This is a genomic window from Prevotella sp. P6B4, from assembly GCF_000619985.1.
GTDB lineage: Bacteria > Bacteroidota > Bacteroidia > Bacteroidales > Bacteroidaceae > Prevotella.
In genome coordinates this window covers 57672-115342 of record NZ_JHVE01000009.1, presented here as the reverse complement: position 1 = coordinate 115342, position 57671 = coordinate 57672, and the positions used below count along the sequence as shown (strand labels likewise).

The window sequence follows — 57671 nt, the reverse complement described above, 5'->3', positions numbered from 1 at the left end:
TGGAACGATCAGACAGACTATATTCATTCATTAGTTTTTGTGCATCGTCAACCATGATTCGCATATTGGCATCGGTAGTGATTCCACTCATATCGTACATCACGGCGATGGCTCTCTGGTACTCGTTAGAGGCAGTCATAGCATGACTGAGAACAACATCGAAATGATCCTTATGACGAGCATCCATAATCTCACCTACAAAACGCTGCATGAAGGCACCATCAATGTTATACTGTTTCATCCACTTGAAATGGGTCATCACCGTCTGTTGGTCGTACGAACTGAACACTGTAGCATGACTGCCATCAGGCAGTATAAAAGGAGAACTGTAGCCCGTCTCATCGCCATCACCAACCACATACTTATGCTCGTATTCCGACATATCTGGCCAGAAATCGATGCTGTTACGCAGTACGCCTGGACGGAACTGCTCACTCTCGCGATAATGATACCACCCTTCGTTGGCTGCCACGGTGGTGAGAGGCGAGCCATCGCCCGGTGTACCAAACCACCCCTGATAACCACACATCACCAAACCCATGTAGGTATCAAACGGCTCACCGTCCTGATGGATCTTGAAATCATCGCCCAGACTGTTATATTCAGACATTGCATCCGGTGTATCGGAATTCACAGGTTTTTCCGGTTGTACTGCAGGCGGAATATAATCATCGTTACCACCGCCACCGCAAGCCATGATGGTGAGGCCAGTAAAGGCCCCAACCATCATTGCAACAACTAACTTTCTTTTACTTAACATCATTTACTGTGGGATTTCAATCGATTTGACTTCAGAGTAATTCCAGTGGTTATACTGGTCGTTCATGTTGACCCCCATACGAACCCAGTACTTGTATCCACGCTTAACAGGTAGGCGGAAAGTATAAGTCAAGTTGCCCTCGCCAGTATCCATGTTGCCAATGGTACTCCAACCTTTTCTCACGTTTACTCGCCATTGATCACTATAGTAGTAACTCATGCACATGGAAGCGCCACAGGTCTCGACATTGCTCACGAAAGGACGTATTTCGCGTACTTGTGGCATATCTATACCATTATAGCCCTTAGGATAGGGAGCAAACAAGCGTCCGCTTACCACCAGCGTATCGTAAGTGGCCTCAGGATACAACTCAAGCTCTGCAGAGAAATCCTTCACCTTGATATAAGGCGTTACCACAAAGTCCTGAGTGGCATTATTCGTATTACCAATCTGTACCCCACGGATAGTATCAATAGGGAACCAAGGACCATCGACAGGACACATATCGTAAGTACCTGCAAAGAGTTTATTGTTGACATACGTACCATCAGACTTGATATGAAGGCCCTGTTCAGCTGGATTGGTACTGAAACTCTTTTCCCAGATTTTGATATGATTATCGCCCACACAGCCCTCATAGGGCTGTCCTGTTGTAGAGTCGATAATACTACCTCTGACAGAAGCTGCCGGCTCATCGAAGTTATCAATCTCCATACACGACACCAAGCCCAGCAGAGTCATACCACATATCAGATTAAAATATCCTTTTTTCATATTCTTCTATCTTTTTTATTTAGAATCCATCATTTCGGATCAGCAAATCATTCTTATTAATCTCATCGTCACCAATCTGCTTATAGTACTGCGAGGAGTAGAACGTGCGACGATAAGAGTTGAACGAAGGCTCATCGGGCAGGAAAATATACTTATCCTCATCCAACACATAATAGCAAGACAGACAGTGAGCAATCGTGCTTTGGAACAGATCGTGGTATACTCTCCAACGACGCAGATCCCAGTAGTGTTGATTCTCGAAGCACAGCTCGCGAACGCGCTCATCACGAATATACTGAAGATTCTCATCAACGTTATAGGAATAAGGATACTGCTCGGCATTCATCTCATTGACGTTTTGAGCATCAGCCTTATAGACATAAGGACGAGCGCCAGCACGAGCATGCAACTCGTTAATATGGGCAACAGCCTCCTGTTTCAGACTTTCATCGCCACGCAGCTGTCCAAGTTCATAGGCAGCCTCAGCCCAGTTACATAGCACTTCGCCATAACGGAACACTTTCCAGTTGGTAGAACTCTGATGCAGTTCCTTACCTCGACCGGTGGTGGTGCCTACATATTTACGCACACCAATACCCATGTAGTTCCACCCCTCATCGCCATGATTGGTAACCATACCATAACGACCATTTACACGGATGCCATTCAGCATATCGTTATCGCCACCAATAACACGGTTCTCGTTGGTGAAGTCGTTACTGCCGCCATAAGGACATCCATCAGCCTGCGTATGACTACCATAGGTCTTGAAAATACCTGCACGGAAATCCATCTTCTCGCCAGACACAGGTTCTGTCATACCTGAGAAGAAGAAGGTGGCACGAGCACGCCCTTCCATCTCATCAGTATCCCACAACTCAGAAGGGTCATTAAAGCGAATGGGCTTGCCATCTTCGTCGGCAATAGCCGGCATCTGAAACAGCTTTGCCGATTCCCAGCACCCCTGCAATGCGCAGCCTACACTCGATGACAAGCCTGTGCCCAAAGGCAATACCATAGCATCCCAACCATGGAACAAGCCTGTATTACGATTACCACCAGCCTCGAGTGTCGTTACATTGCCAAATCGTTTCATAAAGATATCCTCCTCAGTATCATTGACCATGGTTTCAACAAAAGCAGTCTCGCCATCACCAGCCAGATGGAGTTTAAAGCCTGCATCATGTAGGAACTTACAAGCATCATATGCATACTGATAGAACTCCTCGGCATGCTCTTGAGGGATAATCATCAAGCCCGCATTGACTGCAGGACCAGTGGTTCCTACCGTCCAACCGTAGTTGGCACTTGAAGCCGCATAGAGCATGACACGCGACATCAGAGCTGCTGCAGCATATGCTGTTCCACGGGTGGTTCGTTTCTTATCCGTACTGCCATGATTCATAGCATACTTCAAGTCGTTATAGATAAACTTGTAGGTATCATACTCTGTGCTACGAGCGACCTTCAATGTGTCAGGAGCAGCTTTGGGATCCTGTGGTGTATCAATCAAGGGTACACCACCAAAACGCTTAACCAAACCGAAATAGTAGAAGGCGCGAATAAAGTAACCTTCAGACATCAGCGCCTCATAATCGGACTCAGTATAGTTCTCTTTGTATTTAGGGAACTCTGTCAGGAAAGTGTTGATATAACGGATTTCTCCATAGGGCCAGTAATAGCCGGCATCCATGTTTTCTCCACGACCATTGCCTTCCAGACAGACTGATGAAGGACTGTTTTTCTGACCTTCCCAAGCATTACCTTCTTTCTTATACCCTTCGCCTTGATAGTAATTGAAATCCTCTATCGGTAATGTATTATAAACACGTGCGAAATATTGCTGCACTCCCACCTCCGATTTAAAGAGCAGGTTCTCGGCCAAGATACCTTTAGGTTCCAAGTCCAAGTCGTTACAGGCGATCGTTAACGTGCTTATGAATGCTGTAAATATTAAATACTTAATCGTCTTCATATTCTTTTCTTTCTTTAATTAGAACTTAAGCGTAGCACCAACATTAAACGAGCGGTTCACAGGATAATTATAGAAAAGTATACTGCTCTCAGTACCATTATTAGCTCCACCCTGATGGCCAGGACGCTCTGGGTCCATATTCTTAATACCAGTTATTGTCAACAGGTTGTAGGCATTGACATAGACACGCAGGTCTTTCACACCAACTCTTCCTAACCATTTCTTTGGCAAAGAATAGCCCAGTTCCAAGGTCTTCAATCGAATGTAAGACGTATTCTGAATACCTGTTGTACCAATATTAAAGCTATGACCTGTTGCTGGATAATAGCCCGACACCCATTCTGTATGAGGATTCCAGGGGTCGTCAGTCAGTTTCTTGGTATGCCAGCGATCAAGATAGATATCAAGAGCAGCACCGCCATTGAACGGACAAACCTCAGTAAACACCTCATCGTACAGATTATAGATACCTGCCGAACCCTGCCAGTTCATAGAAAGGTCGATACCACGCCAGTCGGCTGACAAAGAGATGCCGTAGTTGAATACTGGCAGATTGAAGGTGGCAACAGGATGATTATCATTTCCATCAACGACACCATCGCCATTCCAGTCTTTATACCAATAATCGCCAGGAAGTGTGCCTGTGCCATAGTTGGTACCAATAGTTGAATGGTGCTGGATTTCCTCATAGTTACTGAAACGACCACCTTCTTCGATACTGAACCAAATATCCATGTTACGACCACTACGGTTTACATCGTACCAGTTACTCATTGAGTTACTACCCTGATTGTTGTTACGTTTATCCCAACGGTTCTTGGCTGCGGAGATCTGGCCCATGACCTGATAGCCCAACTCGCCAATGCGATTTCGATGATAGAGACTGATTTCCCAACCGAAAGTCATATCACTATTCATATTTTCCAACGGCAGATCAGCACCTACAGTACCGGGGATAGTACGGTTTGAGCGATCGAGAAGTCCGCTACGCTGACGCTTGAACACTTCGAACGTACCACCAAGGAGTCCGTTCCATAGTTCGAAATCAATACCTGCATTGTAAAGCTTTGACTTATACCATGTCAGATCAGGATTAGGGATAGCAGTAGGCGTGACACCTGTTGTCAGAGTTCCCTCAGTATAATACCAACCATAATCGTTATTCAGGTTGTATCCAACAACAGTTGGAGGATAAGTACCGGCAGCACCATCATCTCCCATCTCACCATACGACAAGCGGAATTTTAAGTTAGACAGGAATGGTATCAGCTTTTTAACGAAGCCTTCCTCACTGGCGCGCCAACCTACAAGCACAGAGGGGAAGAACCCCCAGCGTGCGCCATCAGCCCAGCGAGAAGAGGCATCCTCACGGAATGCCAACTCTGCCAGATACTTTCCCTGATAATCGTAATTCAGACGGCCCACCCAAGCCTTACGGGTGATATCGCCAATACCAGAGCTTGAGCCTGCCATACCATCTGTATCACCAGCAAAGAGGTACTCGGTCGATAATAGCATGTTACGCTGTGCAGAGAAATTGTCCCATGTGTTATACTGCTCTTCATAAAGTAGCAAGGCGCTGATCTTGTGATCACCAAAGGTACGATCGTAATTCAGCGACAGCTGGAGATCAGTAGCATGACTGGGATCAGTCCAACGGCGCACATACGACTTACCTGAATTCTGAGGCAGAGAAACCAAGTTTCCTGGCTCATCTATGCCCTTGGCTGAATCGTTAAGACGATAAAGGTTATATTCCTTCTGGTAGTTATGGTTATCAGTGGTATAATAATCATAGCTATAGAATGCCTTGGCACTCAGACCTTTTACATACTTGAAGTCGTACTGTAACGTCAAGCCACCATTAAAATTATAACGACGCTCACGTCGGAAACCTGAGTAATCTGAATCAATTTCCGTAACAGGATTAGACTCTTCTGTAAAGTCAGGGTCCTTAGAAGGATAATCCGTGTTGCCGTTCAAATATGGTGAAGCAGTAGGACGATAGGTCCATGCTTTTTTATAAACGCTCCAAATATCCGTATAAGGCTGATTCTTCTCGTCCTTATAGCCACTGAGTGAAACTGTGGCTTTAAGACGATCAGTAATTCTTGCATCGACATTCGAACGGAAGTTCCAACGGTTATAATTCATCGAGTGACTCTTATAACTACCCATCTGCTTCATATAGCCGACATTGAAGAAATAGTCGATTTTCTGCGAGCTACCATTCAATGACACATTGTACTGTTCCTGAGGTGAAGTATTATCAAACATTTCCTTAGTCCAGTTAGTACCGGTGATACCATGCGAGGTATAGTAGAACATGTCCTTATACGATTTCAGACCGTTACCTAAGCGTTGAGGATAGGTATTATTACTGAGGGAATTGTTAACCTTCTCATTGTACAGCATGATATGTTCTGCAGCAGAGGCCGTTTCTGGAAGGTAGAGGAACGACTGCCAACCGTAGTTTGCTGAGAACGTAATATCAAACTTACCATTCTTTGCACCTGTTCCGTGCTTTGTAGTAACCAAAATCACGCCATTTGCAGCACGTACGCCATAGATAGCAGCCGATGCATCCTTCAGGACAGATACATTCTCAATCTCATTAGCATCCATACGTGAGAAATAGGACTGGTCGCGAGGAATGCCATCGACCACAATCAATGGCGTTCCCATACCGCGAATATCAATCTTACTATTAAATTCACCAGGCTGCGCACTGGATTGGGTGATTCGGATACCAGGTATCTTACCAGCGAGCATGTTAACAGTATTCTCGTTCTTGGTGACAGTCATTTCCTTGTTGTTAATGGAAGCGACGGCACCAGTAAGAGTAGCCTTTTTCTGTGTACCATAACCAACTACCACCACATCGTCGAGCAAGTGGCTATCTTCTTGTAACATCACGCTCAAGCTATTCTTTGAAGCGGTAACCTGCGCATCATGATAACCTACAAAAGAGATTTTAAGCTTTTCTTTGGGAGAAGCCAAAATACTGAATTGGCCATTCATGTCAGTGACGGTCGCCCTATTCGAACCATTCACACGTATGGTCGCGCCAATGACAGGTTCACCGTTAGCATCAGTCACAAGGCCCTTCACCTCACGTTGCTGTGCAAAACCTGACAATGCAGCAAGCATACACAATATGACAATAATATATCTTCTCATAAGCAATGGGAGATTAATGATTAACGCGAAGCTGGATCGACAACACCTTCAGCAGCACCACGACGATTAATGAAGAGGAATGCGATACCACCATCACCATCACCGATATAACGCTGACCATAAGCATATTCGAAGGCTGCACGGGCATGGATGCGGAGACCCCATCCAGGATATTGAGCGCCAGTGGTCATCACGCCAGCATCGTTGATATCAATACCAATCAGATCATGCCAGTCGCTATATGGAATCCAGTCCCAGCCACCAATAATCTCACCATTACAGTTACCACCAAACAGCTCTATCAGACCTGCTTCATCCTCTGGTTTTCCTGCGATATTCCGACGGTTAGAAGAAGTGACAGCAGTACCACCAAGATACCAGTAGACGCCCTTAGAATGCTTAGCATACTTCTGTCCCAAATCACCTAATGCCAAACGGGTTCCATCGTGGAAGATGATGTCGCCCTGCTCCTTCAGTTGAACAGAATAATTACCCCATTGTTCGTGCAGGAATGTCTGTGCACCGCCATGCTGCATGGGGACCTGACTATCGTCGCCATCGAATACGGCAGAGAAAGCCTTCTGGATATCCCAACTATTCACGCCTGGAGCCCAATAGCCAGAGCCGTCCTCCGGACAAATTTCCATATGCTCAGAAAGATTGTTGAAACCACCTTTGAAACTGATTTCCTTCAATGGATCATTGAAAATCCAATTAACCTTCATCTTGACCACGCCATCTACCAGAACATTTACCATAAAACCTTCTGGGAAGTCACAACCAGGACGACCAGCCAACGACCATGTGCCATTGGCTGCAAGACTACTCTTCAGAACATCATAGGCCTTACGTGCATTATCATTCATCTGCTTAGAGGCACTTGCAACCTCGAACGTTACACCTTCAGGCAATCCTGTAAAGAACTCCGCCATATTGAAATCATCCACCAGATCGGCAGGAATAGTAGCAGTCCAATACCAGGTATCCGTACCTGCGGTACTCTGTGTTACCTCGCTCTTCTGCGCATCAGAAACAGATGTGGCAAAGCCATAATCCTCAAGAGCCTCGGCTACAAAACTATTACTATTAACCTGAATACGGAAATAATTAGAGATGTAGGTCTTACCATTCTGTGTGATCACAATATTCACAGCATAAGACTTACCTTCCTCGGCAGCTGTTGCCTGAACAGGAATGGTTATCATGTCGCCACTAATACTGGCACCATCGATAACCTTGAACAAGTCGTTGCTACCACGTGTCTTCAGCTCATGTGCTTCCTGTATATCAATATAGGCACCATCAAGTGTAGCAAGCTTAGGACTCATCTGGAACATAATATAGATAGGCTGACCATCATACATTTCCATTCCATCCACATATTGTGGACTATAGATTAACTGGCAAGCCGCTGCAGCTTTAGGAATGACGTACTGAGTACCATTTACAGTAATAATAAAATTGTTCTCGTTTTCAATTACAGTTACCTCAGAACCACTCTTTGCCGGTGGTGTCGTAATCACCTTACCATCGCTCATAGTCAATGTCCAAGAACCATCAGCTGCCTGAGAAGCACTTACGACCGTAGCACCTACAGCCTCATTAAAGTAACCCTCGATAGCTGTAATGCGTGTTTCGAGGTCATCATTGTCTTTACTACAGGATGAGAAACTTGTTCCTGTTAGCACCATTGCTCCAACGAGGAGCGCATTCAAAAACTTTTTTTTCATAATCGATTGCTTTGATTTAGTTAATGGATAAAAGTCGATTTCGCTGGCAAAGGTAGTTATTATGACCAAATGGTGTTCTTTTTAATGGTCGTTATAAATACACCACCCGCATCTGCCGAATACGTCAGAAGTACGTCAAAATACACAAGCTACTGATTATCAAGCAAATGAGTTAATATAATCGATTAGATTCATATCGCGTTCAAGATTGAATTTTTTACGGATTCTATATCGCATTGTCTCAACTCCACGTACAGAAATGTTGAGTAACGGGGCTATTTCCTTCGTAGAAAGATTCATTTTCAGATAAGCACACATCAATCGTTCGCTTCCAGACAGGTCAGGGTGCTTTTGAGAGAGTCGTTGCATAAAGTTATTGTTAACCAAATCAAACTGTTCTTCAAATCGCTTCAGCAACTCATCCCCTTCCATACTCGCTTCAATACTGTTATTGATCATCAACAACTCACGCTTACTTTCTGCCGTATTCGTCTTTGAGAGTTTCACAGCCACAGAACGAATACTCTCTTTTAAGGCAAAGAGTGTCTCATTCTTTCTGGCAACACTAATAATAAGATTAGCTATTTCCTGGTTTTTATGTTTCAATTCAAGATCTATCTTGTCTTTCTCCAACTGATCAATTTCAATCTTCATTTCCTTGGTTTTCTGTTCAACCGCCAAATTTTGCTTTTGCCATACGTAACGACGAGCGTATTGATATATAAATAATCCACCACAACAAAGCAGGAAGATATAGATGAGATTGGCTATCCATGTACGATACCAAGGAGATAAAATAGTAAAAGTAATACTATCAGGATCTGTAAAATGATTACCACTACATGCTCGGACCTCAAAAGTGTAGGTTCCTTCAAGAAGATTACTATATTCTTTTGACGTCGAAGTTGTAGGTTCAGACCACTCACCATCATTCAGTCTATACTGATAAGTAACACCACCATCAACTTGTAATGCAACGGCACGAAAATCAAAACGGACAGAGTTGTTGTCAAAGCTGATAATCGGTGAAGACTTGATATGAGAGAAATTAGCACGATACACTACAGAATCCCTCGGTGCAGTCAGCAGCATTCGGTGAATCAACGTACGCACTGGCGGCACTTTCACATCAGGTTTATACAGGATGAAACCAGCACTACACGGAATTAAATTAATCTGCTTATCGAGTTTAATGATATTACCTGAAGCATCCCACATCTCATATAAATCAGAAGGAACATCTGATAAGGAATCTATCCAAACTTTTCTCACCGTTTTATGACTGATAACCTTCTGATATGAACTATCCAATTGATAGATTTCAGCAAGATTCAGATTCCGGTTATACACAGTAAGCTGTTGTCTCCCCGTTTGTCGGAAATAGCGACATGATTCACTTATTCCCTTTATCCGACCTAACGACCGCCATTGACCATTTATCTTCTCCAAAATACAGATACCACTATACAACCCCACAAACAGTCTGTTGTTTGTTCCATCTTGGGCCACACACGACCATGCACCGATTACATCAGTTATTTTGCTTGCTTTTGTCCCATTAACACAAAAGATGCCCTTGTCATGTAGACAGAATAACTCATCATGATGACTATATAAAAACCAAGCAGGTCCACTGGGACTATCAATTCTATTCATATTAATGTTCTGACCTTCCAAAACATGGTCAAGAGGTGTCATAAATAGTCCACGATCAGTTCCAAGATACAAATTATTCTGAAAAACTTGTGCGCTATAGCCAATACCATACGACATGCCTTTGCCATAAAGATGAAAATAAGGCGCATTAAGAAGGATATAGTCAATACCGTAATCCATACCAGCCCACAAATTACCTGAAGCATCAAAACTTATTGAGAGTACGGTATTATTCTGCAATCCATGCATCTCATTATAATTCTTCACTTCACCCGTGGCAAGATTGATGATAACAACGCCATTATGTATCGTTCCCAATGCTACCAGATCACCATTAATAGCAGCACAACAGATGACACCTTCCTTCAGCAGACGATCGGCAGCTGTTGGAAAAGGCGTAACCGAGCGACCATTATAGTAAAACATTCCATCATTAGAAGTGGTAACAATCATACCTTGTTTATACTTAAACATAGAGTTGATACGCATGTGATCCAGAACAGCTCCTCCAGTTATAGGCAGTAGACGCTCACCAGCCACCATCTTCACACCATGATCAGTAGCCACATAGATAACACCATCTACCAATATAGAGGCAAAAATTTTGTCTTTTGATTCAATCATGAAGGGTTCCCTATGGTGCATGATTAGGATATAATCATCACAACGCAGATAGAGGACGCCGCTTAATTCGTATATCTCCCAAACATTTCCGACCTCACGGAATTTCTTATCAACAGAATCTGATAAACAGTGATACTGCAGAACACCATTTTGACCAACCTCAAAGAAACCGTATTCATTTTCTCCACCAACATACACACGATGCTGTTTAGGAAAAACTGCAACGCCTCTTACTTCTGAACGGTTATTGAGCATATGCCGCTCCCAGCTGACGCCATCAAACGTAAGTAATGCACGTTCATTGGCAAAAAAAGTCCAGTTTTCATAAGAAGCGATACGCCAAGTTGTATGGCCACTACCATAGTCTTCAATACCATAGTGACAAATAAATGGAACACCAGCAGCGGTTCCAACGCACAAAAATGCAAAAAAACAGAAAAGAGTAATAGTACGTAGCATTTTAGTCGGTCATTTAATTTTCGGATGCAAATATACTACTTTATTTTGAATTCAGCACGTATTATATCAAAAAAAGCTGTTTGATATGTCCGAACATAAACAATACACTCCCCCGAAGCATCAATACGCACTACGGCACGCCCATTAGCTGCCTGAATACGACTGGAACCGGTAACCGTTCCCTCGTTCTGATGAAGATATCCATCGCCAACAAGCGAGAATTCAATCCAATCCTTTGAATCCAGGCATGGCACACCATGGGCATCACAGATCTGAGCCGTCAGCAGCCCGTCAGCATAACTCAGTTTGACTTGTGCTGGTGTTCCCCATTTCTCGGTTTGATACGTGCAAATGATTTCGTCGGAAAGTTCGGCTGACACAGCACGGATATGATTGGTACCGGTTGCCAACGGCACATACCAATGAAAGCCCTGTGCAGGATAATCGCTGATTCGACGCTGTTTCTTACCATACGATTTGCCATTCACAAATAGTTCCACCTCAGGCTGATTGGAATAGACCAATATTTCTTTTGCCTCGCCTTCGTTACCCCAACGGATGGGCCAAGAGTGGCCGTAGACATGAAGCATAGGGTTGGCCGACCAATACGACTGAAAAACATAATAGCTCTCCTTGGGTGTACCATCGCGCTGGCAGACGCCCTTCTGATTGACATAAGGAATAGGATTATTAGGACGTAAAGGGGTGCAGAAATCCTTAAAGGTCCAGAAGGCTGAGCCCGTAAGACTATCCATCTGCGCCTGCTCTTTCAAGTGCCAATCGAACAGGCGTACGATATAGCTCTCTGACCAATCGCCATGGCGGTCGCCTGCCTCGATATCGAAGCCACCCTCGGCATGACGCCCAGCATGGCTATCACCTCCCCACTCAGCATGCAGGAAATGGGGGAAACGCTCGATGGCCGACTGCTCCATGGTACGGTAGTCGGCAAAACGTCGGGTGTACCAACCCGCCCAGATGGAAGGCGAATAAACATCAACGATATCCGCACAGAAATCACAACGGCGGATGGTGGTTTTGCGGCCCGGATCAAGTTGGTGGGCCAAGGTGTTCAGCGAGGTCATCAACTGCCTGATACCAACCGTATCGACCTTATCCGAGAAATCGCCAGGCCAGTCGTTCTCATTGCCCAATCCCCAAAGGATTATAGAGGGATGATGACGGTGCTGGGTAATCATATTGGTCAGCATGCGACGAGCCTGCGCCTGATAGCGTTCGCCACCCACGCCACCACGACACCAGGGGATTTCCTCCCACACCAGCAAACCCAACGAATCGCAAAGTTGTAATACGAGGTCGCGCTGCTGGTAATGCCCCAAACGGATAAAGTTGGCCCCCATATCCTTAATCTGTTGCATCTCGCGACGAATTTGCTCATCGGTCATGGCTGCTCCTACCCCAGCATGATCTTCATGACGGTGCGTGCCATTGAGCAGCAAGCGCCGACCATTAAGATAGAACGGCCCGTGCTTCTTGAACTCGAATGAACGAAAGCCGAAACGCTTCTCAATAAGCTGCTTTCCATAACGGATACGAGCCGTATAGAGCTGGGGATGGCCCACATCCCAAAGCGCAGGATGCTTGATGACGATAGGCTTGTGGTTGTCGCCCTTGTAAACACACTTACCATTGGGAGAAAACAACTCCACCAGTAAAGGATACTGAGGAGAGATGGTGACCACGTTGTTACTGACATCGATACAGACATCATCGACGTACGTCTCAGGCATATATAGCAAATTGACAGGGCGGTAGAGTCCGCCATAGAGACAGAAGTCGGACAGATTGGATGGTATCATCTGTACATCACGACTATTATCACAACGAACCACCAATGGCAATGGGCCATTGCCAAACCGTGAGAGATCGACCGTCCAACAGTCGTAGCCGCCCACATGCGATCCGACCAGAACCGTATCAACATACACCTCTGTCTTCTGACCTGCGCCCTCAAATTCCAACAACGTATGACCATTGGGATATGGATTATCTACCTGTAGTGTAGTACGATACCAGCCTACCCCTTGATAGTATTTCACATCGGGATCGACTCCATCCTGCGCATTATAGCAATGCGGCAGATTAACGGTTTTCCAAGAATTCATCAAATCCTGACGAGAGAAATGCCAGTTATCATCTACACAGAGTTTAACCTGTGCAGTAGCTGTAGTAGCTACCACACAGGCGGACAATATCAATTGTAAAACTTGCTTGTACATAACTATAGTTTCCTTATTTTGATTCCAGACAAACAATCGCGCACACCAAACGGTAGCAACAAATAGCCATCGGTATTATCGACAAAGTAACGGCGACGCACAGCGATACCACCGCCACGGGTATCCTGGCGTCCCAGCAGATAGGCACTCGAAGCTTGCGATTTACGGGTATCGACAGATAGGAATTCAATCTCATAGCTCCCAATGGGCACATCGAAACGATAAGCCTGCATTCCCTCACGCATAGTCTGGTAGAGCGGTACATCGGGCGTCAGGAATATCTCCTTCTGCGTTTGAATAGCCTTGCCACCGATATAGCCCCAGCTACCCTCACGATAAGGCTGGTCAGGCAACCAAGTCAGTCCGGAGGCTTCTGATTGAAAATAGCAGTTACTACCTACATTCACAGCAATCTCGTCCGACGGCTGGCGATATTTCACCGTTGCCACATCCTCATGAGTTCCTGTACCTGCCCGCAAGGTGTTGACACCATCAAAGAATGAGACAACAAACACAGCCTGGCAGTTTACCACTTTTTTCCGACCTAACGACTGTCCATTATGTATCAGTTCTATCGTGGGCTGATTAGTATATACCTTGACAGGCATCTTGCGCTCAAACGAACAACGGTCGGGCCAATCACTAACGGCGATATGTACCACAGGGCGTTGAACCCAGTTGGCCTGGAAATAATAATACACATCCTTAGGCTGACGAGCGTTAGTAACCAACCCCTTGTTGTTGATTCGTGGCATCGACTCATCGCGGTTGGCCGAGGCGAAGTCGATAAAATTCCAATATGCCGCCCCACACACATAGGATGTCTGTTCGATGACCGGCAGATAATGTTCAACATAGCGCTGTTGATACGACATCGAAAAATCGAAAGCCACCGAATTTGTTGGGTTATGTAAACGCAGGTCGCTACCAGCCCCATACTCGCTGACGATAATGGGATGGGAAGGCTGCTGGCGATGTTGGCGTTCGAGGAATCGCTCGAAATCAGTCATATCCGAACCATACCATCCCTGATAGAGGTTCCAGCCTACAACCTGAGGAATATCGCTCAACCCCACCTTATTATAATCATTGCTACCATGAAAAGCCATCACGCTGAAACGGGTACTATCTTCTTCGTGCACAACCTGCTCCAACCTTCGAGCCAGCGCGAGTGTTCGTTGGATGGCAGCATCGAGTTGCACACCTTGATAACGGCGTTGTGTCTGAAGCAGAATCTCATTCATGTATCCCCAGAGGATAATAGATATATGACTCTTATGTTGACGAATCATCTCGCGCAACTGGCGCACGCAGTTTGCAGCAAATGTTTCGCCTTCAGGCACAACATCCACCACGGGTATTTCTTCCCAAACCAGCATACCCTCGCGATCGCACAATTCGAGCAAGGCATCATCCTGTGGATAATGTGCCAAGCGCACGAAGTTCACCCCCATCTCCTTCATCAGTCGGAAGTCACGGCGATGCTGGTCGTCATCGAGTGCGATGCCATACGGTTTCTGGTCTTGATGGATACACACTCCATGCAGTTTATAAGGGTTGCCATTCAGCAGAAATCCCTTCTCTGCATCGAATGCATACGAACGGACACCCACTGAGCGCTGCTGGCGATCGTATTCCGTCTTACCGTTCTTACTCTGCAGTAGCGTGACAACTTTATATAGATATGGTGATTCGGGCGACCAGAGATGCGGTTGTTTGGGTAAAGGCAGAACCTGACGTGTGGTAGCACTAGCACGACAATGAGCCTGAGCTATGACATGCCCTTCGGCATCCTGCAACACACTAACCACCTGGCAGCCATCGGGGGCAGAAACTTTACAATCAACAGTGACCTGATGAAGATTGGCTGTGACACTCACTCCATCAACCACATCAAAATGCTGTGGTGTCTTCTCTATCAGCCATACATCGCGATAGATACCACCCATGAAAGTAAAGTCGGCCGAAACAGGCGTTATCGTCTCATCAGCATTCGACACTTTTACTTGCAAGGTATTACTTCCTTCTCGTAAATATGGGGTTAGGTTAAATGCAAAAGCGGTATAGCCACCAACATGCTGGCCAATGGCCTGCCCGTTAACCAACACATCAGCACGTTTGAAGGCAGCATCGAACTTCAGCCACGTCTGACGACCAGCCGGGTGCCACACGAAGGAGCGCTCATAAGTAAAACATCCCTGACGATAATCCTTCACTGTATAAGCATCGGTATTCCAGGTATGCGGTAGCTTTATCCTCTGTCCTTCAAACGTCCAACCATCATTGATGGTCTGAGTCAGATGCCCCTCACCCATCACAGGCTGTGCATCTGACCGACCAATCAATGAAACAAATAATAATAACAAATATAACCTAACTAACATAACTACATTCTTTTTGAGCGATGCAATGCCTCCAGATAATAATAGTCGGCATAGTTGATAGGCACATCGATCTCATCTTTGGCAGGATAGTTGCCTGTTGAATGGAGGAGTAGAAAGCCTTGCATGGTACCAGGTTGAGGCTGATATCCTGATTCCAAAGACAAGATGATATGATTGGCAATACGTCGATATTCCTTGGCCAATGCAGCATCAGAATAAGTAGCCAACTCATACAAGCCTGAAGCGAATACAGCGGCTGCCGAGGCATCACGAGGTGCATTGGGAATCTGAGGATCGCGCATATCCCAGTAGGGTATCATATCCTGAGGCATATCTTTCTGCGAGAAAAAGAACTTGGCAATCTTCTGAGCCTGACGCAGATAAGCCTCATCGTGGGTATAGCGATAGCACATGGTAAAGCCATACAAGCCCCAAGCCTGACCACGGCTCCAGACAGACTCATCGAACAATCCCTGATGAGTGATACGTTTGATGACCTTGCCATCCTCTGGATTGTAATCCACCACATGATACGACGAGCCATCCTCACGGAAATGATGGGCCATCGTGGTGTTGGCATGACTCACAGCCATCTGAAAATAACGCTTGTCGTTAGTCAGTCTGGAAGCCTCGAACAAGAGCTCGAGATTTATCATATTGTCGATAATAACAGCATACTGCCAACGATCGGGAGTACCCCAGCTCCAACTACGGATACAACCAACCTTCTCGTTGAAACGAGTGGCAAGCGTCTTAGCCGACTGAATGATAACATCACGATAGGACTGCTCACCCGTGAGCCGATAAGCCTGACCAAACGAGTTATACATCATAAAACCAAGGTCATGGGTACCTTTATGGTGTTTTACCTCCTCTATCTTCCAGGTGTTCGACACAGCCTTCTCGCGCCAGAAAGGATCGTGCGAGTACTCATACATCTGCCAAAGAGAACCTGGAAAGAAACCTGAGCACCAGTCGTACATACCCACCAAACGCAATGAACCGTCTTTCTCAACACAGCGAGGCATGAACTTCGACTTGTCCTTTTTCTCTTTTCTGGCCTGTTCCGTATTCTTCAACAGGAATCGCAACTGGGTATCGGCGGCCGCAAAGGCATGGTCAGCCTTATCGGGCTGGTAATACAACAGAAAGAAACGATCAGAGAAACGCTTTATCATATGCTGTTGTGCCAATTGCAGATAATCAGTACGCTGCGGATGCAGCAACCAGAGTCGATAGAGATCCTGCGCAAACAGATTCTGTTTGTAATCCCACTCTCCTATCTGCTGATAGGGCCACTGCTCAACCTGCTTTCCTAAATACTTGGCAAGGAAATCAGCCGCTTTCTCCAACAAGGGGAGCGCCTCGGGCTGCAACTCGAAGGAAACAGAACGGGCAATCTGGAACACGTCGATGATATGACTCAGATTATACTGCGAATAACCAAACGCCAGTGTACGTCGGAGTTCACGAGGCTGTCGACCGTCGCTGTTGATCTGTGGCTCCATCCGTTTTGTGTAAAACTCACCCAGATATTGATTCATCACCTTTTGGTTGCCCACATATTTGGCATAGGCAATTACCTGCACATCATGAGCTGTAGAGTGGTTGTTCAGCTGCTGACCTTCTTCAATACCCTGCTCACTGGTCAAGATCCAGTTCAGGAACTGTGAGAACCATTGTTTCAGCACCTTGGAATCCTTGGAAGTCATCGATTTAGAGTGTTCCAACAATTGTACGGCATCAAGCATCTCGACCAATGAATAGCCATCGATGACACCATAGCAACGTCCTCTCCCATCGAACTTGCCAGGAATAGTCTGAGCATAGTTCAGATTGGGATTCATACGTGTGGACTTGTTAAAGAACCACACGCGAAGCTGTTCAACAGCCTTCTGTGCATAGCGTTCATCGTTACTGAAGAACCAAGCCAACGAAAGCGTGGTAACACGTCCTGCCATTTCTGCCAGTTTGGGGCGATCGTATCTCTCCAGTTCTGGATTCGATACACCATCACGTGCCACATAAGGCAGACCATCAGGCTGATTGGGGTCAGGCCAGTAGTAGCGCGACAAACTGAGGTAATCATGCTTATCGCCACTGGCTGCTGCTTTTTCTTTCATCATCACCGATACTGGTTCAGCCTGTAGTTGTTTGTCAGCCTCCTTTATCAGCTGGTGATAAGCCGTAGCATAGGCCGGCTGTTCCAGGCAGGATTTTACTTGGGTCAGGTGCGCGCCGTCCCAAATGGACTGCGCACCTGCCTGCATAACTAACAAAACCAACTGTATGAATACAACTAACCTAAACTTCTTCATATCATGAAATTACTTAATCGAAACTTTTACTTTGTAGTTCTGTGTAAAGCAATGCACTTCATACAGACTGTTGATATTGTTGGGCGTGTAAATGACGCCATCTGCCGAACCGTTCGATATTTTCACTTTACCATCAACATCCACATCCTTGGGATCGAAGGTGGTTACGTTGACATCGCCAGTTGCGCCATTCAGAGCCTTGAAATAGATACTCTGTACACGGTGGTTATCAGTTTCATCGGGGCCAGTGAGTTGCCATTTCATCGTGAATGCGCCATTGGCATCTGGTTGCAGCGGATTACCATTAGCATCGACAATCTGGAAATCGGTGCCCAGTGCCAGATTGGTATCCACATAATAGTAAGCCTCTGCGTCGAAAGCACGCGAGCCAGCACACCAGAACTGTACAGGAATATCAATTGTCTGCCCCTGATTAACGGTATAGGCAACCTTATTGTCTAATCTACCCCAATCCTGGAATCCGAAATAGAATACATTCTCTGTTTCGGGGTTGTCGTTACCCCACGCATCGTCGCTACAGCTTGAGAGCGACATGCCAACGATCATCATGCAAGCGGCACATGCGATCTGATATATTTTCTTTTTCATAAATACGTTCTTTTTAGTTTGTTTGATTGTTTACCATCCTGGATTCTGAACAACATTGCCATCAGATGTAGCAATCTCGTAGGTTGGGATGGGATAATAATAGTCCTTACTAGGATTAAAAGAGCGGGCACCAGCCTCCTCAATCACATAGATATCGGCCTGGTCGCAAACCTTCTGTCCCTTGTACATACCACCCTCGGTAGTCAGGCGACTCTGCAAATCCTCACGCTGGGCATTGGTATCGTCCTCATTGTATTTCAGACCAAGCATGGTGACTGGCAGAACCTGCTCAGCAATCTTCCAACGAATGATGTCGTTGTAACGCAAACCCTCGTCGATAAACTCCACTAAACGCTCACGACGAATCTCATCAAGAATATTCAGGCCGTTCTGCTGAGCAAAGCTATTGGTCAACTTTGCCTCAAACCCACTACGGGCGCGAACGGCATTCACTGTCATATTCAACTGTTCATCGGTAATGCTACCATTCAGTTCATAGAGAGCTTCTGCGTATGAGAGCAGAACCTCAGCATAGCGGATCACCATCTTATCAACAGTCTCCTTGCTATTAGTAGTCCACTCGTCAATCATGAAGCCCTTCTTGATACCATAGCCGTTGCCGTGCTGATTGCTAAAAGGCATGTAGCCCCCCTTATAAGCCTCTTCGTTCTTATGATAGATGGTCATAGCCAGGCGAGGATCGCGGTTTTCAAAGATATCATCGTAATGCGTTTCTGGAATCATGGCCAGTGTACTCTTCTCACGAGGCAGACCATCGGTATAGAGATACTGGTCGATAGCTTGACGAGTCACGCTGACACCATTCTCCAACTGGCGAGAGTTACCATGCGAAATGGTAGCACCTGCACCATTAGGACCATACACCTTCACAAACACGTTTTCCTTGTTCTGACGCCCCTCGCCATCGAAGTAGAATAGTTTCTGATAGTCGGGATACAAGGCATGCTTTCCGCTGTTGATGAGACGTTCTGCCGCATCGATAGCCACTTGGAGGTGTGACTTTGGATCGCTGGACAGACTGTGATACTTTGAGAAAGTTCCCTCATAGAGTCCGATACGCATCATCAGCGCACGAGCAGCAGACTTGGATACACGTCCCCAGTCGGACTCGCTGCTTACAGCATCAATCTCTGGCAACCACTCTTCAGCAAAACTCAGATCTTTATAACACTGCTGGACGACCTCTTCTCTTGGGGTGCGTGCCATTTTGATATCCGGATCGCTGGTAGAGTCGAAAGCCTTCAGAATCAAGGGCACGTCGCCATATTTCTTCACCAAATCGAAGAAGTGGAAAGCACGAAAGAAATAAGCTTCGGCCGTCCAGCGATTCTTCTGGGCATCAGTCAATGGAGCCACGCTACCCTTAGCTATGATATTATTACATACACCTATTCTATTATAAGGGTTTGTCCAGTCGCTCGATGTTGAGGGCAGACTCCAGTTACCACTCGATGTACCATTGGCTGATGTACCGATGATATCGTCGGCACGACGGTCGTGGTCGAAACCAGGCAGGTCGACATACAATTTATTGCAAGCGCCACGCAGGTCTGTCTCACTCTGCCAGAATGTATTATCAGCCAGTGTGGTCTCAGGCAGACGATCGAGTTCACACCCCGTCAGCAGCATCATACCACAGACAGCACCTGCTACATATATGGATTTGAGGATTATCTTTTTCATAACTCTTTCTTATTTCATTATTCAATATTCGTTATTCATTATAAAGTTATATTCACACCGAAAGCCCATGTTCGGAAGAAAGGATAGTAGTTACGTCCAACATTATTGCCCGACTCAGGATCGAACACCTTCAGGATGTCAGACTTCTCCCAGACATCGCTACCGCTGATGTAAACACGCAGTTTCTGGATGTAACGCTTTGAGAAAGGAATGGTATAGCCAAGCGTAACATTCTTCAGACGCAGATAAGCTGCGTTCTGCACCCATTTGTCTGATGGCTGGAAGTTGAACATATCGCCATTGTAATTGTAAAGACGTGGCCAGAAGGCATCTGGGTTATCTTCGGTCCAGTAGTCGCGATGGATAGTCCAAGGCATCTGATGGGTGCGGCCGAAGGGGGCGATAGCTTCTGTATCTATAAGTAGTTTGCGTTTTCCAACACCCTGAAACATCATCGCGAAATCGAAGCCTTTCCACTGAGCAGAGAGGTTCAGACCATAGAGATAACGTCCATTGGCATCACCCAGATAAACCAAATCGCCGTGGTTTTCCTTTGTTCCATCGCCGGCACCTACCTGATGACCTATGTTTCCATCCTTATCTGGCTGAGTGAGGTAGCGTACATCGCCACCGCCCACCTTTCCATCGCTGAACGACTTGTAGCCTGGATGTTCTTCCTTATACTGTTTATATTCTTCAAGACTGCTCCAATAGCCATCGGTCTTATACCCCCAGATGGTATTCAAGGCATAGCCCTCGAGCAAGCCAACTGTTCCTGCAGAAATCACATCGGCACCATCATACTCCATCAGCTTGTTCTGGGCATCAGAGATATTGAAGGCCACCTGATATCTGAAGTCGCCGATACGGTCGTTCCATTTCACTTCGAACTCCCAACCCCAAGTCTTCAGCTTACCAACATTCACATTAGGGATACCAATACCGATGGTATGAGGTAACTGGAGTTTAGACAACATGTCGTTATTGTACTTCCAATAGTAGTCGAACGAGGCATTCAGTCGACCATTTAACAGACCGAGGTCAACACCCACATTGGTTGTCTCGATGGTCTCCCAGGTTTTATCCTTTGAAGCCAACTGACTCTGATAGTACGACTTCTCACCCATATAAACCGTGCTCTGTGAGATGGTAGGGATATAATCATAGAGACCTAAGATAGCACCATTACCCAACTGACCCCATGAAGCACGCAATTTCAGGTTGCTAACCCAATCGAGCTTGAACCACGTCTCCTGGCTGACACGCCAAGCAGCTGATACAGAAGGGAAGGCCTTCCAACGCTTCTCTGGAGCCAGACGTGAAGAGCCGTCGTAACGGATGTTGGCCTCAAGCAGATAGCGATCGGCATAGTTGTAATTCAGACGACCGAAATACGACATCATCGACCAAGGGGCGATGTTATCACTAAGAGAGGTATTGGTAGCCTCAGCTGAATCATAGTAGTTGAACGAATAGAAATCGTTAGAGTTCATATTCTTGGCAGTAGCCGAGAACTCATCTTTGCGATAGTTTTCATAGGAAGTTCCAGCCAACAATTTGATGTTGTGTTTCTTCACGTCGAACTCATAATTTACGGTAGCCTCGAACAGATCATGATAATCATTGTTCTTGATACGATAGAGCTGATTCGGATCGTTGTACGACTGACGCTTATTATTACCAGTCATGCCATACCAAACAAGATAGTGACGCTCTGTGCGACCGGTATAGTAACCAGCCCGGCGACTGGCATTAAGATTAATACGCAGCCCTTTTACCAGATTCTTAATAGTCAGGTCGCCCTTGCCGATAAAGCTCTCATAAAGAGTCTCAGCCTGTCCTCCCTCTTTCATCAATTGGATGGCATTGAACTGCAGGTCGCCATTATAAGGATTCACATCGTAGTTTACGTCCTCAGTAGGATTGTACAACAACTGACGAGCACGAGATCCATAGAGATTGTTCAGAATAGCACCTGCACCAGCCGATGGTGCATTGTTCTTCTTGGACTGATACTGCATGTTAACGCCGACTGCGATATACTTATTGAGTTCGGCATTCACTTTCGCATGCAGATTCACACGTGTATTGTCGTTCTTACCATACTTCAGCATACCATTCTTATAGAAATAGTTACCAGAGATAAGGTAGTTGATACTCTTGGAACCACCTGATACAGAAATGCTATGATTGGTTTGGTCAGAATGGTTGCGTGTACCCTCGTCGACCCAATTGGTAGCCGAGAACTGATCCCAACGACCATTGGAGTTATTAGGACGATAGTTGAAGTTGCGGTTACCAACCCAACTTGACTGCTCCGGGTTCCATTCTGGTTTACCTCCCTGATTCTGACGACCAATATTAATCCACTCCTGCTCCTCCCAGGCCGGCAAACGTTCTGGCATATTGCCAGGCAGGTTGGTAGCATAGTAACCGCTATAGCTGATTTTGGGTTTACCCTCGCCACCATTCTTTGTGGTCACCAGCACAACTCCGGCAGCAGCACGAGCACCATAGATAGCACAAGCTGCAGCATCCTTCAGTACAGAAATACTCTCGATATCATCGGCATTGAGCAACGATAAATCGCCTTCTACACCATCAATCAACACAAGTGTTGAGGTAGAGTTGACCGAAGAAAAACCACGGATACGCATACCGCTGGTCTCGCTGCCTGGCTCACCACTGCTACGCAGTACTGCAACACCAGGCAGTTCACCCTGCATTGCATCGAGCACATTACTCGATGGCTTAGCAGCCAGTTTTTCACCATCCACAGCCGATACTGCACCTGAAAGGTTTACCTTCTTCTGTGTGCCGTAACCCACAACAACCACTTCTGTCAAGGTTTTGTCGTCTTCAGTCATCAGAATAGTACCCTGTGCCTTGGCTACGGGCAACGACAAGCTCTTGTAACCAATAAATGTAAGCTGAATGGTAGCTCCATTCTTGACGCTTGTGAGAGAGAACTGACCATCAAAATCGGTCACAGTACCATTCGAGGTACCTTTTTCAAGTACACTGACGCCAATCATAGGTTCACGCGTGCTGGCGTCGAGCACGGTTCCCTTAATGGTTTGGTTACCTTGTGCCCAGACACTGGCTCCCATCAGTAACCACATGCAGCAGCTTAGTACCAGCTGCATGCCTCTTGTTGACAATGTTTGTTTTCTCATATAAACAGGTATATTAGTTTGAAAATAAAAATTGATGCCGCAAAAGTAAGTCAAATCTTCATGCATTACAAACTTTCTGCCACATCACGATTACTACAAACAACATTTATCACTACATCAATGATTTCTCATCAAAACGCTATCTCGTTAATAGTCAGCGGGTTCTATTATATAACCATTACATCAAAGTTTCAAAAGAAATATCTCATTATTGTTGCACGATTCGGATATATTGCTTATCTTTGCCGAAAAATAGAATAGGTATGAGGAAATGGCTGTTAACACTAATGACTGTTGCAACACTGCAGACAATGGCCCAGACGCCTTGGCAAAGAGCAGTGGTAAACCATTCGCGTCAGTCGTACCATTCTGGTAACCAGAACTGGCAGATTGCGCAGAGCATGGAAGGGTGGATGTATTTTGCCAACAACAACGGACTATTGGAATATGATGGTGCCAACTGGAACACCTATCCACTGCCTGGCCACACCAAGGTAAGATCGGTATTATCAGTGGGCGACACCATCTATGTGGGTGCCTTAGGCCAATTCGGATGTTTTGTCAGAAACAGCAAAGGCAAGTTGATTTACCACGACCTGTCAGGGCAGATAGGTCAGAAGGAGCAGGTAAACGTCTGGCACATACACCGCATCGGTAACGATATCTACTTCCAGACCGACGGCACTTTCTACATCAATGATTACCAGACACGCCTGCCCAGCCACCCTGGCGTACACTATTCGACGGTAGTCTACAACAAGTTGTATCTCACCTCATCAAAATCAGTTTCAGTGCTGGTAGGGCAACAGTTTGTGCCACTTAGCGGTATCGATATCCGCGAAACCTCAGACATCGTAGCTATCCTGCCTTGGCAACAACAACTGCTGATGGTAACCAGTCAGAAAGGTCTGTACCTCTATGGCAACAACCGCTTGCAACCATTTACGCTCGAAGGATGCAGGATTCCTGAGGGATTACAGTTATCGTGCGCTGCACTCTCCGGATCGACCTTGGCATTAGGGACCCTGCGCGATGGTGTAATACTTCTGGATCTGGCTAACCGTACCGTCGACAGAATCTCTACTAACAACGGTCTGCAGAACAAGACAGTGCTCTCTGCCTCCTTTGATGCCGACCAGAATCTGTGGTTAGCACTCGACAACGGCCTTGACTGTATACAACTCCAATCACCATTACGATTCCTTAATAGCCGACAGTCACCCATCGGCAGCGGCAACTGCAGTGTAACCTATCAAGGCAAACTTTACTTTGGCACCAACCAAGGATTATATGTGATGGCCAATCAGCAAATCAGCTTTATTGAGGGTACAGGCAGTCAGGTGCTCTGTCTCGACACCATCGGCGGTCAACTGTTCTGTGGCGGTCGACAGTTCTTCCTGAACATCAACGGCGACCGCATCACCCGCTACGCCAATCGTGGCGTGTGGGGTGTACGACGGTTGGGAAACCATCCTGATGTACTGCTGACAGGCTCTTATTGGGGATTACGCCTGATGCGTCAGACACCACAAGGTTGGACGATGGCAGAAGAGGTGAAGGGAGCCGACATATCAGCCAAGACCTTCTATATAGAAGATGTGACAGACGCTGTCTGGGTGGCAAACAAGGAGAAAGGCCTCTACCGCCTAACCCTCTCTGACAATCTGCAGAGCGTCAGGACCAAGAAATGCTATAACTCAGCAGATCTGCCTAAGGGCGATAATGTACATATCGCTAAGATTGATGGTGAAATGGTTATCGCCAGTCGCCAGGGCTTATTCCGGTATGACGCAGCACACGACCAGTTAGTACGTCATATCGCACTCGAGAAACGCCTGAGCGGTACAGCAGCCTATACCTATATCTATCAGTCGCCCGATGACCAGATCTGGTATGCCACCGATGGTGCCATGCACGTGAGCGACGGCAAGTTACATCGCAGCTATCTGAACGACTGTCTGATGGCCGATTTCGAGAGTGTCAGTTTCACCAACCACCATCAAGCCGTAATAGGTACAGAAGATGGTTTTGCGTTGCTTGAGAACCAGCAACCACAGGATACGGCCCGTATCATCCAACCATACATACGTCGCATCGTCATTGGCAACGGCACCGACACACTCTACTACAAAGCAGCGAGTCCGCAGATTAAGTGGGCCAACAATTCGATACGTTTCGAATACAGTGCCAACAGCTACGATCCTACGCAGACCGTGCGATTCAGCTATTGGCTCGAAGGCTCTGGCGAACGCAATTGGAGCCCCTTTACCCGTTTACATATCAAGGAGTACACTAATCTGCCCGAGGGACATTACGTGTTCCATGTAAAGGTTGTCACCTCCGATGGCGGTGAGGGCGGCATAACCAGTTTCGAATTCACTGTTCTGCCGCCATGGTATCGTTCGTGGTGGGCCTACACCTTATATATAATAGGTATCATGGCAGCACTCTACGTCATGTACCTGCGTATTGTACAGAGCAGCCAGCGACTGATCCGCGAGAAAGACGAGAAAATCGAGAATCTTGAGGAGGAAAAACTGGAGATAGAACTGAGAGCACGACAAGATGAACTGGTGCGTTCGCGTATGAACGTGGTCCGTAAGAACGAGATGCTACAGGAAATCAAAAAGACCGCCGTAAGCATCAATAACGGACTGAACGAGGAAAATCTTCCAGCCATCAAGCGCCGCGTAGTACGATTGATTGGTCAGATTGATACCAACATCGAACACGATGAAGACCTGGAAGCCTTCCGCAGCGAGTTCGACAGTGTACATCACAACTTCCTCAAAACCCTTGGCGAACGCTTTCCACAGCTATCGCATAAGGAAAAGATGCTCTGTGCTTACCTGCGCATGAATCTGATGTCGAAGGAGATTGCCCCACTACTCAACATCTCCATCCGTGGTGTAGAAATCGCCCGCTACCGTATCCGCCAAAAGCTTGGTCTCGAACAAAAAGAAAGTCTCACTGATTTCCTCCAATCACTATAAATGCAGCGAAGCGGATTGTTCTGAGTTAAGGAATTCATGAATTAAATAAGATTTCGTCATACGCATAGTATCTATGATAGAAAATAGATGTACCTTTGCAGCATGTTTGAAGTGATGATGACATTGTTTGCCATTGTGATCGTAGGTTACGGAGCTGGCAAATTAGGTTACTTAGGAGGCGACTTCGATAGACAATTGTCGAGGTTGGTGATTAATATGACTTGTCCGGCGCTCATTCTATCGTCGGCGATGACAGGCGAACTGCCTGACCGCGAGTATATTCTCCCATTGCTCTTGATTAGCGTGATTACATACGCTGTTCTGACGGGCGTGGCTTTTCTATTGCCACGTTACCTCACAAAGAAGAAGGACGACGAAGGCGCCATTGGCTTTGCCCTGATGTTTGGCAACGTAGGATTCATGGGCTACCCTGTGGTAGCCTCCATATTTGGTCATGAGGCCGTGTTCTATGCTGCTGTGCTGAATGTAGTGAACACCTTTGCCGTGTTTACGGTAGGTACAATCCTCATTACTGGTAAAAGCGACGTGGAACAAAAGCGATTTGAGAAAAAGGTGCTCTACTCTACCCCGATGTTAGCCTGTTATCTGACCATGCTGATTGTGGCGTTACGCATTGACAACATCCCTGAGGCCATCAGTGCTCCACTCACGATGATTGGCAACATCACCGTTCCTGCAGCCTTATTGATTATCGGCTCATCGATGTCAAACCTGTCGCTACGCTCATTATTAGGTAACACTACCGTCTATACGACCACACTCTTCCGACTGGCTATCCTGCCCATCGGCATCTATTATCTGTGCAAGGCTTTAGGGTTCGACGATTTCGTAGTCAACATCAATACAGTCGTCATTGCCATGCCCGTAGCCACCTATGGCACCATCCTCTGCCTGAAATACGACAAAGACACGACCACCATCACAGGTGTGACCTTTATCACAACGCTCGTTTCGATGGTTTCCATCCCACTAATGGTCTTATTCTTCCTATAAGCAGATAGACACAGCCTATCAGCACATAAATGAGCACCACCTGAAGCGTATTGGGGTGCAATCCCTCGACGCTCGCCCCCGGCCAGGAGGCTATTGCCTGCAAAACGGTATTCAACCATTGCACCACATATAATAACAGATATGCTACCGATGGAAACGCCAGTACCACCAATACCAGCCACAGAATAACAAAAGCCGCAGGAATGACAATAAAGTTGGTAAGCAGGAAATAGGTAGAGAAACGTCCGAAATAGTAGGCCACCAGTGGTGCCACCGCAAGTTGGGCAGAACAGGATACAGCCACCATCCCCCACATCCACTTCAACCAGCGATGCGACATCAGGAATTCGCTCGGGAATACACTCTCGAACAATGGCACGAACATCAAGATGGCCCATACCGCCATGAACGACAGTTGGAAACTCACATCAAACAGCCACGCAGGATTCCACATCAGCAGGATAATGGCCGTAAAGGCCAAGGCATTGACAGACATTCTGTTGCGATGACCGATAGAGAGCAATCCGTAAACGCTCAGCATGATGGCAGAACGCATGGCGCTAATAGGCATACCAACGAGAAACACAAATATCCATACAGCCAGCAAAAGACATAACTGCGATACTGCCGGCCAGCGCCGACGAGGTAGAAACAGCGAGAACAGCATATAGACAATGCCCAGATGAAGGCCACTGAGCGCCAACACATGCGAAGCACCACTCACGGAATACGTTTCCTTCAAATCACGCGTCAATGCCGACTTATCGCCTAACGACATCGCCGCCACCACCGCATAGGTGTCACCATCGACGCCACCAGCCGACAAGCGCTCTAACAACACACTGCGCTGATGGATGAAATAAGTCTGACAACGTTCCAACTGCGAATCAGTCAAGGTCTCTGCTGGAGCCGACAAGTGGCGTTGCATCAGCCACATACCCAACAGTAAGCAGCACACCACGATGGCCCCCGACTGCCAATACTCAAACCTTCGCAACAGCAGCGCTATCACCACCATACCAGCCAGTACAGGGAGTATGAGTATGGGAAACGCCACATAAGTAGCAATGATGATACCTATGATCATACTCATCGCCACCAGCACCAATGGACACTTCACAAATATTCCGTTTCGCATACCAATTGACAAAAGTACAACTTATTTTCTTATTCTAAGAAAAAAACAAAATTAATTTGGCTTTTTGCTAACTAAATAGTAACTTTGCAGCCGCAAACATATAAAAATGTAAGAAATGGAAATGGTAGATATACCCCTGTGGGCGTGGATATTGTTCTACATCATGGTATTCGTGATGTTGTTCATCGACCTGAAATCTTTCGGCAAGAAAGGCCAGCACGAAGTGAGCGTATCCGAAGCCCTGAAAATGACAGCCGTGTGGATAGGTGTTTCGCTGGTGTTCTGTGGCGGCATCTATTTGTTCTATCCTGCCGCTCCGCAAGAGAAGGCGATGGAGTTCTTAGCAGGCTATCTGATAGAGAAATCGCTCTCGATGGATAATCTGTTTGTATTCCTGATGCTTTTCTCATTCTTCGGTGTTGAGCGCAAATACCAGCACGAGGTGCTGTTCTGGGGTATCTTTGGTGCCTTGGTGCTGCGCAGCGTCTTCATCTTTGCCGGCACAGCTATGATTGCCCAGTTTGAATGGATACTCGGTCTGTTTGGTATCTTCCTGATTTACACAGGTATCAAAATGTTCAGCCATAACGACGACGAACAGGTTGACCCTTCGAACAACATCTTCGTGAAGTTGTTTAAAAAATTCTTCCCTGTCACAGACCGGATGCACAAAGACAAGTTCTTCATTATCGAGAACGGCAAACGACTGGCAACCCCACTGTTTATCGCCCTTCTGGTGATTGAGACCACAGACGTAGCCTTTGCCGTCGATTCCATCCCCGCAGTATTCTCCGTGAGCCGCGATCCCTTTATCGTACTCACTTCGAATATCTTCGCCATCCTCGGCTTGCGTGCCCTTTACTTCGCCCTGGCTGCAGTAGCCAAGTATTTCACCTATCTGAAATATGGACTGGGCATCATCCTGAGCTTTGTAGGCGTGAAGATGCTCCTGGCCATGAACGAATACGTCAATGCAGCAGGCGAGATGGTTGGGCTGAACATCAACATACCACATTGGGAGATCCCAACGACCTGGTCATTGGCTGTCATTTTCGGCGTGCTGGTCATGTCAATGTTACTATCTGTATGGATATCGAAAACTAAAACTAAGTAAACATGGATTTCAGAAACTACACCAACGATGCTGTAGAACTGCTGAAGGAGCTGATTGCCATTCCCTCGGTAAGTAGAAACGAGACCAAGGCAGCCGATAAGATGGCTGACTATCTGAGGCTGTGGAACCTGCCATTTGGACGTGAAGGTAACAATCTGTGGGTAGGCTGTCCTGATTGGGACAACAATCGCCCCACCGTGATGCTGAACGCCCATATCGATACCGTAAAACCTGTTAACTCATGGACGCACGACCCATTCTGTCCAACCCAAGAAGGCGACTTGCTCTACGGATTAGGCGCCAACGACTGTGGTGGCGGACTGGTGGCATTGCTGCAAGCATATCGTATCATGCTCAACCGCCATCGCAACTATAACCTATTATGGGTTGCTTCGGCCGAGGAGGAGATTTCGGGCGTAAACGGTTTCAGCAGAGTTCTGCCCTTACTACCCAAGATAGACGTAGCTATCGTAGGCGAGCCAACAGGCATGCAGCCAGCTATCGCCGAGAAAGGTCTGATGGTGATTGACGGCTACGCCCATGGAAAATCTGGCCACGCTGCCAGAAACGAAGGCGTAAATGCTATTTACGAAGCCCTCGACGACTTGGTATGGCTTCGCGACTATCAGTTCAGAAAAGTAAGTCCGCTTTTAGGTGCAACCAAGATGACGGTAACCGTCGTTGAAGGCGGCACTCAGCATAATGTAGTTCCCGATACATTACATTTCATTATTGATGTGCGCACCAACGAATTCTACCAGAACGAATTCTTATTTAGTTTTCTCTGTAAGAAGATGACCAAGTGCGAGCTTCGTGCCCGTTCGTTCCGTCTGCACTCATCATCCATCTCGCCCGACCATCCACTTATCAGGAGATGTATCGAGCGCGGCATGCAACCCTTTGGATCACCCACTCTGAGCGATCAGGCCTTGATGCCATTCCCTTCATTCAAGCTGGGACCTGGCGAGTCAAGTCGTTCGCATGCAGCAAACGAGTTCATTAAGATTTCTGAAATAGATAACGCTATCAACACCTACATAGGATTGTTGGACGGATTGACACTTTAGTGCCTATCTGGCCAACCATCCCTCTGGGTTTAGTTTGGCGCTACCCTTGCGCAATTGGAACTGCATCAACCCCTCAGCACCCACACGACCGATGGTCTGTCGGGTGCTTACTTTTTGTCCTCGACTCACGCTGACAGATGCCAGATCGCAATATACAGACAGGTAGCTTCCATGACGCACGATGACTACCGTAGTGCCAGCATAACTGAACACTGCACTCACCTCGCCATCAAAGATACAGCGTACAGCAGCGCCTGGCTGTCCCTTGATATCGATACCTTTCTTATCAAGTGTTACATGCCCCTTCACATCTGTAACGTGATTGGTTCCAAAGTGGTTCACAATCCGATAGCCACCTACAATAGGCATAGGCAGACGGCCACGATTACTCTCGAAGTTACCACTCAGCAGGCGGTCTTCAGACGAAACAGTATAAATAGGCTCTGAAGACTTTCGTGCCTCGGCCACCTCCTTTTCATGTGCTTTGGCATCAGCAGCAGCCTTACGCTCTGCAGCAAGTCGCTCGCGCTCAGCCTCTGCAGCTGCACGTTCTGCAACAGCCTTCTCTTCAGCATTTTTACGAGCAGCAGCCGCACGAGCCTCTGCCTTTGCTTTCTCTTCTCTCGCCTTGGCCTCAGCTATTCGACGTTCGTTCTCTTTGCGGGCTGCCTCGGCAGCTGCCTTCTTTCGGGCCAATTCCTCTGCCTTTCGCTTGGCTTCAGCCTCAGCAGCCTTCCTGCGTGCTTCGGCCTCGGCACGAGCCTTGGCACGGGCTATCTCCTGAGCAATCAGACGGTCAATCTGAGCATTCAGCTCTGCATCACGTTTCTTCTGCTGCTCGATGATACCCTGAATGGTCTTCTGCTGCTTCTGCAACGAAGTAACCATCTTCTGCTGTTCTACCTGTTTCCCTTCGAGTGATCGACGCTCCATCTCATCTCTCACCAGCAGGTCGTTCTTATGTTTCTTGGTATCGGTCAGTTCATCGTAAGCCTCAGCCACCTGCGCCTTCATCGATTTCACCGCCTCTGCCTGATTCTGCTGATAAGAGGCATATTCACGCACAAAACGTAACCGACGATACATCTGCGACAGATTCTTGGCACTAAACACAAACATCATGCGACTCTGCAAATCACGGTTACGATGCATATAGCGCATCGACTTGATGAAACGCTGCTTACGCTCTTCAAGCTCACTCTCCAGATATTTCATATGAGCCTCCAACGTGTGAATATCACCATCCAGACGATTGATATCATGACGAATGGTATCAATCGACTTACGTTTATCGGCAATCTCGTTGTTGATAATCAACAAACTCTGGAGACGTTTCTTCACATCACGCTCATTAGCCTTCAGCTTGCGTTGCTGCTCTTCAATTTGCCGACGAACACGCTGTTGTTCCGTTTTCAAACTATTAACAGTAACAGGCTGTTGAGTTGAACTACCTTTTTTTGAAGTTGTCTTCTTTCTTGCGGTGGTCGACTTCTTAGCGGTGATAGTCGTACGCTTCTGGGCAGACTTTTTTTTCGCCTGCTGGGCTATAGCAGGCGAAGAAAAAGCGATGAGTGCCACCAGCACCATCACCAGATAATCTCTACGGAACACTCTACTCATCATAGAGCCATGAATCGGCGGAGTATCTCATCCACAGTTACCTCACGATATTTGTTCGACACTTCGGTACGTGGCTCCCACTCGGTATCCGTACCTAGATAGTTCAGCGTCACAGCCAATTTAACCTCCTTAGTGGGAGTTGTCAGAGTGATACCATGCTTCTTGGGGAACATCTTGCGACCAAACACCTCGTAATCAGAATAATCCCAGTTCAACTGAGTGTTACCATTGAAACGGTCCTTATAGAGAATGTTCGCCATACGGATCAGGGCAGTATTCTTACTTGCCAACCAACTGTAATCCATCTTGCCACTCTCCAGACTGATAATCATATCATCACCATTCTCAATAGTTGTGAAGTTGCCATCACCACCACTCTTCGACTTATCAAGAACCACTGTCTCGCTACCTTGGTTAGGTCTAAAAAGTTCGTTCCAGAACAAAGCCTGAAGAGCCTCAAAGTTCAGACCGCTGTTACGCAGGAAGTCAATCTGACGGTATGGTGCCTTGAGGTACTGCTTATTGATACGGTCCATAATCAGCACATAGTCCTTGGTGAATTCGAGACGTCCTGCCTCCACAAATCCGAAGGCCATCAACTGCAGACGAATCACATCATTACGTCTCATCTTCAGATTGCCAGTCAGCGTCAGTTTCTGTGGACCAACCTCGACTGAGAACTTAACCTTTGAGGTAATGAACTTTGTCGTCTGCTGATTCTCACGCACCTGTGTAACAAAGTCGGCAGTCTTCTGCTGTCCATACATCGGTATGGTCTCAGCTGCCTTCTTGTGCGATTTACACGACACCAGCACCAATGGCAATGCCAATACGGCCAATCTTACGATACTCTTTAGTTTCATTATCGATCTGTTTTTTGTTTTATTTTATCTGCATGTTCATGAATCACGGAATTGTCCTGCGACGCATCCAAATTCTGTAGAGCCTGGTCAATATAAATCTTAGCCTCTGAATAGCGGCCTAACATATAAAGGATCCAAGCATAGGTATCCAAATAGGTAGCATTCTTAGGTTCGGCCTTGATGGTCTTAAAGCTCATCTGCTCCGCCTTTGAGAGCTGCTCACCGTTTTCACTCAAGTAATAGGCATAATTGTTCAAACAGCCCATATTATCGTCTTTCCACTGCAAGCAAGAGTCATACGCCTCATATGCTTCTTTGATCTGTCCCTTCTGATGCAGGATGTCACCCATCACAGCATAGAAGTCAGAGACAATTGCCGGGTCACTATCTTCTCTGATGACACCGATACCATTCTTGAAGGCAGACAGGGCCGCATCCAAACTGTCACGACGATAGTAGGCTACACCTTGATAATAATAGAAAGCCATTTCGTCAGGATTATACTGACGGGCATCCTGGCAGAGCGAGATGACACGTTCCATATCGTCAGCCTCCCAGGCATAGCCTATCAGCTGCAAGCGGGCCGACGAATTGTCAGGAGCAATATCGAGCGCCTTGACTAACACCTTACAAATGCTGTCCTTCGGCATCTTCTTCACATTCATATACGAGGCACAGAGGAGAGCCATGTTTTCATCGGTTTGAGGCTGTTTCAGAATCTTGTCAAACAGCTGGAGAACTCTGGTACTATCGCCTCCTGCATTCTCACTGCCCGAAATCTCCTGACGGAGCAGGTGGATTTTCTCTTCCATCGTGGCATTCTTATTCAAGAGTACACGTTCTGTCAGAGAATCGGCAATCTGCCTATGTCCCAAAGCCTGATGATAGGTACGATACGACATCAGCACACGATTGTTCTCTGGCTCTCCCTTCAGTATCTTATCATACACCTTCAATGCCTGTTTCAACTTACCATTCATCATCAGCGTCTCACCATACAGTGCCAGATAATTAAAATCATTGGGATACTTATCCGAGAGCGATTTGATTTCAGCAATAGCAGCCTTCTTGTTGCCCTGACGGGTATAGATTTCACTCTTAGCCACTGAGAGACGTTCGCTCTTGCCATCGATAGCCTCGATGCGATTCAGAACCTCAATAGCATGAGCATAGTCATCTACCTGCTGATAAAGCTGAAACAACATCTCCAGCAAATCCTCACGCTCCTTGTCCTGTGCATAGATCTTCTCGAAAACGGGGATGGCCGACTCGTAATCCTGCTGACGAAGATAAGCTTGCGCCAACGTTTCCAGATAAGTACCGTTATCAGGATCGAGCGAAGCCGCTTTCTGTATATACTCCAGACTTTTCCCGTTGTCCTTCAGTGCGTTATAGTATTGAGCTAAAAAGAAATAAGCCTCTGGTGCATTAGGATTAATCTCCAAACAATGGCGCAACAAATCAAAGGCGGCATCATTGTTCCCCTTCTGGCGCTGCACCATAGCCTCAAGAAAGAACTCGTCATAGGTCCGTTGCCCGTAACCAACAGTTACGGATAGCATCAGCAACAACGACAGTCCTATTTTCTTCATTCCTATCATTACTTCACGCCAGTATGTCCATATCCTCCCTCACCACGTTCGGTCTCATCAAGCACCTCCACAGAGACAAACTCTCCCTGTTCATGACGAGCTATCACCATCTGAGCAATACGCTCACCATCCTCGACTACAAAATCCTCGTTCGAAAGGTTGATAAGCACGACACCAATCTCACCTCGATAATCAGCATCGATAGTTCCTGGGGTATTCAGAACTGTAATACCCTTCTTGAGTGCCAGACCGCTACGAGGTCTTACCTGAGCCTCATAGCCAACGGGCAAGGCAATATGCAAGCCTGTTGGAATCAGACGGCGTTCCAGAGGTTTCAGGGTAATCGGTTCGTTTATATTAGCTCTCAGATCCATGCCAGCACTCTGCTCAGTAGCATACTGTGGCAATGGCTGGTGACCTTTGTTTACAACTTTAATTTTCAGCATTCTTTAAAATATTATTTTAATCAATGTGCAAAGGTAGTGCTTTTACCTAAGAAATTGCCTTTTTGAACCCCATTTTTTTGATTTTTTCGTTAATTTCTGCGAAATATGCGGCTACTGCGCGTATTTTTCGTACCTTTGCACCCTGATTATGATGAATTGGCAACAACTGATATCGAACAAGCGCCTTGGTCAGGAGCATCGCCATCCTGAGCGCCACGACGACAGAACAGAGTTCAAACGCGATTACGACCGTTTGATTTTCTCTGCTCCATTCCGTCGGCTTCAGAACAAAACCCAGGTCTTTCCCCTCCCTGGAAGCATCTTCGTGCACAACCGCCTCACCCATTCGCTTGAGGTAGCCAGTGTGGGCATGTCATTAGGCAATGATGTGGCTGCTCAGCTCATCAAGAAGCATCCGGAGTTAAAAGACGGTCTGTTTCAGGAGATTGGACAGATTGTGGCAACAGCTTGTTTAGCTCACGATTTGGGCAATCCACCTTTTGGTCATAGTGGCGAGAAGGCTATCCAGTCTTTCTTTACCGAGGGTGCTGGCAACGAGTTGCAACGTCAGGTGAGCTCCATCTTCTGGAACGACATGGTTCACTTTGAGGGAAATGCCAATGCGTTCCGTTTGCTCACCCATCAGTTCAAGGGGCGTCGTCCAGGTGGTTTTGTCATGACTTATTCCACTCTTGCAAGCATCGTTAAATATCCATTCTCTTCGAGTGCAGCAGGCAAGAAAGGTAAATTCGGATTTTTCGATTCCGAAAAATCCTATTACCGCCGTATTGCCGAAGAATTAGGAATCCCTTGCAAATCCGAGATTGGCGAACCTTTACATTACGCCCGTCATCCATTAGTCTATCTCGTCGAGGCTGCTGACGATATCTGCTATGAAATAATGGACATCGAAGACGCCCACAAACTTAAAATAATTTCACACGAAGAGACTACCCAACTTCTGTTAGCATTCTTTGACGAGGAGACCAAGATCCACATCCAACAGCGTATCGTCGAAGAAGGCGTAACGGATAACAACGAAAAAGTGGTATATCTGCGTGCCTGCGTGATTGGCAAGCTCGAGAACGAATGTGTTCGTGTATTCGTAGAACACGAAGATGAGATTCTCAGCGGCGAGTTCCAAGGCAGTCTCATCGACCATATCAGCGACACACCACAGAAAGCTTACAAGAACTGCTGCACGCTTTCTGTTGACCGTATCTATAAGAGTCGTCCTGTACTCGACGTAGAACTATCTGGTTATCAGATTATCCAGACTTTAATGGAGAAGTTTATCAATGCAGCGGTTCATCCTGAACGCTTTTACTCTAAGCACCTCATCAGTCGCGTATCAAGTCAATACGACATCGATGCCCCCGATCTTGAGACACGTATCATGGCTATTATCGATTATATCAGCGGTATGACAGATGTCTATGCACTGGATGTCTTCCAGAAGATTAATGGCATATCGCTACCTCTTATTTAACGATTGAATGATGAAGAAATTATATATTGAAACGTATGGCTGCCAGATGAATGTGGCAGATTCCGAAGTAGTTGCATCAGTGATGCAGATGGCTGGTTACGAGACCACCGAGAACCTTGAAGAGGCTGATGCCGTATTCTTAAACACCTGTTCTGTTCGCGACAATGCCGAGCAGAAGATTTTTAATCGTTTGGACGCATTGGAGGCAGAACGTCGCCATCGTCAGAAAACCCATCCAGAGAAAGAGCGTATGCTCATTGGTCTGTTAGGCTGTATGGCAGAGCGCGCTCAGCAGGATCTGCTCGACAACCACCATTGCGACCTCGTGGCTGGTCCTGATGCGTATCTCTCGCTGCCCGACCTCATCGCACAGGCCGAGACTGGTCATAAGGCGATGAACATTGAGCTCTCAACTACAGAGACGTATAAAGATGTTGTACCCCAGCGCATTGCCATGGGGCATAAGATTGGTGGCTTCGTCAGCATCATGCGTGGCTGCAACAACTTCTGTCACTATTGCATTGTACCTTATACACGTGGTCGTGAGCGTAGTCGCGATATTGAGAGTATCCTGCGCGAAGTACGCGACCTATACGAAAAAGGTTATAAGGAAGTAACCCTGTTGGGCCAGAATGTCAATTCGTATAAGTTCGAAGACATCAACTTCCCCACCTTACTCCGCAGAGTGGCCGAGGAGGTGCCCACCATGCGTGTGCGCTTCACTACCTCGCATCCTAAGGATATGAGCGACGAGACCTTGAAGGTCATCGCCGAAGTTCCCAATGTATGCAAGCACATCCACCTGCCAGTACAAAGTGGCAGTGATCGTATTCTGAAGCTGATGAATCGCAAATACACATGCGAGTGGTATATGGATCGTGTCAACGCTATCCGTCGTATCATTCCAGATTGTGGTCTTTCTACAGATATCTTCGTAGGCTATCACTCTGAGACTGAAGAGGATCACCAGTTGTCACTCTCATTGATGCGTGAGGTTGGCTACGACTCTGCTTTCATGTTCAAATACTCTGAGCGTCCAGGCACCTACGCCTCAAAGCATCTGCCTGACGATGTGGCTGAGGAGGAGAAAATTCGCCGTCTCAACGAGCTCATCGCGTTACAGACAGAAATTTCGGCCATCCAGAACAAGAAGGACGAGGGCAAAGAGTTCGACGTGCTGGTTGAAGGATTCTCAAAACGCAGTCGCGAACAACTCTGCGGACGCACTGAGCAGAATAAGATGGTCGTATTCGACAAAGGCAGCCACCACATTGGTGAGATTGTCCGTGTCCGTATCACAGGCTCCACCAGCGCCACCCTTTTTGGCGAGGCATTGAGCTAATGATTTAAAGAACAGTTTTAGCATGAAAGAATTTCTGAACATACTCCAGCGATTTGTACCCCCTTACAAAAAGTATCTGGTATTATCGATTGTGTTCAACATCCTGTCAGCCCTGCTCAACATCTTCTCGTTTGCAGCGCTGATTCCCATCCTGCAGATTCTGTTCCAGACCAGCGATGCCAAGACGGCTACTGCGCTGATGGCATGGGACTGGACAAACATCCAGGAGGTATTGATGAACAACATGAACTATTACGTCAATGGTCTGATAGCCGATTATGGTCAGACCACCACCTTGTTACTGATAGGAATCTTTCTGGCCGTCACCACCTTCCTCAAAACAGGAGCTTATTTTCTTTCGGCCGCAACTATCATCCCTATTCGTACAGGTGTGGTTCGCGATATCCGTAATCAATTGTACCAGAAGATTACAGCCCTGCCATTAGGTTTCTTCTCTGAGGAGCGCAAGGGCGATATCATAGCCCGTATGAGTGGCGATGTACAGGAAATCGAGAACTCCATCATGGCATCGCTGGAAATGCTGTTCAAGAATCCTATCCTAATTATCTCCTACTTTGCGGCCCTCATCTTTATTTCATGGCAACTCACCGTATTTACTCTTGTCATAGTGCCCATCATGGGGTGGTTTATGGGATACGTAGGTCGCCGTCTGAAACAAGCCTCCATCAAGGCACAATCGCTTTGGAGCGACACCATGAGTCAGGTTGAAGAAACCTTAGGTGGTCTGCGCATCATCAAAGCCTTCTGTGCCGAAGATAAGATGAATAAACGCTTCGACGCTATCAACTCAGCCTATCGCGATGACATCATGCGCGTTAATATCCGCCAGTCGTCAGCCCATCCTATGAGTGAATTTTTGGGCACCATCCTTATTGTCATCGTCCTCTGGTTCGGAGGAGTATTGGTATTAAACTATCAGGCCCTTTCAGGTCCTATATTCATTTATTATATGGTAATGCTCTACTCCATCATCAACCCTCTAAAGGACTTTTCCAAGGCTGGTTATAACATCCCAAAGGGACTGGCCTCGATGGAACGCGTAGATAAGATTCTGATGGCCGAGAACGTCATCAAGGAGCCAGCTGCCCCACAGCATATTGCCAGCTTTGAGCACCAGATAGAATTCCGTCATGTATCATTCAAGTACGGCGAACAGTGGGTACTGAAGGATATCAACATCGTCATCCCCAAGGGCAAGACTATTGCACTGGTTGGACAGAGCGGTAGCGGCAAATCGACAATGGTCGATCTGATTCCCCGTTACTACGATGTTCAGGAAGGCGAGGTGCTCATCGACGGCATCAACGTCAAGGACTTAGGCATCCACGACCTGCGTCAGTTAATTGGTAATGTGAACCAAGAGGCTATTCTCTTTAATGATTCTTTCCGCAATAACATCTCGTTTGGTGTGGATAACGCTACCCAGCAACAGATAGAAGAGGCTGCCAAGATTGCCAACGCCTACGACTTCATCATGGCATCTGAACAAGGTTTTGATACCAATATCGGTGATCGTGGCGGACGTCTCTCTGGTGGTCAGCGCCAGCGTGTGTCTATCGCTCGTGCCATCCTGAAGAATCCCCCAATTCTGATTCTCGACGAAGCCACCTCTGCTCTCGATACAGAAAGCGAGCGATTGGTTCAGGACGCCCTTGAGCGCCTGATGAAGACACGTACCACTGTGGCCATAGCCCACCGTCTGTCTACCATCAAGAATGCCGATGAAATCTGTGTGCTGCACGATGGTCAGATAGTAGAACGTGGCACCCACGACGAACTATTGAATAGTAACGGCTATTACAAGAAACTCCATGAGATGCAGAGTTAAGTTCCTACTGAGTACCTATCTGTGGACACTGTTGGTGTTCATCATGGCCAAGATATCCTTTATGCTCTTTTGTCAAGAGGAGCATCCGTTTGCCCTTACCGACATGTGGCAGGTTGTATGGCATGGATTAACACTCGATTTATCAACAGCGCTCTACTTCCTGATTCTACCCTTCCTCTTGTCGATAATCAGCATCTGGTACTGGGCCAAATGGCTCACCTATATATTGCGTGGCTATTTCGTGCTGATAGCCATCGCCTTCGCCTTGGCTTTTGTGGCTGACACAAGTCTGTACCCGTTCTGGGAGTTTAAGCTTGACGCCTCATGCCTGCAGTATCTCGAAACGCCTACAGAGGCTATGGCCAGCGTATCGTCTGTCTATCTTGTTTGGCGTTTCTTAGCCATCGCTATTGCGAGCATTGTCATCTATGGTGGCTATCGACCGCTCATGCTACATACGGCATGTTGTTCTTCACGCCAGTGGCTGGAGCTTCTCGTCTATATCCTCACCATACCGCTCATTGTAATTGGTATCCGTGGTGGGCTGGATGAGTCGACCACCAATATTGGGCAGGTGTACTACTCGCAGAACCAGTTTCTCAACCACTCGGCTGTCAACCCCGTATTCAGTTTTCTGTCGTCGTTCGAGAAAACTGCCAGCAACATCGTCGACTACGATTTCTATACAGAAGATACCTGCCAGCAGCTGATGGCAGATTACTACACCACCACCTCTGTCGATACTGATACACTGCTAACGACCAACCACCCTGATGTCATCATCATCTTGATGGAGAGCGCCGGCGAGGTCTTCGCCAAGGGCATGCCGCGCCTGCAACAACTCAAGCAGGAGGGCATCAACTTTGCCAACTGCTTTGCTAACTCATGGCGCACAGATCGTGGCACCGTCTGCACCTATAGCGGCTATCCATCCTTCCCCACCTCATCGGTCATGAAGATGCCCAATAAGACACGTGCCCTCCCAGGCATCGCTTCTTCACTGCAGCAGGCTGGCTACGCGACCACCTATCTCTATGGTGGCGACATCAACTTCACCAATATGCGCAGCTATCTGATAGGAACCGGCTTCAGTCAGCTTATCTGGAAGGACGACTATAAGGACGACGAACGCAACTCTGCCCAATGGGGAGTGCGCGACGATATCACCTTCAAAACCCTGTTGTCGCTCATCAAGCACCCCTCAGACAAACCCCGTTTCATAGGCTATTCCACCCTCAGCAGTCATGAACCATGGGATGTACCTGTCAAGAAATACGACGACGAGATACTCAATGCGTTCTATTATCTCGACTCCTGCATCGGCGAGTTTATCGACCAGCTTAAACAGTCGCCCCAGTGGAAGAACACGCTGGTCATCCTGCTGCCCGACCATAGCTACGACTATGCAGGTGCCAACCAGACACAGCCAGATCGCAACCGTATCCCTATGGTTTGGACAGGTGGCGCCATCAAGAGTTCCAGACAAATCAACACCATCTGTAATCAGACCGACTTGGCAGCTACGCTGTTGGCACAACTGGGTCTGACGCATGACCAGTTCCGCTGGAGCCGCGACATACTCAGTCGTTCTTATCAGCACCCCCTCGCCATGCACACCTATCGCAACGGATTCTCCGTGACGGATTCTACTGGTTTCATGGCATATGATTTCGATGTCAATAGAATAGTAGCCGATAAAAGTACCGACAGCCAACGCTTAGAGCGTATCGGCAAAGCCATCCTACAGGCTACTACCAAAGATTTAAAGGAATTAGGAAAATGAAGCATATCAAACTACCCAGTCTTCTCATGCCCTTATACGCCACCCTCCGCAATCTGTTGGTGGTGTATGTGGTCTATTTTATCGCACGTATCGCCTACCTGCTGGTTAATTTCAGCTACTTAGGCCAAGGTCTGACATTCAGTCACCTGATGGAGATGCTGGGTGGTGGTTTGGTGTTCGACACCTCAGCCATCCTTGTCACCAATATCCCCTACATCGTTCTGATGTTACTCCCCTGGCATGGCAAGGAGAATAAAACCTACCAACGCATTTGCCGTATGGTCTATCTGTTTATCAATGGTATCGCACTGGCCATGAACCTCTGCGACAGCGTTTATTTCCAGTACACCATGCGCCGTACCACCAGTACGGTATTCAGCGAGTTTTCCAACGAGGGTAACTTAGGTTCCATTTTCCTGACAGAAACCCTGCGCCACTTTTATTTGGTGCTGCTCTTCGTGTTCATCATCTGGGCCATGTACAAGCTCTATTGCCCAACAGGTCTGCGCAAGCAGCAACTGCGTTGGCTCACCTACGATGCCAGCAACCTGTTATCGTTAGCGGTTTTTGCCCCCTTTGTGATAGCAGGCATCCGTGGTGGTTTTACTACTGCCGTACGTCCTATCACCATCTCAAACGCTAATCAGTACGTTAATCGTCCTGTCGAGGCCGCCTTGGTACTCAACACCCCATTCTCGATGTATCGCACCATTGGCAAAGCCGTCTTCGTGGTACCCGATTATTATGCAGATGCACAGGAGATGGCACTGGTTTATTCACCCATCCACGAGCCTGTTGATAGTCTACCCATGCAGAAAAAGAATGTGGTGGTACTGATTGTTGAGAGTTTTGGTCGCGAGTATATCGGTGCCTTGAATAAGAACTTAGAGAACGGACGATACAAAGGCTATACACCTTGTATCGACTCTCTCATCAGTCAGAGTATCACCTTCAGTCGCTCGTACTGCAATGGTCGTAAGAGTATCGATGGCATGCCCAGCGTACTGTCGAGCATCCCCATGTTTGTAGAGCCCTTCTTCCTTACGCCCGCCTCGATGAATCATGTCAGCGGTATCGCCAGTCTGCTGGCTGGCGAAGGCTATCAGACGGCCTTCTTCCATGGTGCTCAGCGTGGTTCCATGGGATTCCAGGCATTCTCTCGTGCCACCGGTTTCCAGGACTACTATGGTCGTGAGGACTACGATACCGACAAACGTTTTGGCGGTGATGCCGACTTCGATGGCATGTGGGCCATCTGGGATGAGCCATTCCTACAATACTACGCCACAAAGATGTCGGAGATGAAAGAACCCTTTATGACAGCAGTCTTCACGGCCAGCAGTCACCACCCCTATGTCATCCCAGAGAAATACAAGAACACCTATCCAGAAGAGGGCATCATCATTCACAAGTGTATCCGCTATACAGATATGGCATTAGGCAAGTTCTTTGCGACCGCCAGCAAACAGCCCTGGTTCAAAAACACCATCTTTGTGCTCACCAGCGACCACACCAACCTCTCCGACCACGCCTACTATCAGACCGACTTAGGAGGTTTCTGCTCACCCATTATCATATATGAGCCTGGGCGTACGGATTGCCAGCCAGAAATACAAGATAAGATAGCCCAGCAGATTGATATCCTACCCACCATCATGGGCATGCTCCACTATCCCGAACCCTACTTCGGCTTTGGTATCGATGTGCTCAACACCCCTGCTGAAGATACATGGGCAGTCAACTATCTCAATGGTATCTACCAATATGTAAAACACGGTCATGTGCTGCAATTCGATGGTCAGCACACGCGTGCCGTCTATGCATTGCAGGATTCGCTGATGCGCAACAACCTGAAAGGTAAGGTGGAACAGCAATCCCAGATGGAACGCGAGTTGAAAGCCATCATCCAGCAATACATGGAACGCATGACACAAGATCGGCTAACCCCCTAACCCTGCATAGCACTGCCAAATAGATACTTGTGATGCTTAGCCTTGAAACAGCTATCAATCCGCTTTTTTAGTCTTCTGGCAGTACTCGAACGGTGAACAAATACGGGCGTTTTACATAACTTTTCCAAATCGATAGCAGCCACAGCCTCCTGCACAGAAAGACCTTTCATATAGGCATTCACCATCAGGTTGCTGGCCATAGACACCCAATCTGATTTATTTCCCCAATAGTGACCTATCAGATCTTCGGCCACCTTCAGATTAGTTAACTCATAAAGAGCTATCGATAACGAATATTGTTCTATCACAATCCGTTCAGCTTCATCGTTCAGCATGCCATCACAAAGGGTTAGCGCCAAGCAACTGACTTCCTTCAATTTATCTCTGGGTATAGCTACTACACCTGCATTATACATATCGTGCTGTAATCCCAATGTGATACCACCATACGTATGTGCAGCCACCTGCTTCCACATACGCAGTGTCTTCGTTTTCATACTTGAAGGATGCCCTTCGTTCAGATGCATCATCCCATAACCTGCATCAAGTCGCTCTTTCAGGACTTTCAACGATCCGTAGAGGATAGTATCCGTATCCAGATACATGAGATGGTCATTAGGAAAATGGTTAGCCATATATTCTATGGCCTTAATCTTCACGCGCCAAAAGAAGTCCTTGTCTCCCTTCCACTCATTGATTATTTCGTCTGTTACCGGAATGGTTTCTACTCCACTACCCTTATAGAGTTCCGGATGTGTAGTCATCACAAATATGCAATCATCAGTCTCCAACTGCTTCTGGAATGTACGTATAGACAGATATGCTTGTACATGGTGAACTGGCTGCTCACCAAAAATCATATAGAAGATATTCATTATCCGTTTATTTTTCTATCAATAAATATGTCTGAACAAATCATCAAAATGCTTAAAGTCTTGGGAAGTTAGTTCCTTCACAGGATTCTCAATCCAATATAAGGGTGTTTCATGATACAACGACGCCACCAGCGTAAACGTACTGGGAGCACCTATCAGGTAGTGGCAATGCGACAGCAGACACAGATCCTCGCCTGGATTACCATCAGGGAACACCACCCGGCAATCGCCTAACTGCTCACGATAGTAGTCACGATTCAGTTTAGGGTCATTGCCACAGATATATACCGTTATCCTCTCATTTTCATGTAGCTTTACGAAGTTGCGAATCACATTCACATACTGTTCATCCGAATAGAAGAAGCGCCCACCATAGAACCGTACATAGTCACCTCGACGGATATGTACGCCCAATCGGATGCCCTCACCTAATAAAGGTTTTACCTGCTGCTCCACAGCATCATTGAAAGCAAAAAGCTCAATAATTTCCGGCTTGTATTTCAGAAAAGCATCATACCAGCGTGCCTCCCAACCAGTCACCATCAACAGTTTGCTTGTCAGCATCTGCTGCTCATGAGCGCGATAATCCCCATCCTTCTCATCGAAATGTAAGGTAGGAATCAGTCGCCATTTGGCAGCATACTTCGCAAAGGCATATGTCAGGAAGTTGTGATGCGACGTCTTACAGATATGGAAATACGGATACTTATAGGCGAAACGCATTGACATGGTTTGGCGTCCGTGTGCTCTGCCCCAGGCATAGAAGTGTCCGTACTGCAGGATATTATTGGCCATACGGCCTTTATCGTGAACAAAAATCATGCTTTACTCCTCATTTTTTGGTATTACTTTGCCATCCACCACTTTGAAACGACGTTCAAACTCTTCACGTGTACGCTTCCAGCGGTTATGACTCCAAAGCCAAAGTTCTGGTTGACGACGGATATTCGCTTCCAGCATCTGGTGGTAGATATCCGTTGCCTCAAACTCCTTCAACTGCTCCGGATGACGTGTAATCAACTTAAACTCGGCCTCATAGTATCCTCTCTTTGTCTGAGTCACCTCGAGAAAGAAGAGTGCCTGCCGATTCTTAATGGCGATACGCTCTGTACCAGTCATCACAGGCGTGTCGTGATTCAGGAACCAGCACCAATGGTGGATATTATTCCAATGCGGCACTTGGTCGCCGATATAGCCAAAAATCGTCAATTGGTTCTTCCGCTTATATTCAATGGTTTTGCGCAGGATATCCACCAAAGCAATGCACTCTGCCCCCCAACGCTGACGCTGATTCAACAGGAGCTTATCGAAGACGGGATTTTCGAGAGCATGATATAACTGGCCGCAATGCAACTTATCCGACACACTAAAAGGCAGCGAGGTAATCCATTCCCAATTGAAGGTATGCCCCAAATAGACAGCCACCGACTGTCCTTCCGCTGCACACTGATTCACCACGTCAGTCCCTTTAAATACCATTCTCCGACGTATTTGCTGCTCGCTCATTGTCATGGTCTTCACCAATTCCACGAAATAGTCACACAGGCGATGATAGAACTTACGCTCTATCACAAGCAATTCCTGCTCACTTTTCTCAGGGAATGACTCTGTCAGGTTCTTACGCACCACTCTTACACGATATCCTAACAGTTTATAGAGTATCAGGTAGATGAAGTCACTGAACAGATAGTGAACCCAGAATGGCAATAATGAGAACACATACCAAACGAATCGAACAATATAATACAATACTTTCATACGATGCTAAATATCAGAACTCAATTATCATCAGCGATACGAGCTTTCCCTTCATAGGTCAGGAGGTCATCTCGTTGATATTTATATGATGCAGAAGCCAGAGAGGCCTGCTCATCATAGTGATTAGAATGGACATCAAACAATCCACACATCAGCTCGTACAGCAAGTCGTTAGTCCAATAACGCTCGCGATTAGCCTTCAAGGCTTCAGCCCGTTCAGGGTGACACGCCAGATACTCGTCACTCATGGTCACGAACAGCGGAATACGCACATTTCCGAAACCATCAAAATTTGGTGAACGATGACGATCAGGTATGGTTGCATGGTCACTGAAATAAACCATAGCCTGTAAGTTCAGCTTCTCCGTGGCATATTCATAAATATGCTTCAAGAGTGTATCCGTATAATGGAGTGAATTATAGTAGTTCAATACATCGTCCTGCACATCAAGCTCTCCCCAAACCGTTGCTTCACTCGGATAACGACTCAAGAAGTTGAAATGACTTCCCATCAGGTGGAACACAACCAAGTTATTCTGTTCAGGATCCAATTCATCAAGAAAGCTCAAGAGAGCCTCGTCATATTGCACCTTGCCTAAATCCTCACTGGTCCACTTTGCCACATCCGAGGTATTTGCCACAAGGGTAATAGGCGTATCACTTGCTCCAAGAATTCCTTGATTACTAAACCAATGCACCTGATACCCTAACTGATGAGCCACATCTATCACAGAACACGAATCATAGAATTGTTTGCCATTGTACTGATTATATTCCGTCAACGACTTCTCCAACACCTGAACTGTATGCATAGTACAACTGTACGCATTGCGATAAATCACCGAATGAGTCGCATCCTGAGCCATTTCTCGCATCCAAGGCGTTGTATCATATTCCATAGACTTGAAAGCACTCATATGATCACGGGACCCCGACTCACCAACTACCAGAATGATTGTAGAAGGACGCTTAAATGGTGTCCCTAATGGAGTTACATGAAGGTCTTTTAATCGCAATTCCATTTCGGTCAGATATCGCTGGTTATTGGCCGCATATTCCTTTACATCCAACCACAATCTCACGATACCAGAACGCACTAACATTCCCCGACGAGGTTTAATGATATACCAGCCAAAGAATACCGATGCAACAGACAAAAGCGTCATCTCAACAGGCTGCACATTCCATAGCATAGGTGAATCGGCATTTACCACAAAAAGCAAAACCAAGAGCGAAACAGCAAATAGAGAGACCAGAACCACTTTCCACCACGGATAGGATTTTGCGAACTCTATCACTTCATTTGGATTTGTGTCATGCATCAGTTTCATGCCATTCACATCCACACAAGTGCCATAGAGCCCACCATACACAACCTGTGCCAATAGGATCACTAATACCACATACTCTATCAACGCGGCAACGTAACCAGCTCCAATAGTCCAAAGAGCAGCCAGTAATCCAAAGAAATACATGCCACATGATATGTCACCATAATTTTCGTAGTCAGGCGACGACTTACGATAGGTAATATGATAGAGCAATGGGTAGCATAGCGCCCACAGAAAGCCAACTATCCAAGCCGTAATGATGCCCAACTGAAGTGGATTAACACCAGCAACGACAAACGGTGCCCAAACAACAACAGTCCCAATCAGGAAGCGCCTTGTCTGCTGTCCCTTTGCATAACTTGCCATACCTTTATTACATGTGTAATAAATCAGGCAACTGGTAGCAAATACGAGCAAAACGCCCAATATATATGATAAATATAACATCATCAAACAACCTCTATTTTAGTCTTCCCAGATATTACGGATTTTTACATCGCGGAAGATAGTGAGAGCCCTTTTAAACATACTTCTGGTTACGTCTCTTTTCAGGGCCATTTTCGTATCGATTTGACTATTCCAAGGTTCACCACGCTGCAACACATCGCGCATAAACGAAGAAGAAGTGATGCCCCACTTTCTCAAGAACTGCGTACTGCCATCATTTTTTATAATGCGATGAGTTGACCGTGCCTCAAAATGATAGACACGGCTCTTATCGATGCCTTTAAATATTCTAACCCCCGCATGATAGAGCTTGGCAGAAAAATCCGGATCAGAATACATGCCAGGGCTATACTCTATACTGTAGCCTCCCACCAGATCCCAGAGATCACGGTGCACAATATTAGGCGGCCATGTTGCACCCTTCCAGTCACCATGCTCCAGCGTCTGATACTCACGCAACAGTCGTTCCTCGTCGAATGTATCCACACTCTCACCATAGTTGGCAGGTGCAATCACGCTCTTACAAAAGAACTTTCGAGGCTGTATGAGCGTTGAGGACAGGAAGAACATCTTATGTCCGATTGCCTTGATTTCCTCATAAAGTGCCTCATCCCAACCAGGACAAGTGTACATATCATCATTCATAAACAGCACATAGTCTGTCGTCACCAATGGTCTGAGACCGTTCAGAGCATAACACACACCAATATTCTTTTCCGAATGGGTATATTTCAGTCCTTCGGCCTTTACCCATTCTAGTGTACCATCACTACCGTCGTTTACATGAATCAGCAATTCATGTTCGTATGTTGAGTTCTTCTTGATACTCGCCACGCAGAGTTTCAGAAAATCCAGATTATTCCACGAAGGAATCAATATAGAGAACAAAGGTTTACCCATTTTTCCTTGATGATTTATCATTTCTAGTTCTTTTCTCGATAATCTTAGCAACTAACACAAACTGATAGAAGGCATCCATACCAGCATGCACCAATCCCGGCAGTCCGTCACGGAAGCCCATTTTCAGGATATAATTACGAAAGAATCGCCAGACAGGTCTTCCTATCAGCGCACCTAGGCCATAATTCTTTTCACCACGTTTCTGTTGTTCCCCATCAGTATAAGCATTGGTTTTTCGCACCAAGTCACCAATGGTCTCATCAGCCAGATGAATAAAACGTACATGTCTCAACGAAGCTGGGATTTTCTCTGTCCGTCCTTCCACTTTGGGAAAGGTATGCACATAAGGTGGCCACACCGTCCCCTCACGACGAAAGAAACGCAGCTGGTGGTCGTAGCTAAGACTTTTCGTATAACGGCCCATAAAACGGTTCAGGCGCGGTATATACAATCCGGCAGGACAATCCGGCTCTGCGATTCGGCGATACAGATAGTCACGCAACTCAGGTGTCACAATTTCATCGGCATCCACCACCAGCACCCATGAATAATCTGCCGACTGAATGGCGAACGTACGTGCAGGTTCTGCACTCTTATGGTCAGCCTTTGGGAAAGTCACGATCTTACAACCATATTGCCGAGCAATGTCAAGGGTTCTGTCAGTACTCTCCATATCGCATACCACCACTTCGTCAAAGTCTTTGACGGCCTCAAGCACCTGTGCTAAGTGCTCTTCCGCGTTACGGGTATTGATGACAACCGATATCTTGTTTTGTTCGTTCATTGTGGCGCAAAGGTACAAAAAAAAAGCCAAACAACTGTATTTTCCGCAAAATATTCGTATCTTTGCAGCATATTTTTGCAAGAATGCTGAAAAAAGAGTCCATATCCGAGGCATTACGCTTCTGCGTGGTAGGCGTGGTGGCTACAGCCATTCACTATGGTATATACTGGTGGTTACAGCACCATATAGAGGTGAACATAGCCTATACAGTGGGCTATGTCGTGAGTTTCGTAGCCAACTATCTGCTATCAGCGCGCTATACCTTTCGTGAGCGCACCACAGCCCGTAATGGTTTAGGATTCGTTGGCGCTCATGTGTGCAACTACCTGCTTCAGCTTATGTTGCTCAATATTTTCCTTTGGCTCGGTCTGTCGCGTTCTCTGGCGCCATTAGGTGTTTATGCCATCGCCGTGCCAGTCAATTTTTTTATGATCCGTTTTGTATTTAAACACTTCCGCCGTTCATGATTTCATCTGCCCCACTGATAGGTATCGATGCCAAGCGCATTGTGCGTAATGGCACTGGACTTGGTTCTTATGGCCGCACGCTGGTCAACGATCTGGCCCAGTATCCCCTGCGCCTTAACCTCTATGCGCCCGATAAGGGACGCGAAGACCTCCGCTCGCAAATCATTGCCCGCGAAAACATTGCTTTTGTTTATCCCACCTCACGCCACTTCAAATCTTATTGGCGCAGCCGCGGCATCATTTCCGATCTTGAGCGCGATGGCGTCCAGCTCTACCATGGTCTATCGGGCGAGCTCCCCATCGGCATCCGCCGCAGTGGCATCAAGAGTGTGGTGACCATCCACGACCTTATCTTCCTTCGTCATCCAGAGTTCTATCATCCCATCGATGTGCAGATATATAAGTGGAAGTTCCGTCAGACGCTCCGCGAGGCCGACCATATCATCGCCATCAGCGAATGTACAAAACGCGACATATTAGAATACGGTGGCGACCTCATCTCCGAAAAACGTATCTCGCTTATCTATCAGTCATGCTCGCCCCGTTTCGAGGTATCACCAATCGGCTCACCCGAGAACAGTCAGCGCTATATACTCAGCGTGGGGTCTATCGAGGCGCGCAAGAATGTGCTGCAGGCGGTACAGGCCCTATCCTATCTGCCCGACGAAGTTTCGCTGGTCATCGTAGGGCGCCACACACCTTATACCGATCGCGTATCGGCTTGGGCCGATCAGCACGGTGTGGCGCACCGTGTGCGTATGCTCCATGGCGTCAGCGATGCCGAGCTGCCAGCTCTCTATGCGGGAGCTGAAGCTTTTGTCTATCCCAGTGTTTACGAAGGTTTTGGCATTCCCATCATCGAGGCGGTGCGTTGCGGTCTGCCTGTGGTTGCATGTACGGGGTCCTGTCTCGAAGAGGCTGGCGGTCCCCACAACCTCTACGTTGCCCCAGGTGATGTGTTAGGCATGGCCGATGCCCTCCGCCGCTCGTTGAAAGGTGCTGATGGTCGTGAGCAGCGCATCCAGCTCAGCCAGCAATATGTCCGCCGTTTCGACGGCAATGATGTGGCAGGCCAAGTGGTCCAGCTCTACGAACGTCTGCTCAGAGCGTCCATCTGAACTGCAGATCCAAATCCGTTTGGGCGGAGTGAGCTATCTGTTGATAGCCACTTCCTATCTGCCCCCGGTCAAAGTAATCTGTAACACCCAGTTTAGCAGTTATCATCAGATGCCGCCCTATCTGTGCGCGTGCCATCAACCAATATCGCAACCCCTCACCGTAAAACTGCTGCATCGTGTAAGTATATAGCGGACCATTTTCATACAGATACACGCGACTAGCATAGCTGTCCGTATGGAAATAGCCTACGCCGGCATTCAGTCGCAGCCAATCACAAGTATAGGCCACATTTTCACTCAGCATAGCCCCCAGTTCCGAGTCGGCTGCAGCGCAATAACCGCCATCCAACTGCGTTCTCGCGCTCAACGACGTTGTAGCATATTCCGCACTCAATCGTACACGATGAGTCTTTTCCTTCACTCGCAGTCTGTAACGGGCTGTTAACTTCCAGTTGCCCGTAGTATGTAAACATTGTAACCACTGATCCCAAGAATAGCTCGAAGTTGTTTCACCATATCTGGCCCAAGGGAAATAGGCATAGTCGGTATAAGCTGCGAGTTGCCATTGGGGTGATAGCTGCCAGTTCACACCAAGATATATTCCACTCTCATTCTGTACCCGTCCACCATCACTATAGCTCTGAGCGTCGAGCGAGGTATATTGATAGCTATAGTAGCGCTGTAGTGCCATCACCTTGAGCCCGTTGTTCATGGATAAGCTGATAGTATTGATAGTGGCAATATGTCCCTGCTTATCCGTAGCCGTCTCACCATGCAGAGCCCATTTTCGCCCTGTATAGCCATAATCCACTCCCATGTTCAGGAAGTCAGTGCCTGCTGGCTTATAATAATTGTACAATTGTGTCAGATCCGGACTCAGCGTTCTGTCCAGATGGGTATAGAGCGCATGCAACCCAAGATGATACCGCCCTGCGTCGTATCTCAGAGCACCACCTGTTTTCAACACATGCAGATTGTGTTTCTTGGCCATTTCCGTCGCAGTACGATGATAGTCCGATGTCAGAATCGTGCGTGCCGTGCCGTCGGTGTTCAGCGTTGCATCCATTGGTGCATACGAAACGAAGGCTGTAGCCCGCAGTCCGCATCCCAGATTGAAGGTTGCGCCAGCCCCTTGCAGACTGCCAACGGTTCGCGAAGCATGGGCTCGCAGCGTATTGGTTGTACGTCCCAACTGCTGCAATATAGCAATCTTGCCCAGCGCAAAACTATTATTCATCACCAGTCCCATGCCCATCGCTACACGATAACGTCCCAGTACCAGTGTCTCCACAATTCCCCGTCCTCGCATTTCCAAATAGGGTGCATAGTAGTCGTAACCATATTGGTTTTTGTTACTGAAGAAAGGTTCCCCCGCATCTTGGGCTGCCACCAGTCCCAACTTTAGTTGGTCGCTCTTTGACAACTGATAGCGCAGCCAATGGCGGTAGGGGTAACCTAAATAGCCATTCGTATCACCTTGTCGCTCGTAGCATGGCACACGTACACTCCCTGTCAGTTCATGCTGCAGTCGCGACACCTTCTGAGACTCTTCACCCGCATAGAACAGGCACGCCAGAAGCCGTCTTAGTGGCGATTCTATCTCCCGTATCAATTGTAGCTCTGCCAGTGATTTCATCGCCCCATAGCGGTATCGATAAGCCATCAGCGCTTCCACCTGTTGCGCTGACAAGAAAGGAAGGGCTTCTAAATCCTCACGCGTTACCTTGTTGATGTCAAGAGGATGCTGAGCCAAGTCACACAGCAGGTCGTAAGTCTGCTGCCATGTTTCCGATTCCATATCTTCCGCTGTCATCACCTGATTCAAATACTGCTCCCAAGGTTGAGAAGTCCCTTGGGCATCTAAACGCATAACAGAAAGAAGTAGTAACACTAACAATAGCAGTCTCATGGGTTTATGTTATTTAATTGTTGTTGCAAAGATAATGATTATTTACGAAAATAAATGCAAAAAGCGCAAAAAAGTGAATGAGAATAAAAAAAATAGCATTACCTTTGCACCCGAAATGAGACAACATGCAATCATCGCATTACTCCTTTGTTCCTCCTACGCGTTGGCTCAGGAGGAGCAGCGGCTGACCGCTGAGCAGGTGCTGGCGGAGATGGACTCGCCCACCTTTGTGCCAACCGTCAAGGTGGGAAAGGTGCTCCATGAAGGTGACAGCATACAGTATATGGAGATGAACAATGTGTATGTGTACCCTCAGCTGACGTTTAAGAACAAACGACAGGCGCAGCAGTATATGCGATTGGTGCAGAACGTAAAGAAGGTTCTCCCCATAGCCAAGGAAGCGCGTATGATGCTGATAGAGACTACGGAGTATCTGGAGACTCTATCAAACGACAAGGAGAAGGCAGAGCATATGAAGCGCGTAGAAGAGGATATCTTTAAAACCTACAAACCGAAAATGAAGAAACTGACCTACAGCCAAGGTAAGTTGCTGATAAAACTCATTGACCGCGAGTGCCATTCGAGCAGCTACGACATGATCAAAGCTTTTATGGGCCCCATACGTGCAGGATTCTGGCAGGTGTTTGCCTGGGGATTCGGTGCCAGTCTGAAAAAAGAATACGACGCTCAAGGTGTGGACCGTCTGACCGAGCGTGTGGTACTCATGGTGGAGAGCGGACAGATTTGATTTTTCGCAAATAAATTTTGTTTTTTCATCAAAATTGTATAACTTTGCAGACGAAATAAATATCTATTGTGTGGAAAAAGCTGAGTTTAAATTACTAAATAGAATCCAAACACCTCAGGATTTGAGAAAACTGCAGGTGGACGAACTACCACAGGTGTGCGACGAACTGCGACGCGACATCATCGAAGAGGTAGCGGTAAACCCCGGTCACCTGGCTTCAAGTCTGGGTGTAGCCGAGATTACCGTGGCCCTACACTATGTGTACAACACACCAGAAGACCGCATCGTTTGGGACGTAGGACACCAAGCCTACGGACATAAGATACTGACAGGCAGAAAAGAACAGTTCTGCACCAACCGCAAACTGGGCGGCATCAAGCCTTTCCCATCGCCCGAAGAGAGTGAATACGACACCTTTGCCTGCGGCCATGCCAGCAATTCGGTATCGGCTGCCTTAGGTATGGCCGTGGCTGCTGAGTTAAAAGGAGAGAAGAAACGCCACGTGGTAGCGGTGATAGGCGACGGCGCACTGAGCGGCGGACTGGCCTTTGAGGGACTGAACAATGTATCGAGCAGTCCCAACGACCTGCTCATCATCCTGAACGACAACGACATGAGTATCGACCGTGCCGTGGGCGGCATGCAGAAATACCTGCTCAACCTGAGCACCAACGAATGTTATAACGCCTTTAAGTTTAAGGCCAACCGTTGGCTGAACCGCCACGGACTGATGAATGACGACCGTAAGAAAGGGCTCATCCGACTGACCAATGCCATGAAGAGCGCCATCTCACACCAACAGAACATCTTCGACGGCATGAATATCCAATACTTCGGTCCTTTCAACGGACACGACGTAAAGGAACTGGTACGTATCCTGAGCCAGTTGAAGGAGATGAGCGGTCCCAAGCTGCTACACCTGCACACCCAAAAGGGACATGGTTATGCGCCGGCAGAGAAGGATGTGACCATCTGGCACGCTCCAGGCAAATTCAATCCAGATACAGGTGAGCGCATCGTAGACAACGACCCTACTAAACCACAGAAATACCAAGACGTGTTCGGACATACGCTGCTGGAACTTGCCCAGCAGAATCCAAAGATTGTAGGCGTAACGCCTGCCATGCCCAGCGGCTGCTCGATGAATATCATGATGAAGGAGATGCCTGAGCGCACCTTCGACGTGGGTATCGCCGAGGGCCACGCCGTAACTTTCAGCGGCGGTATGGCTAAAGACGGGTTGCTGCCATTCTGTAATATTTACAGTGCCTTTGCACAGCGCGCATTCGATAATATCATACATGACGTGGCATTGCTGAACCTGAACGTAGTGTTCTGCTTTGACCGTGCCGGATTGGTGGGCGAAGACGGACCTACACACCATGGCGCCTTCGACTTGGCAGCCCTGAGACCTGTGCCCAATCTGACTATCTGCTCGCCACTCGACGAGCATGAGCTGCGACGACTGATGTACACGGCACAGTTGCCCAATAAGGGACCATTCGTGATACGCTACCCACGCGGTGGCGGTGAATTGCAGGACTGGCGCTGCCCATTAGAGGAGATCGAGGTAGGCACAGGACGCAAACTGCATGAAGGAAAGGATGTAGCCGTGCTGAGCATTGGTCCGATAGGCAACAACGTCACCCGCGCCATTGAGCAACTGTCAACTGACAATTGTCAGCTATCTATTGCACACTACGACATGCGATTCCTGAAACCTCTCGACGAGAAGATCCTCGAAGAGGTGGGACGTAACTTCAAACGCATCATCACTGTTGAGAACGGTGTAAAGCAAGGCGGATTAGGCAGTGCCGTATTAGAGTGGATGAACGATCACGGCTACACCCCAAGGGTACAACGATTAGGACTGCCCGACCACTTTGTGGAGCACGGTACCGTGAAGGAGCTGCAACACATCGTAGGCATCGACGAGGAAGGTATCAAAAAAGCTATACTGGAGAAATGAAGATTGTAATAGTAGGTGCAGGCGCCGTTGGAACACACCTGGCAAGATTGTTGTCGAGAGAGCATCAGGACTGCGTGCTGATAGATGCTGACGATGAACGTCTGGCAAAGATGAGCGAATATGACGTGATGACATACTGCGCATCGCCCACTAGCATCAAGGCGCTGAAGGAGGCTGGCGTGCAGCATGCCGACCTGTTTGTAGGCGTAACGCCTGAGGAAAGCACCAATATCAATGCCTGTATTCTGGCACACGCTTTAGGTGCCAAGAAAACCGTGGCACGTATCGACAACTACGAGTACTTAGCACCCAACCTGCAGTCATTCTTCAAGAACTTAGGACTCGACTCACTCATCTATCCTGAGGTGCTGGCTGCCATCGACATTAACAACGGTCTGAAGCTGTCGTGGGTACGACAGCGCTGGGACGTACACGATGGCGCACTGACACTGTTGGGCGTAAAACTGAGAGAACAAGCCGAGATACTGAACCAGCCACTGAAAGACCTGTGCGGACCTGATGATCCCTATCACATCGTGGCTATCAAACGAGGCGGCGACACCATCATACCCAGCGGACTCGACGAACTGCGCGTGGGCGACCTGGCTTACTTCATGACCACCAAGAGCTATATTCCCTATATCCGCAAGATTGTGGGCAAGGAGCACTATACCGACGTGAAGAACGTGATCATGATGGGCGGCAGCAAGACCACCGTACGTGCGGCGCTGACCACCCCCGACTACATGCACGTGAAGATTATCGAGAAGGACGCCAAGCGCTGCGAACAGCTGAACGAGCTATTGGAGAATCAGGACACCATGGTGATTCACGGCGACGGACGCGACTTAGGACTGTTAGAGGAGGAAGGAATCCGCAATACACAGGCCTTCGTTGCACTGACAGAGAATGCCGAGACCAACATTCTGGCCTGTCTCACAGCCAAGAAGATGGGCGTACGCAAGACCGTGGCCATGGTTGAGAACCTGGACTACGTGAGCATGGCCGAGAGCTTGGACATCGGTACCATCATCAACAAGAAGACCATTGCCGCCAGCCATATCTACCAGATGCTACTGGATGCCGACGTAAACAACCTGCGCTCGCTGATGATGGTTGACAGCGAGGTGGCTGAGTTTACAGCTGCAGAGGACTCGAAGGTGACCAAGAAACCCGTGAAGGACTTAGGGCTGCCATTCGGAGTAACGATTGGTGGACTGGTACGCAAGGGACAGGGCATGCTGGTAAACGGAAACTCACAGATCGAGGCAGGCGACTCGGTGATGGTGTTCTGTCATGAGCAGAAATTAAACAACATAGAGAAATATTTCAAGAAGAATACGATATGGTAAACTTCCGTATCATCAGTAAGATCATAGGCTCACTGCTCTTCATCGAGGGACTGTTTCTCTCGCTATGCGCCCTGATGTCGTTCCTCTATCATGAGGACGACCTGATGGCCTTTCTCGTATCGTTATTGGCAACTTTCGGTAGCGGTTTCTTCTTTATGTACC

The 57671-nt window shown here is 47.3% G+C and carries 39 protein-coding genes (2 of these 39 cut by a window edge); 15 read left to right on the top strand and 24 right to left on the bottom strand.

The features are described from left to right. The 12 genes from T491_RS0107720 to T491_RS0107665 all read right to left on the bottom strand — a co-directional run. Positions 1-763, bottom strand: the 5' portion of a protein-coding gene (locus T491_RS0107720) for a glycoside hydrolase family 71/99-like protein (RefSeq protein WP_036915655.1). It extends 827 nt beyond the left edge of the window; 763 of the gene's 1590 nt are visible here — the first part of the coding sequence; the start codon lies at positions 761-763; its stop codon lies beyond the left edge, outside the window. Next, positions 764-1534, bottom strand: a complete 771-nt coding sequence (locus tag T491_RS0107715; RefSeq protein WP_028903386.1) for a DUF3823 domain-containing protein — start codon at positions 1532-1534, stop codon at positions 764-766. Between the two features lie 19 nt (positions 1535-1553). Then, positions 1554-3509 (bottom strand): RagB/SusD family nutrient uptake outer membrane protein, encoded by a 1956-nt coding sequence (locus tag T491_RS0107710; RefSeq protein WP_028903385.1) that lies wholly within the window; start codon positions 3507-3509, stop codon positions 1554-1556. 18 nt (positions 3510-3527) lie between these two features. Next, positions 3528-6689, bottom strand: a complete 3162-nt coding sequence (locus T491_RS0107705) for a TonB-dependent receptor (RefSeq protein WP_051523034.1) — start codon at positions 6687-6689, stop codon at positions 3528-3530. A gap of 20 nt (positions 6690-6709) precedes the next feature. Then, positions 6710-8419 (bottom strand): hypothetical protein, encoded by a 1710-nt coding sequence (locus T491_RS0107700; RefSeq protein ID WP_155950073.1) that lies wholly within the window; start codon positions 8417-8419, stop codon positions 6710-6712. A 159-nt stretch (positions 8420-8578) separates the two neighbouring features. After that, complete coding sequence (locus tag T491_RS15990) at positions 8579-11158, bottom strand: triple tyrosine motif-containing protein (RefSeq protein ID WP_051523033.1); 2580 nt, start codon at positions 11156-11158, stop codon at positions 8579-8581. Between the two features lie 35 nt (positions 11159-11193). Next, complete coding sequence (locus tag T491_RS15985) at positions 11194-13398, bottom strand: glycoside hydrolase family 2 TIM barrel-domain containing protein (RefSeq protein ID WP_036915651.1); 2205 nt, start codon at positions 13396-13398, stop codon at positions 11194-11196. A 2-nt stretch (positions 13399-13400) separates the two neighbouring features. Beyond that, positions 13401-15782 (bottom strand): glycoside hydrolase family 2, encoded by a 2382-nt coding sequence (locus tag T491_RS0107685; RefSeq protein WP_028903382.1) that lies wholly within the window; start codon positions 15780-15782, stop codon positions 13401-13403. Between the two features lie 2 nt (positions 15783-15784). Then, positions 15785-18100: an alginate lyase family protein gene (locus tag T491_RS0107680; protein ID WP_028903381.1), complete on the bottom strand. Its 2316-nt coding sequence runs from the start codon at positions 18098-18100 to the stop codon at positions 15785-15787. Positions 18101-18109: 9 nt separating this feature from the next. Next, the gene (locus T491_RS0107675; RefSeq protein ID WP_155950072.1) at positions 18110-18709 is read right to left on the bottom strand and encodes a hypothetical protein; all 600 of its coding nucleotides are present in this window, start codon (positions 18707-18709) and stop codon (positions 18110-18112) included. A 30-nt stretch (positions 18710-18739) separates the two neighbouring features. Beyond that, positions 18740-20413: a RagB/SusD family nutrient uptake outer membrane protein gene (locus T491_RS0107670; protein WP_028903379.1), complete on the bottom strand. Its 1674-nt coding sequence runs from the start codon at positions 20411-20413 to the stop codon at positions 18740-18742. Between the two features lie 38 nt (positions 20414-20451). Further along, a complete protein-coding gene (locus tag T491_RS0107665) occupies positions 20452-23589 on the bottom strand; it encodes a TonB-dependent receptor (RefSeq protein ID WP_028903378.1) in 3138 nt (1045 codons plus the stop codon). Positions 23590-23876: 287 nt separating this feature from the next. Here T491_RS0107665 and T491_RS0107660 point away from each other — a divergent pair, with 287 nt between their 5' ends. Next, positions 23877-26582, top strand: coding sequence for a triple tyrosine motif-containing protein (locus T491_RS0107660; RefSeq protein ID WP_197018824.1), 2706 nt, complete (start codon positions 23877-23879; stop codon positions 26580-26582). 114 nt (positions 26583-26696) lie between these two features. Continuing rightward, on the top strand, positions 26697-27596 hold the full coding sequence (locus T491_RS0107655) for an AEC family transporter (RefSeq protein WP_231480211.1): 900 nt from the start codon (positions 26697-26699) through the stop codon (positions 27594-27596). Here the strand turns inward: T491_RS0107655 and T491_RS15980 are convergent. Beyond that, positions 27541-28734: a ComEC/Rec2 family competence protein gene (locus T491_RS15980; RefSeq protein ID WP_051523031.1), complete on the bottom strand. Its 1194-nt coding sequence runs from the start codon at positions 28732-28734 to the stop codon at positions 27541-27543. The genes T491_RS0107655 and T491_RS15980 overlap by 56 nt on opposite strands. 121 nt (positions 28735-28855) lie before the next feature. Between T491_RS15980 and T491_RS0107645 the strand changes: the two genes are divergently transcribed. After that, positions 28856-29848: a TerC family protein gene (locus tag T491_RS0107645; protein WP_231480210.1), complete on the top strand. Its 993-nt coding sequence runs from the start codon at positions 28856-28858 to the stop codon at positions 29846-29848. A gap of 2 nt (positions 29849-29850) precedes the next feature. Further along, on the top strand, positions 29851-30915 hold the full coding sequence (locus tag T491_RS0107640; RefSeq protein WP_028903374.1) for a M20 family metallo-hydrolase: 1065 nt from the start codon (positions 29851-29853) through the stop codon (positions 30913-30915). 3 nt (positions 30916-30918) lie between these two features. Here T491_RS0107640 and T491_RS0107635 read toward each other — a convergent pair whose 3' ends face one another. Genes T491_RS0107635 through dut form a run of 4 tightly spaced genes read right to left on the bottom strand, consistent with a single transcriptional unit; the run spans position 30919 to position 35436 of the window. After that, positions 30919-32538, bottom strand: coding sequence for a murein hydrolase activator EnvC (locus tag T491_RS0107635; RefSeq protein ID WP_231480209.1), 1620 nt, complete (start codon positions 32536-32538; stop codon positions 30919-30921). Further along, entirely contained in the window at positions 32535-33398 is an 864-nt protein-coding gene (locus tag T491_RS0107630) for a DUF4292 domain-containing protein (protein ID WP_081773296.1), read from the bottom strand. The genes T491_RS0107635 and T491_RS0107630 overlap by 4 nt, the downstream gene beginning before the upstream one ends. After that, positions 33398-34990: a tetratricopeptide repeat protein gene (locus T491_RS15975; RefSeq protein WP_231480208.1), complete on the bottom strand. Its 1593-nt coding sequence runs from the start codon at positions 34988-34990 to the stop codon at positions 33398-33400. The genes T491_RS0107630 and T491_RS15975 overlap by 1 nt, the downstream gene beginning before the upstream one ends. Before the next feature lie 8 nt (positions 34991-34998). Continuing rightward, positions 34999-35436: a dUTP diphosphatase gene (dut, locus tag T491_RS0107620; protein ID WP_028903371.1), complete on the bottom strand. Its 438-nt coding sequence runs from the start codon at positions 35434-35436 to the stop codon at positions 34999-35001. 151 nt (positions 35437-35587) lie between these two features. Here dut and dgt point away from each other — a divergent pair, with 151 nt between their 5' ends. The 5 genes from dgt to T491_RS0107595 are packed head-to-tail and all read left to right on the top strand — an operon-like array spanning position 35588 to position 43851. Next, a complete protein-coding gene (dgt, locus tag T491_RS0107615; protein ID WP_028903370.1) occupies positions 35588-36925 on the top strand; it encodes a dGTP triphosphohydrolase in 1338 nt (445 codons plus the stop codon). Between the two features lie 10 nt (positions 36926-36935). After that, positions 36936-38267 carry a tRNA (N6-isopentenyl adenosine(37)-C2)-methylthiotransferase MiaB gene (gene miaB, locus T491_RS0107610; protein WP_028903369.1) on the top strand — a complete coding sequence of 444 codons (1332 nt, stop codon included), beginning with the start codon at positions 36936-36938 and terminating at the stop codon, positions 38265-38267. Between the two features lie 22 nt (positions 38268-38289). Then, complete coding sequence (locus tag T491_RS0107605) at positions 38290-40116, top strand: ABC transporter ATP-binding protein (RefSeq protein WP_028903368.1); 1827 nt, start codon at positions 38290-38292, stop codon at positions 40114-40116. After that, positions 40100-41899, top strand: a complete 1800-nt coding sequence (locus T491_RS0107600; protein WP_028903367.1) for an LTA synthase family protein — start codon at positions 40100-40102, stop codon at positions 41897-41899. Before T491_RS0107605 ends, T491_RS0107600 begins: the two co-directional genes overlap by 17 nt. Continuing rightward, on the top strand, positions 41896-43851 hold the full coding sequence (locus T491_RS0107595) for an LTA synthase family protein (RefSeq protein WP_036915647.1): 1956 nt from the start codon (positions 41896-41898) through the stop codon (positions 43849-43851). Before T491_RS0107600 ends, T491_RS0107595 begins: the two co-directional genes overlap by 4 nt. Here the strand turns inward: T491_RS0107595 and T491_RS0107590 are convergent. The 6 genes from T491_RS0107590 to T491_RS0107565 all read right to left on the bottom strand — a co-directional run bounded on the left by T491_RS0107590 (position 43848) and on the right by T491_RS0107565 (position 49946). Beyond that, a complete protein-coding gene (locus T491_RS0107590) occupies positions 43848-44726 on the bottom strand; it encodes a hypothetical protein (protein WP_028903365.1) in 879 nt (292 codons plus the stop codon). The genes T491_RS0107595 and T491_RS0107590 overlap by 4 nt on opposite strands. An 18-nt stretch (positions 44727-44744) precedes the next feature. Further along, positions 44745-45548 (bottom strand): alpha-1,2-fucosyltransferase, encoded by an 804-nt coding sequence (locus tag T491_RS0107585; RefSeq protein ID WP_028903364.1) that lies wholly within the window; start codon positions 45546-45548, stop codon positions 44745-44747. A 3-nt stretch (positions 45549-45551) separates the two neighbouring features. Continuing rightward, positions 45552-46484, bottom strand: coding sequence for a lysophospholipid acyltransferase family protein (locus T491_RS0107580; RefSeq protein ID WP_028903363.1), 933 nt, complete (start codon positions 46482-46484; stop codon positions 45552-45554). Positions 46485-46504: 20 nt separating this feature from the next. Then, positions 46505-48181 (bottom strand): phosphoethanolamine transferase, encoded by a 1677-nt coding sequence (locus T491_RS0107575; RefSeq protein WP_028903362.1) that lies wholly within the window; start codon positions 48179-48181, stop codon positions 46505-46507. Between the two features lie 99 nt (positions 48182-48280). Continuing rightward, positions 48281-49183: a glycosyltransferase family 2 protein gene (locus T491_RS0107570; protein WP_231480207.1), complete on the bottom strand. Its 903-nt coding sequence runs from the start codon at positions 49181-49183 to the stop codon at positions 48281-48283. Then, positions 49155-49946, bottom strand: a complete 792-nt coding sequence (locus T491_RS0107565; RefSeq protein ID WP_028903360.1) for a glycosyltransferase family 2 protein — start codon at positions 49944-49946, stop codon at positions 49155-49157. The genes T491_RS0107570 and T491_RS0107565 overlap by 29 nt, the downstream gene beginning before the upstream one ends. An 83-nt stretch (positions 49947-50029) precedes the next feature. Between T491_RS0107565 and T491_RS0107560 the strand changes: the two genes are divergently transcribed. Both T491_RS0107560 and T491_RS0107555 read left to right on the top strand, forming a co-directional pair. Further along, the gene (locus T491_RS0107560; protein ID WP_028903359.1) at positions 50030-50413 is read left to right on the top strand and encodes a GtrA family protein; all 384 of its coding nucleotides are present in this window, start codon (positions 50030-50032) and stop codon (positions 50411-50413) included. Beyond that, a complete protein-coding gene (locus T491_RS0107555) occupies positions 50410-51531 on the top strand; it encodes a glycosyltransferase family 1 protein (protein ID WP_028903358.1) in 1122 nt (373 codons plus the stop codon). Before T491_RS0107560 ends, T491_RS0107555 begins: the two co-directional genes overlap by 4 nt. Here the strand turns inward: T491_RS0107555 and T491_RS0107550 are convergent. Beyond that, the gene (locus tag T491_RS0107550) at positions 51515-53329 is read right to left on the bottom strand and encodes a helix-hairpin-helix domain-containing protein (protein ID WP_197018823.1); all 1815 of its coding nucleotides are present in this window, start codon (positions 53327-53329) and stop codon (positions 51515-51517) included. The genes T491_RS0107555 and T491_RS0107550 overlap by 17 nt on opposite strands. A gap of 226 nt (positions 53330-53555) precedes the next feature. Between T491_RS0107550 and T491_RS0107545 the strand changes: the two genes are divergently transcribed. The 4 genes from T491_RS0107545 to T491_RS0107530 form a co-directional block, all read left to right on the top strand. Further along, entirely contained in the window at positions 53556-54188 is a 633-nt protein-coding gene (locus T491_RS0107545) for a DUF4294 domain-containing protein (protein ID WP_028903356.1), read from the top strand. A gap of 70 nt (positions 54189-54258) precedes the next feature. After that, complete coding sequence (gene dxs / locus T491_RS0107540) at positions 54259-56157, top strand: 1-deoxy-D-xylulose-5-phosphate synthase (RefSeq protein ID WP_028903355.1); 1899 nt, start codon at positions 54259-54261, stop codon at positions 56155-56157. Continuing rightward, a complete protein-coding gene (trkA, locus tag T491_RS0107535) occupies positions 56154-57509 on the top strand; it encodes a Trk system potassium transporter TrkA (RefSeq protein ID WP_028903354.1) in 1356 nt (451 codons plus the stop codon). Before dxs ends, trkA begins: the two co-directional genes overlap by 4 nt. Beyond that, a protein-coding gene (locus tag T491_RS0107530; protein ID WP_028903353.1) for a TrkH family potassium uptake protein crosses the window boundary here: on the top strand, positions 57503-57671 show its start. Its footprint extends 1289 nt past the window's final position; only the first 169 of its 1458 coding nucleotides appear in the window; it begins with the start codon at positions 57503-57505; its stop codon lies beyond the right edge, outside the window. The genes trkA and T491_RS0107530 overlap by 7 nt, the downstream gene beginning before the upstream one ends.

What these genes read in the sequence shown, in the direction of transcription:
- T491_RS15980 (WP_051523031.1), bottom strand. Translation starts at nt 28,734, where the DNA reads ATGCGAAACGGAATATTTGTGAAGTGTCCATTGGTGCTGGTGGCGATG.
- T491_RS0107580 (WP_028903363.1), bottom strand. Translation starts at nt 46,484, where the DNA reads ATGAAAGTATTGTATTATATTGTTCGATTCGTTTGGTATGTGTTCTCA.
- T491_RS0107590 (WP_028903365.1), bottom strand. Translation starts at nt 44,726, where the DNA reads ATGAATATCTTCTATATGATTTTTGGTGAGCAGCCAGTTCACCATGTA.
- T491_RS0107550 (WP_197018823.1), bottom strand. Translation starts at nt 53,329, where the DNA reads ATGGAATCGGAAACATGGCAGCAGACTTACGACCTGCTGTGTGACTTG.
- miaB (WP_028903369.1), top strand. Translation starts at nt 36,936, where the DNA reads ATGAAGAAATTATATATTGAAACGTATGGCTGCCAGATGAATGTGGCA.
- T491_RS0107595 (WP_036915647.1), top strand. Translation starts at nt 41,896, where the DNA reads ATGAAGCATATCAAACTACCCAGTCTTCTCATGCCCTTATACGCCACC.
- T491_RS0107545 (WP_028903356.1), top strand. Translation starts at nt 53,556, where the DNA reads ATGAGACAACATGCAATCATCGCATTACTCCTTTGTTCCTCCTACGCG.
- T491_RS0107585 (WP_028903364.1), bottom strand. Translation starts at nt 45,548, where the DNA reads ATGATTTTTGTTCACGATAAAGGCCGTATGGCCAATAATATCCTGCAG.
- T491_RS0107575 (WP_028903362.1), bottom strand. Translation starts at nt 48,181, where the DNA reads ATGGCAAGTTATGCAAAGGGACAGCAGACAAGGCGCTTCCTGATTGGG.
- T491_RS0107635 (WP_231480209.1), bottom strand. Translation starts at nt 32,538, where the DNA reads ATGATGAGTAGAGTGTTCCGTAGAGATTATCTGGTGATGGTGCTGGTG.
- T491_RS0107665 (WP_028903378.1), bottom strand. Translation starts at nt 23,589, where the DNA reads ATGAGAAAACAAACATTGTCAACAAGAGGCATGCAGCTGGTACTAAGC.
- T491_RS0107705 (WP_051523034.1), bottom strand. Translation starts at nt 6,689, where the DNA reads ATGAGAAGATATATTATTGTCATATTGTGTATGCTTGCTGCATTGTCA.
- T491_RS0107710 (WP_028903385.1), bottom strand. Translation starts at nt 3,509, where the DNA reads ATGAAGACGATTAAGTATTTAATATTTACAGCATTCATAAGCACGTTA.
- T491_RS0107605 (WP_028903368.1), top strand. Translation starts at nt 38,290, where the DNA reads ATGAAAGAATTTCTGAACATACTCCAGCGATTTGTACCCCCTTACAAA.
- T491_RS0107565 (WP_028903360.1), bottom strand. Translation starts at nt 49,946, where the DNA reads ATGAACGAACAAAACAAGATATCGGTTGTCATCAATACCCGTAACGCG.
- T491_RS0107715 (WP_028903386.1), bottom strand. Translation starts at nt 1,534, where the DNA reads ATGAAAAAAGGATATTTTAATCTGATATGTGGTATGACTCTGCTGGGC.
- T491_RS0107630 (WP_081773296.1), bottom strand. Translation starts at nt 33,398, where the DNA reads ATGAAACTAAAGAGTATCGTAAGATTGGCCGTATTGGCATTGCCATTG.
- T491_RS0107680 (WP_028903381.1), bottom strand. Translation starts at nt 18,100, where the DNA reads ATGAAGAAGTTTAGGTTAGTTGTATTCATACAGTTGGTTTTGTTAGTT.
- trkA (WP_028903354.1), top strand. Translation starts at nt 56,154, where the DNA reads ATGAAGATTGTAATAGTAGGTGCAGGCGCCGTTGGAACACACCTGGCA.
- T491_RS0107570 (WP_231480207.1), bottom strand. Translation starts at nt 49,183, where the DNA reads ATGATAAATCATCAAGGAAAAATGGGTAAACCTTTGTTCTCTATATTG.
- T491_RS0107670 (WP_028903379.1), bottom strand. Translation starts at nt 20,413, where the DNA reads ATGAAAAAGATAATCCTCAAATCCATATATGTAGCAGGTGCTGTCTGT.
- dgt (WP_028903370.1), top strand. Translation starts at nt 35,588, where the DNA reads ATGAATTGGCAACAACTGATATCGAACAAGCGCCTTGGTCAGGAGCAT.
- T491_RS15975 (WP_231480208.1), bottom strand. Translation starts at nt 34,990, where the DNA reads ATGAAGAAAATAGGACTGTCGTTGTTGCTGATGCTATCCGTAACTGTT.
- T491_RS15985 (WP_036915651.1), bottom strand. Translation starts at nt 13,398, where the DNA reads ATGTACAAGCAAGTTTTACAATTGATATTGTCCGCCTGTGTGGTAGCT.
- T491_RS0107675 (WP_155950072.1), bottom strand. Translation starts at nt 18,709, where the DNA reads ATGAAAAAGAAAATATATCAGATCGCATGTGCCGCTTGCATGATGATC.
- T491_RS0107645 (WP_231480210.1), top strand. Translation starts at nt 28,856, where the DNA reads ATGGTAGATATACCCCTGTGGGCGTGGATATTGTTCTACATCATGGTA.
- T491_RS0107640 (WP_028903374.1), top strand. Translation starts at nt 29,851, where the DNA reads ATGGATTTCAGAAACTACACCAACGATGCTGTAGAACTGCTGAAGGAG.
- T491_RS0107655 (WP_231480211.1), top strand. Translation starts at nt 26,697, where the DNA reads ATGATGACATTGTTTGCCATTGTGATCGTAGGTTACGGAGCTGGCAAA.
- T491_RS0107700 (WP_155950073.1), bottom strand. Translation starts at nt 8,419, where the DNA reads ATGAAAAAAAAGTTTTTGAATGCGCTCCTCGTTGGAGCAATGGTGCTA.
- dut (WP_028903371.1), bottom strand. Translation starts at nt 35,436, where the DNA reads ATGCTGAAAATTAAAGTTGTAAACAAAGGTCACCAGCCATTGCCACAG.
- T491_RS15990 (WP_051523033.1), bottom strand. Translation starts at nt 11,158, where the DNA reads ATGCTACGTACTATTACTCTTTTCTGTTTTTTTGCATTTTTGTGCGTT.
- T491_RS0107560 (WP_028903359.1), top strand. Translation starts at nt 50,030, where the DNA reads ATGCTGAAAAAAGAGTCCATATCCGAGGCATTACGCTTCTGCGTGGTA.
- T491_RS0107555 (WP_028903358.1), top strand. Translation starts at nt 50,410, where the DNA reads ATGATTTCATCTGCCCCACTGATAGGTATCGATGCCAAGCGCATTGTG.
- T491_RS0107685 (WP_028903382.1), bottom strand. Translation starts at nt 15,782, where the DNA reads ATGTTAGTTAGGTTATATTTGTTATTATTATTTGTTTCATTGATTGGT.
- T491_RS0107660 (WP_197018824.1), top strand. Translation starts at nt 23,877, where the DNA reads ATGACTGTTGCAACACTGCAGACAATGGCCCAGACGCCTTGGCAAAGA.
- T491_RS0107600 (WP_028903367.1), top strand. Translation starts at nt 40,100, where the DNA reads ATGAGATGCAGAGTTAAGTTCCTACTGAGTACCTATCTGTGGACACTG.